At 68.8% G+C, this 47,008-nt stretch carries 31 protein-coding genes; 17 read left to right on the plus strand and 14 right to left on the minus strand.

Going from position 1 to position 47,008, the window contains the following annotated elements:
• On the plus strand, positions 1–612 hold a 612-nt coding region (locus VFK57_03970), incomplete at its 5' end, for a hypothetical protein (protein HET7694840.1).
• A gap of 43 nt (positions 613–655) precedes the next feature.
• On the opposite strand, the gene VFK57_03975 is transcribed toward VFK57_03970, so the two are convergent.
• The 6 genes from VFK57_03975 to VFK57_04000 are packed head-to-tail and all read right to left on the minus strand — an operon-like array spanning position 656 to position 8,837.
• Complete coding sequence (locus VFK57_03975; GenBank protein HET7694841.1) at positions 656–1,579, minus strand: hypothetical protein; 924 nt, start codon at positions 1,577–1,579, stop codon at positions 656–658.
• Position 1,580: 1 nt separating this feature from the next.
• On the minus strand, positions 1,581–3,494 hold the full coding sequence (locus VFK57_03980) for a tetratricopeptide repeat protein (GenBank protein ID HET7694842.1): 1,914 nt from the start codon (positions 3,492–3,494) through the stop codon (positions 1,581–1,583).
• Between the two features lie 9 nt (positions 3,495–3,503).
• On the minus strand, positions 3,504–4,814 hold the full coding sequence (locus VFK57_03985; GenBank protein HET7694843.1) for an MFS transporter: 1,311 nt from the start codon (positions 4,812–4,814) through the stop codon (positions 3,504–3,506).
• A gap of 39 nt (positions 4,815–4,853) precedes the next feature.
• Positions 4,854–6,623, minus strand: a complete 1,770-nt coding sequence (locus VFK57_03990; GenBank protein ID HET7694844.1) for a thiamine pyrophosphate-binding protein — start codon at positions 6,621–6,623, stop codon at positions 4,854–4,856.
• Positions 6,624–6,640: 17 nt separating this feature from the next.
• Positions 6,641–8,041, minus strand: a complete 1,401-nt coding sequence (locus VFK57_03995; GenBank protein HET7694845.1) for an aldehyde dehydrogenase family protein — start codon at positions 8,039–8,041, stop codon at positions 6,641–6,643.
• A 1-nt stretch (position 8,042) separates the two neighbouring features.
• Positions 8,043–8,837, minus strand: a complete 795-nt coding sequence (locus VFK57_04000) for a citryl-CoA lyase (GenBank protein HET7694846.1) — start codon at positions 8,835–8,837, stop codon at positions 8,043–8,045.
• A 160-nt stretch (positions 8,838–8,997) separates the two neighbouring features.
• Between VFK57_04000 and VFK57_04005 the strand changes: the two genes are divergently transcribed.
• The 3 genes from VFK57_04005 to VFK57_04015 all read left to right on the plus strand — a co-directional run bounded on the left by VFK57_04005 (position 8,998) and on the right by VFK57_04015 (position 13,971).
• On the plus strand, positions 8,998–12,222 hold the full coding sequence (locus VFK57_04005) for a carboxypeptidase regulatory-like domain-containing protein (GenBank protein ID HET7694847.1): 3,225 nt from the start codon (positions 8,998–9,000) through the stop codon (positions 12,220–12,222).
• A gap of 199 nt (positions 12,223–12,421) precedes the next feature.
• Positions 12,422–13,318, plus strand: a complete 897-nt coding sequence (locus VFK57_04010) for a ThuA domain-containing protein (protein ID HET7694848.1) — start codon at positions 12,422–12,424, stop codon at positions 13,316–13,318.
• 20 nt (positions 13,319–13,338) lie between these two features.
• A complete protein-coding gene (locus VFK57_04015; protein ID HET7694849.1) occupies positions 13,339–13,971 on the plus strand; it encodes a nucleoside monophosphate kinase in 633 nt (210 codons plus the stop codon).
• Between the two features lie 12 nt (positions 13,972–13,983).
• On the opposite strand, the gene VFK57_04020 is transcribed toward VFK57_04015, so the two are convergent.
• The 4 genes from VFK57_04020 to VFK57_04035 all read right to left on the minus strand — a co-directional run bounded on the left by VFK57_04020 (position 13,984) and on the right by VFK57_04035 (position 20,577).
• Positions 13,984–15,753, minus strand: a complete 1,770-nt coding sequence (locus VFK57_04020; protein HET7694850.1) for a hypothetical protein — start codon at positions 15,751–15,753, stop codon at positions 13,984–13,986.
• Positions 15,750–18,824: a prolyl oligopeptidase family serine peptidase gene (locus tag VFK57_04025; GenBank protein ID HET7694851.1), complete on the minus strand. Its 3,075-nt coding sequence runs from the start codon at positions 18,822–18,824 to the stop codon at positions 15,750–15,752. Before VFK57_04025 ends, VFK57_04020 begins: the two co-directional genes overlap by 4 nt.
• Before the next feature lie 66 nt (positions 18,825–18,890).
• The gene (locus VFK57_04030) at positions 18,891–20,048 is read right to left on the minus strand and encodes a P1 family peptidase (protein HET7694852.1); all 1,158 of its coding nucleotides are present in this window, start codon (positions 20,046–20,048) and stop codon (positions 18,891–18,893) included.
• A 127-nt stretch (positions 20,049–20,175) separates the two neighbouring features.
• The gene (locus tag VFK57_04035) at positions 20,176–20,577 is read right to left on the minus strand and encodes a GxxExxY protein (GenBank protein HET7694853.1); all 402 of its coding nucleotides are present in this window, start codon (positions 20,575–20,577) and stop codon (positions 20,176–20,178) included.
• A gap of 659 nt (positions 20,578–21,236) precedes the next feature.
• On the opposite strand from VFK57_04035, the gene VFK57_04040 reads away from it, so the two are divergent.
• Entirely contained in the window at positions 21,237–22,427 is a 1,191-nt protein-coding gene (locus VFK57_04040; protein HET7694854.1) for an efflux RND transporter periplasmic adaptor subunit, read from the plus strand.
• Entirely contained in the window at positions 22,424–25,528 is a 3,105-nt protein-coding gene (locus tag VFK57_04045; protein HET7694855.1) for an efflux RND transporter permease subunit, read from the plus strand. Before VFK57_04040 ends, VFK57_04045 begins: the two co-directional genes overlap by 4 nt.
• Positions 25,529–25,533: 5 nt before the next feature.
• Here the strand turns inward: VFK57_04045 and dut are convergent, their stop codons facing one another.
• Positions 25,534–25,971, minus strand: coding sequence for a dUTP diphosphatase (gene dut / locus VFK57_04050; protein HET7694856.1), 438 nt, complete (start codon positions 25,969–25,971; stop codon positions 25,534–25,536).
• Between the two features lie 11 nt (positions 25,972–25,982).
• Positions 25,983–27,608: a hypothetical protein gene (locus VFK57_04055; GenBank protein ID HET7694857.1), complete on the minus strand. Its 1,626-nt coding sequence runs from the start codon at positions 27,606–27,608 to the stop codon at positions 25,983–25,985.
• 77 nt (positions 27,609–27,685) lie between these two features.
• Between VFK57_04055 and VFK57_04060 the strand changes: the two genes are divergently transcribed.
• Positions 27,686–28,264: a hypothetical protein gene (locus VFK57_04060; protein ID HET7694858.1), complete on the plus strand. Its 579-nt coding sequence runs from the start codon at positions 27,686–27,688 to the stop codon at positions 28,262–28,264.
• 93 nt (positions 28,265–28,357) lie between these two features.
• Positions 28,358–28,981, plus strand: coding sequence for a uridine kinase (gene udk / locus VFK57_04065; GenBank protein HET7694859.1), 624 nt, complete (start codon positions 28,358–28,360; stop codon positions 28,979–28,981).
• Positions 28,982–29,027: 46 nt separating this feature from the next.
• Here the strand turns inward: udk and VFK57_04070 are convergent, their stop codons facing one another.
• Both VFK57_04070 and VFK57_04075 read right to left on the minus strand, forming a co-directional pair.
• The gene (locus VFK57_04070) at positions 29,028–31,460 is read right to left on the minus strand and encodes an ABC transporter permease (protein ID HET7694860.1); all 2,433 of its coding nucleotides are present in this window, start codon (positions 31,458–31,460) and stop codon (positions 29,028–29,030) included.
• 40 nt (positions 31,461–31,500) lie between these two features.
• A complete protein-coding gene (locus VFK57_04075) occupies positions 31,501–32,862 on the minus strand; it encodes a dipeptidase (GenBank protein ID HET7694861.1) in 1,362 nt (453 codons plus the stop codon).
• 42 nt (positions 32,863–32,904) lie between these two features.
• Here VFK57_04075 and VFK57_04080 point away from each other — a divergent pair, with 42 nt between their 5' ends.
• The 9 genes from VFK57_04080 to VFK57_04120 all read left to right on the plus strand — a co-directional run.
• Positions 32,905–33,381 carry a (2Fe-2S)-binding protein gene (locus tag VFK57_04080; protein HET7694862.1) on the plus strand — a complete coding sequence of 159 codons (477 nt, stop codon included), beginning with the start codon at positions 32,905–32,907 and terminating at the stop codon, positions 33,379–33,381.
• A complete protein-coding gene (locus VFK57_04085) occupies positions 33,378–35,519 on the plus strand; it encodes a molybdopterin cofactor-binding domain-containing protein (GenBank protein HET7694863.1) in 2,142 nt (713 codons plus the stop codon). Before VFK57_04080 ends, VFK57_04085 begins: the two co-directional genes overlap by 4 nt.
• A 117-nt stretch (positions 35,520–35,636) precedes the next feature.
• Complete coding sequence (locus VFK57_04090) at positions 35,637–37,919, plus strand: glutamine amidotransferase (protein HET7694864.1); 2,283 nt, start codon at positions 35,637–35,639, stop codon at positions 37,917–37,919.
• On the plus strand, positions 37,916–38,902 hold the full coding sequence (locus VFK57_04095) for a hypothetical protein (GenBank protein HET7694865.1): 987 nt from the start codon (positions 37,916–37,918) through the stop codon (positions 38,900–38,902). Before VFK57_04090 ends, VFK57_04095 begins: the two co-directional genes overlap by 4 nt.
• Positions 38,899–39,732: a DUF4159 domain-containing protein gene (locus VFK57_04100; protein HET7694866.1), complete on the plus strand. Its 834-nt coding sequence runs from the start codon at positions 38,899–38,901 to the stop codon at positions 39,730–39,732. The genes VFK57_04095 and VFK57_04100 overlap by 4 nt, the downstream gene beginning before the upstream one ends.
• 22 nt (positions 39,733–39,754) lie before the next feature.
• Positions 39,755–40,780, plus strand: a complete 1,026-nt coding sequence (locus VFK57_04105) for a MoxR family ATPase (GenBank protein ID HET7694867.1) — start codon at positions 39,755–39,757, stop codon at positions 40,778–40,780.
• 22 nt (positions 40,781–40,802) lie between these two features.
• The gene (locus tag VFK57_04110) at positions 40,803–41,726 is read left to right on the plus strand and encodes a DUF58 domain-containing protein (GenBank protein ID HET7694868.1); all 924 of its coding nucleotides are present in this window, start codon (positions 40,803–40,805) and stop codon (positions 41,724–41,726) included.
• 124 nt (positions 41,727–41,850) lie between these two features.
• On the plus strand, positions 41,851–43,917 hold the full coding sequence (locus tag VFK57_04115; protein ID HET7694869.1) for a BatA domain-containing protein: 2,067 nt from the start codon (positions 41,851–41,853) through the stop codon (positions 43,915–43,917).
• A partial coding sequence (locus VFK57_04120; protein ID HET7694870.1) for a DUF4175 family protein occupies positions 43,914–47,008 on the plus strand: 3,095 nt, incomplete at its 3' end. The genes VFK57_04115 and VFK57_04120, both read left to right, overlap by 4 nt.

Raw genomic sequence — 47,008 nt, forward strand, 5'->3', positions numbered from 1 at the left:
CTCGAGGCGCTGCAGGCCGAGGGCGGCTATCTCGCCACTGCCGACGAGAAGCGCAAGCTCGAGGCGGTGATGTGGGACGCCGAGGGGCATCGCCGGATCGAGACCGTCGCGCGCGCCGCCGGCGTGATCGCCGCGAAGGCCGGTGTTCAGCTCCCCGAGGGCAAGAGCTTCATCATCGTCAAGGAAGATCAGATCGGGAAGGCGCACCGCTTCTCGGGGGAGAAGCTGTCGCCGGTGCTGGCCATCTTCAAGTACAGCGGCTTCGACGAGGCGCTGTCGATGGTGTCGCGGATCTTCGAGGTCGGCGGCAAAGGGCACTCGGTCGGGATCGCCTCGTTCGACGACGAACACATTCACCGGCTGGCGTCGATGGCGCCGGTCAGCCGCATCATGGTGCGGCAGCCGAACGTGCGCGGCAACGCCGGGTCGTTCACCAACGGCATGCCGCAGACGGCGAGCCTCGGGTGCGGCACCTGGGGCGGCAACATCACCAGCGAGAATCTCAGCGTCAAGCACTACATGAACACGACGTGGGTGAGCCGCCCGATCCCGGAAGACAAGCCGGACGAGCGGGAGATCCTCGGCGAGTTCTACGGGTCGGAGATTTTCTGACGCGGTAGGTCTCGGCTTCCAGCTTCCGGCTTCCAGCTGTCGGCTACTTCGTTCGGGTCGGTCCTCGCACGGTGAGGCCGGCGCGGCCGGCTTCGACCTCGATGCCGCCGTCCGACAGCGGATCCGCGTCGTACGACACCACGAACTGCCGGGTCAATTCCTCGGCGATGCGCTCCAGCGCCGCGAACATGCCGCCGGTGCGCTGAAACGACACGTGGATGCCGCCCGACTGGCGCGTCCCCTCGGTGTACATCCGATCCCGATCGAGCCCGCTGATTTGTCCTTCGAGATCGAGCTTGCGGCCGCCGGAGGTCGAGCCCGCGGGGATCGTCGAGGTGTTCCATCCCGCCAGCGTCGCGGCATACAGCACGCTCGACCCGGCCCGCAGTTGTTCCAGCACGCCTTCGACCGTCACCGTGCTCGGCTGCGCTCCGTCGGTGCACAGCACGACGATCGCCCGGCGCCCCTCGCGCGACCGCTGGTCGCGGGCAATCTCGAGCACCGCCTGGACGATGTCGCCGGGCTCGACGCTGCGCGGCGGCAGGCCGTTGATGGCGCGGGCGAACGGCACGATCTCGGCGGTGTAGTCGATGCGCCGCTCCGATCGCTTGCCGACGGTGTACAACGCCACCGTCCCGGCCTGGTAGACGTGATCGAAGAAGTTCGCGACCGCGCGTCGGACGTCGTCGTCCGGCGCGAGCCGCTCCTCCACCGCCACCGCGACCTGCAGCGAGGCGCGCGACGGCTCGACGCGGATGATCGGCCGGACGCGGCCGCGTTCGCGGATGACGATGTCGCCGGCGGTCAGCCCCGCCAGCGGCGCGCCGTCGGCGCCGCGCGCCGTCACGTAGATCGTCTTGCGAGTGGACTGCGCGTGGACCGGGATCGTGGCGGCGGCAATCAGCAGAACGATCCCGCTCGCGGCCGCCAGCGTCACGGCGGTGAGCACGCCGGGCAGCGTGCGCACGTCAGGCCAGCCCGACGTGACGGAGGATGGCCTGCATGCGCGGGTGGTGCCGCTCCGCCTCGAACCGCGGGTCGACCTTCAGCGCGAGGACGTCGAAGGCGCGGTCTTCGCAGCTCCGGTCGAGCCACGTGAACCCCAGTTCCGGCTGGCCGAGCGCGAAGCGCACGGCGGCGAATTCGATCGGCGAGACGTAGCGCTGCGCCGCGATCGCCTCCAGCCTGCGCAGCGAGGTCAGCGCCAGCGGCTTGCGGCCGGCCAGCGCCATCGCGCGGGCGAGGCCGGCCAGCATGCGCGGGCTGTGCGGCGACAGATCGATGGCGCGCTGGAACGCCGCGATCGCCTCGTCGAGATCCTTGCGCTGCTCCTGGATCACGCCGAGCGCCCAGTAGGCGGGGGAGAAGTGCGGGTTCAGCTCGATGGTGTGGTCGCACTGTTCGAGCGCCGCTTCGTAGTCCCGCCGGTAGGCGTGGATCAGCGCCAGGTCGCGGGCGACGATCGACGACACGGGATCGAGCGACTGTGCGATGCGCATCTCCTCCAGCGCCTCGTCCAGCCGTCCGAGCGGCACGAGGCAGGACATCGCGTACCAGTGATGCGCGGTGGCGTAGCGCGGGTCGAAGGAGATCGCCCGCTGGAACTCGCGTTCGGCGCCGTGCCAGTCCCAGTCCTGCGTCGCCTTGACGTGGGCGAGCGACGTCCGCCCTTCGGCGCACGTGCCGTCGAGCATCACCGCGGACGCCGCGCTCGACGCCGCCTGCGCCCAGACCAGCGACGGCGGCCGGACGCCGTAGTGCGCCAGCAGCGAATGCGCGTCCGCCAGGCCGCTGTGGGCCAGCGCGAACTGCGCGTCCTCGACGATCGCCTTCTCGAAGAAGTCGAGCGCCTTGTGGAGCCCCTCGTCGGTGCGCTGGTTCAGGTGATACCGCCCCTGCAGGTACAGGTTGCGTGCCGCCAGGTTCTCCGCCGGACGCCGGGCGCCGCGGCGCTGCCCCGCGTCGAGCAGCCGCGGCTCGAGCTTCTTGACCACCGCGTCGGCGACGAGCTCCTGCGCCGCGAAGGGATCGCCGAGCGGCGCATCCACCGACTCCGACCACAGGTACGACGCGGTCGCCGTGTCGACCAGGTGCACCGTCGCCCGGACGCGGTCGCCGGAGCGTCGAACGCCGCCGGTGAGCACCATCGCCGCGTGCGTCGGCGGATCGCTCGGCTGGATGGCCAGCACGCGGAGCGCTTCGAGCTTGGCCAGGCTGTGGATGATCTCCAGACGCAGGCCGTCGCAGAAGTACGCCAGATCGTGCGCCGGGCTCTGGTCCGCCAGCGGCTGGACGGCGATGGTGTTCTGGCCGGCGAGGGTCGGCGACATCGATCGCCGCCCGCCGCCCGACGCATCGCGATGCTTGAAGACCGGCGCGTAACCGCCCTTCGGCAGCTCGATCAGGATCGCGTCGGCGCCCCCTTCCTCCCGGTAGTAGCGCACCAGCCGCGCCCGCAGCCGCCGCGCCTGCACGCGGACGATCGGGTCGGCGCGCGGATCGAACGACGAGTCCTTGTCGAACACCTGCACGCCGATGACGTATTCCTTCAGCTGATCGCCGCGGCCGGCGAGCGACTCGGAGACGATGAAGTTGAGGAACCGCTTGAGGCGATCGACCTGACGGAACGTGACGCTGGTCAGCACGCGCTCGAGGTGCCCCTCGACCTTGCTCGGGACAGTCGCGCCGCTGTCGAGGTGCGGCTGGCGGCCGCCGGAATCGGGCTCGGACGTCACCTGCGCCGGCAGCGCCGCGGTCCTGATCGGGATGATGTTCGGGCCAGCGCCGTCGTCCCGCCGCGCGCCTCTGGCCGGCCGCTCGCGGGGCGGCCGCGCTCCGCTGCGCCCTCGTTCGCCCGCCGGTTCCGTCCGGTACTTCGACATGAGAGACGGCTAGTCGGTCTCGACGTCGAGACGGTGAATGTCGCCGAGGATCACGCTGTAGGCCAGCGCGCCCATCAGCGCGACAACGGCGATGTAGGCCAGCGGGCCGAAGAACGAGCCGGTCGCCTGATACGCGGCGCCGACGACGATCGGCGTCACGATGCCGGCAAGGTTGGTCGTGAAGTTGAACAGCCCTCCGGTCAGGCCGATCAGCTTCTTCGGGGCGATGTCCGAGACCACCGTCCACCCGAGGTTCGTCATTCCCTGGCCGAAGAACGCGATCGACATGATCACGATCACCAGCGCGTTGTTGTCGGCCGGAACGTAGTTGGCGAGGATGATGGTCGACGCCAGCAGCATGCCCGAGACGATGGGCAGCTTGCGCGCCAGATTCGCCGACCCGGTGCGCTTGAGGATCGTGTCCGACACCATGCCGCCGAGCACGACGCCGATCGCCGCCGCGATGTACGGCACCGAGGTCATGAACCCGGCCTTGATGAACGTCATGCCGCGCGCGGTGACCAGATACGTAGGAAACCAGGTCAGGAAGAAGACCAGCGTCGAGTTGCCGCCGAACTGGCCGATCGACGCGCCGACCACCTGGCGGTGCTTGAGCAGCGCCGCGATGTGCCGCCACCTGAAGACGACAGGCTGCCCTTTGTACTCGCCGCCGCCGCCCGCCTCGATGTAGTCGAGCTCCGCCTGGTTCACGGTCTTGTGCTCGCTGGGATTGCGGTAGAGCGCCCACCACACGAACGCGAACACGATGCCGATGCTGCCGACGATGAGGAAGAGGCCGCGCCAGCCGAACTGCTGCGTGATCCAGAACAGCGGCACGCTGAGAAAGCCGAGCCCGAAGTTCATGCCCACCGAGTAGACGGAGTTGGCGCGCGCCCGCTCGTGCTGCGGAAACCAGGTCGCCAGCACGCGGCTGTTCGCCGGGAAGCACGGCGCTTCGAAGATGCCGATGCCGATGCGCGTCAGCACCAGGCCGGCCAGCGAGCTCACCACCCCCATCAGCCCGGTGAAGAACGACCACAGCCCGATCGAGATGAAATAGGTGAACCGCGTGCCGAACTTGTCGAGGAAGATGCCGCCGGGAATCTGCAGGAAGGCATAGCTCCAGGAAAACGCGGAGAACACCAGCCCCATCTGCGTCGGCGTGAGCCCCAGATCCCTCGACAGATGCGGGGCGGCAACGCTCAGCACCGTTCGATCGAGATAGTTGATCGCCGTGCCGATCGCGACGAGCGCGAGGATGGGCACCCAGCGGACGCTGGTCCGTTTCTCCACCTCGACCAACGGTGTGACATCAGTCATTCGGCATTCGCCGCTCGGCTCGCGCTCTTCAGCGACCTGTCAGCTGCCCTTCCGGTAAACGCAGTTGATATCCCAGTGCCCCGGCGTCGGCGTCGGGGCGTTTTCCATCGGCGCCTGGATCACCGTCGGACGCCCGGAGGCGAGCGCCGAGGCCAGCGCGGGTCCGAGCTCGTCGGCCGAGCGGATGAACACGCCGTCGGCACCGTAGCCCTTCGCGATCTGCGCGAAGTCGGTGCGATAGCGCGCGCCGTCGGCTTCGAACAGGCAGCCGAACTCCCATCCGTAATGCATGTTGGTGAGTCCGGCGATGGTGCCGAACGCGGCGTTGTCCATCACCAGCCAGACGACGCCGAGCCCCGCCTCCATCGCGGTGGCGACGACCGACGGATTGCTGCCGAACGCGCCGTCGCCGACGAGCGCCACCACGGCGCGGTCCGGCTGCGCGAGCTTCACCCCCAGCGCCGCCGCGGGACCGAATCCCATGGTCGCCAGACCGCTCGGCGTGATGAACGTGCCCGGCACGGTGATGGGGAACTGCTGCCCGACGCCGTTCTTGTTCCAGCCGACGTCGGTGACGATGTAGCCGTCCTCGGGCACCGCCTTGCGCAGCTCGCTGAGGATGCGCTCCGGCCGCATCGGAAACTGCGCCGAGCTGTACTGGTCGGCCCAGTTCGCGGCAAACGCCCGGCGCCCCTGGGCGATGTCCAGCCGCAGCGAGCCGCGGTTCCGGTGCTTGACTCCCCTGGCGGCCTCGCCCAGCGCGGCGAGCGCCAGCTTCGCGTCGGCCACGACGCCCAGCTCGGTGGGGAAGTTGCGTCCGATCTCGGCGACATCCGCGTCGATGTGTATGAGCCGCGCCGGCGGGATGCTGAACGTGAAGCGCGGGTCCCACGAACTGGAGTTCGCCTCGGCGAACCGCGTCCCGATCGCCAGGATCAGATCCGCGGTGCGGCACTTCTCGTTGGCGATCGGCGTGCCCCAGAACCCGGTCATGCCGAGCAGCAGCGGGTGGTCTTCGCGGACGACCCCCTTGCCCATCAACGAGTGGGCGATGGGCAGCTCCAGCGCCTCGGCGAGCGCGGCGAGCTCGGCGGAGGCGCGCGCCGACAGCACGCCGCCGCCGGCATACAACACCGGACGCTCGGCCTCCGCGAGCGCCGCGACGATGCGCTCCGCGGTCGCCGGATCGATCGACGGGCGCGCAATCTCGGCGGGGACCTTGGCGAACGCGTCCACCGGCAGGCTGCTCGAGAACACGTCCATTGGCACGTCCACCAGCACCGGGCCCGGGCGCCCCGTCTGCGCCAGGTGGAAGGCGCGCTCGACGATGCGCGGCAGATCGCGCGCCTGCTCGACGCGGTACACGCGCTTACAGAACGGGCGGTAGATCTGGTACTGATCGGCGTCCTGATGCAGGTTCACTTCCTGGTGCGGATGCCGGCCGTGGAAGTACGACTGCACGTCGCCGGCGATCACGACCATCGGGATCGAATCGAGCGCCGCGTTGGCGACGCCGGTGGCGGCGTTGGTCAGCCCGGGCCCGAGATGAGTCAGCAGGACGCCCGGTTTGCCGGCGGCGCGGGCGTAGCCGTCCGCGGCGTGCGCCGCCACCTGCTCGTGCCGCGTGCTGACGTAGCGGATCCGGCTCCGGCCCAGCGCGTCCAGCATGCCGATCACGGTGTGCCCCGTGAGCCCGAACACCACTTCGACGCCCAGCCGCTCCAGGTAGTCGGCGAGCAGATAGGCCGCGATGCGCGTTTCCGTCGTCGTCGGCAGCGGCTCCGGGATGACGTGGATGGCTGTGCTCATGGTGTGCCCCGCGGGGTTCAGAAGACTTCCGAGTTGTAGAACTCTCCGAACAGCTCCTGTTCGGACGGGCGGTCCTCCGCGATCGGACGGCTCACCCACGTGACGTTCATGTAGTGCTTCAGCGAGATGTTCTCGTTGGTGATGTTGCCGCCCCAGACGCCGCAGCCCATGCTCGACGTCATCGGCATGCCGTTGGTGAAGGTGCCGGCATTCGAGCTGGACTGGACCTGCCGCACCATGATCCGGCTGACCGGCGCCGTCATGGCGAGCTGATGGATGTGCTCGTCGTCGAACGAGTAGATGCCGCAGGAATGGCCGCGCCCGCCGGTCTCGAAGATCCGGCGGACCATGTCGAGCGCCATGTCCCAGCCGTGATACTCGAAGATCGACAGCACCACGCCGAGCTTCTCGGTCGAGAACGGATGCCCCTTCCCGATCAGCCGCTCGGGGACGATGAAGAAGGTCTTGCCGGCCGGCAGATCGATGCCGGCCTTCGCGGCGACGACGTCCGCGCCGCGCGCGATCGTGTCGGCGGTGCGGCGCCCCTCCGCGTCCCAGTACGCGGCCTGCAGCCTCCGCTTCTCGTCGTCGCCGACCAGATAGCCGCCCTCCTTCTGCAGCTGGTCGAGGAACGCGTCATGGATCCGCGAATCGACGAGGAGGTTGCCGTCCGCCGAGCAGCCCGAGCCGTTGTCGTTGGTCTTGCTGATCCGCGTGTTGCGCGCCGCTTCCTCGACGTCCGCGGTCTCGTCGATCACCATGGTGGCGTTGCCGGCGCCGACGCCGTAGGCCGGCTTGCCGGATCCGTACGCGGCGCGGACCATGGCGGGCCCGCCGGTGGCGATCGTCAGGTCGCATTGGGCCATCAGCTCGTTGGCCAGCGGAATGCTCGGCCGCTCGACGACCTGGAGCACGTCGTCGGGCACGCCGAGCCGGTGCAGCGCGGCGCGCATGATGCGCACGGTCTCGATGGTGGTCCTGCGGCTGGACGGATGGGGCGAGAAGATCACCGCGTCCTTGCATTTGATCGCGTAGATGGCGATGCCCACGGGAGTGACATAGGGGCTGGTCACCGGAATCAGCGCCGCGATCACGCCGGCAGGCTTCGCATACTTCACGATGCCGCGGACGGGATCCTCTTCGATGATCCCCATGCTCTTCTGGCGCAGCGCGTCGCGCAGGATGCCCTGGACCTTGGCCCGCCGGGTCGGCTCGCGGCGGCCCATGCCGCTCTCGTCGACGCTCATGTTCGCCAGCCGGGTGGCCGTCGCCTCGTTGCCGCCGGCCCAGGCGACCGCGCGGCAGATGCGATCCACCGTCGCCTGATCGTAGTGCTCGACGGCGCGCATCGCGGCCCGCGCCCGCCCGACCAGCTCGGTGACGACGTCGATCTCTTCTGCGGTAATCGTGCGAGCCATCTTATGTCCCGGGGGCGTCGTTCGTTCGCGGCGCAGGCGACGCGAGCGGCGGGCCGTCGTATTCGACCGGGACCTTGATCCGCATCGGCCGCTCGCGCTCGTATTCTTCCGCCACTTCCGCGGTCAGCCCGGCGACGCGGCCGACGATGAAGAGGAAGCGCCCCGCCGGCGGCGCGAAGCCCATGTCGTGGAGGATCGCGGCGAGGGCGCCGTCGATGTTCATCGGCAGCGGCTTGATCCGCGCCCGCGCCTCCGCTTCGAGCGCCTCCATGAACGCCACCCCGTCGCCGGCCACACCTTCGGCGCGCGCCATGTCGAACAGCACCTTGACGCGCGGATCGGTCGTGTGGACCCGGTGGCCGAGTCCCGGGAGCCGCTTCTTCCCGGCGATCGCTCGATCGACCGTGTCCTTCGCCGCCTGCTCCGGCGTGCGCCCCTCGGCTGTCGCGGCGCGCAGGCCGTCGGCGATGAGCTGCATCGTATTCGACCCGGCGCCGCCGTGGTCGTCGCCGATGGCGAGGATGCCGGCCGCGACCGCCGACGAGATCGACGACCGGTTCCCGGACGCGGCCAGCCGCGCCGTCGCGCAGGACGGGGCGCCGGCGCCGTGGTCGGCGACGCCAATCAGCAGCGCGTCGAGCAGCCGGCGCTCCCCCGGGGTAGGCAGCCGGCCCAGGTGGAGCAGCATGATGGCGTCGGTGAAGGTCGCCCCCGTCATCAGGGTGGTGACGGCGTGCCCCCGGATCCAAATGTTTGTCGCGTCAGAGGTTGCGATTGCCGTCCGCCACGGTTCCATGAAGGCCTCCGATTATACCGGTCATATCATCAGTACGAGTTTGTAACGGTATCGCCACCGTAACGGCATGGCACGCGGACGGCGAGGGTGCTACCGTCCCCCTGCGTCATGCCTGCCATCCGGCGCAGGCATACCTCGGGAACAACTGGAGGTTGTCGACATGTCGTTGTGGCGGACATTGATCATTGGGGCCGTCGGCGCGGCGCTCGTCTGTGTCGCCGGCGCCCGCGCGGGCTGGGCGCAGGCGGTCGCCGGATCGCAGGTCTCCGGCGTCGTGCGTGACTCGAGCGGCGGCGTGCTGCCGGGCGTCGAGGTCACCATCACCAAGACGGACACCGGCACGCCGCGCACGGTCTTCACCGGTCCCGACGGGTCGTACGTGTTTCCCAACCTTCCCGTCGGGCCGTACCGGCTCAGGGTGACCCTGCAGGGCTTCAACGCCTACGTACAGGAGAACATCGTCCTCCAGGTCAACACCAACCCGACGATCGACGTCACCCTGACGGTCGGCAACGTCGGCGAGCAGGTGACGGTGACGGCGGAGACCGCCACCGTGGAAACGCGATCCACCGGCGTCGGGCAGGTCATCGACAACCAGCAGGTCACCGAGATCCCGCTGAACGGCCGCCAGGCGACCGAATTGATCTTCCTCTCGGGGCTGGCGACGACGGCGCCGTCCGGCGATCTCAACACCAACAAGAACTATCCGACGGTGACCATCTCGGTCGCGGGCGGCCAGGCGAACGGCATCACCTATATCATGGACGGCGGCACGCACAACGACCCGTTCAACAACCTGAACCTGCCGACGCCGTTTCCGGACGCGTTGCAGGAATTCAAGGTCGAGACGAGCTCGCTGCCGGCGCGCTACGGCCACCACGCCGCGTCGGCGGTCAACCTGGTCACCAAGTCGGGGACGAATTCGTATCGCGGCAACGTGTTCGAGTTCATCCGCGACTACCACTTCAATGCCCGCAATTTCTTCGCGCCGACCCGGGACAGCCTGAAGCGCAACCAGTTCGGCGGCACCTTCGGCGGCCCGGTGCTGCGCGACCGGATGTTCTTCTTCGCCGGCTACCAGGGACGCGTCGAGAAGAGCAACCCGCCGACCACGGTGAGCTTCGTGCCCACGGCGAAGATGCTCGCCGGCGACTTCACGGAAGTGGCGGGGGCGGGCTGCACGCCGCGGACGCTGTCGGCGGCGGCGGGATTCGTCAACAACCGCATCGATCCGGCGCTGTTCAGCCCCATCGCGCTGCGCTTCCTCGAGCACGTGCCGGTGTCGACGGATCCCTGCGGGCGGCTGCAGTACGGCATTCCCAACAACAACACCGAGCACCAGACGCTGGCGCGGACCGACTACACCGTCAACGCCAACCAGGGAGTCTTCGCGCGCTATCTCTACGCGGTCTACGACAACCCGGCGACCTACGACGGCAAGAACGCGCTGACGCTGAGCCGCACCGGGCAGAACAACCAGGTGCACTCGGTCGTCGCCGGGCACAACTGGGTGCTGTCGCCGACGTTCATCAACGCGTTCCACGTCACCTACAACAAGACCATCAACGATCGGCCGATGCCCGAGTACTTCTCGCCGGCGGATCTCGGGAGCGCGGTCTACAGCCCGCAGCCCGGCTACATGGGCGTGAGCGTCACCAACGGCTTCAACATCGGCACCGGCGGCACCAATCCCGGCTACTTCAACTCCGACAGCGTCCAGCTCGCCAACGACATCGACCTCGTCCGCGGGCGGCATCAGCTGTCCTTCGGCGGCAACTGGATCCGGACGAAGATCGAGACGGTGAACAACCGTCCGACCAACGGACAGTTCACCTTCAACGGCCAGGTGGCCGGGCTGGGGCTCGCCGATTTCCTGCTGGGGCGGGTCAGCAACTTCGTGCAGGGGAATCCGGTCTACGACTTCGACGAGAACGGCTACATCGGCGCCTACGTGCAGGACGAGTGGCGGCCGCGGCCCAACCTGACGGTGAACGTCGGGCTGCGCTGGGAGCCCTACCTCGCGATCAAGAACTCGCTCGGCTACGTCAGCAACTTCGACGAAGCGCGGTTCGACGCCGGGATCCGCAGCCAGGTCTATCCGCAGGCCCCCCCGGGGCTGTACTTCCCGGGCGATCCGGGATTCCCGGGCACCGCGGCGATGAACAACAAGCTGAATCAGTTCGCCCCCCGCGCCGGCATCGTCTGGCAGGTGAACGAGAAGACCGCGATCCGCGGCGGCTGGGGACGCTTCTACGACACCCCGCACCTGTTCTTCAACACGCGCTTCGCGAACAATCCGCCGTGGGGCGCGCAGATCACGCTGACCAGTCCGGCCGGCGGCTTCGCCAATCCGTATCTGACCTATCCGGGCGGCAATCCCTTCCCGGCGCTCGCCACCGGCTGGAAGACGCAGGCGTTTCCGACCGCCGGCGTCTACGTCAACGCGCCGCTGGACACCGAGCCGACGTCGCTGCAGCAGTGGAACGTCGGCGCGCAGCGCCAGGTCGGCGACTGGCTCCTGACCGGCAGCTATCTCGGCAACCATTCCAGCCATCTCTGGAGAGCGACCGAGTTGAACTACGCGGTCTACTCGCCGGGCGCGACCACCGGCACCACCAACGCGCGCCGCCGGCTGGTGCTCAAGAACCCGGCGTTCGGCGCGTTCTACGGCACGATCGGCCAGCTCGATGACACCGGCGAAGCGACGTATCACGGGATGCTGCTGTCGGCGCAGCGCCGGCTGCGCAGCGGTCTCAGCGCGCTGACCAACTACACGCTCTCGAAGTGCATGAGCGATCCGGCGACGACGGAGATCACCGGTCCGACGATTACCGACCCGACCAATCCGGATCTCGACTACTCCTACTGCGATTCGGACCGGCGGCACGTGCTCAACGTCTCGCTGGTGGCGCGGATGCCGAAGTTCGCCAACGCGGTCACCAACGCCATCCTCGGCGACTGGCAGATCGCTCCGCTGCTGCGCTGGCAGAGCGGCAGCCGGTTCAGCGTGACGACCGGCGTCGACAACGCCCTGTCGGGACTGGGCGGCCAGCGCGCCGTGCAGCTGCTGGAGAACGTATTCGGCGACAAGTCGGTGAGCAACTATCTCAACAACAGCGCCTTCGCCCCGCCGGCGCAGGGCACCTACAGCACGCTCAAGCCGAATGCCTTCGTCGGACCGTCGCAGTTCCAGAACGACCTGGCGCTGACGCGGACGTTCCGCGTCGCGGATCGCGGCCTGCAGTTCCGCTGGGAAGTGTTCAACGTGCTGAACAAGGCGAACTTCAACAACCCGACCTCGGCGCTCAACAGCACGAACTTCGGCCGCATCCTCACCGCCGGACAGCCGCGGATCATGCAGTTCGCGCTGAAGTTCGATTTTTAGAAAGGGCTTCGCTGCAGAACGGAGGGGACGGAGGGAACGGTTTTTTACAGAACGGAGCAACGGAGGCAACGGAGGTGAACGGAGGCGAATTGGTTTTTTGGCAAAAACTACCAGCCTCCGTTCTCCTCCGTTGCCTCCGTTGCTCCGTTTTGTAAAAACCGTTCCCTCCGTAACCTCCGTTTGCCGCTACGCTAATCTCATGACCCGAATCCTGGTAGGACTCATGGCCGGCGCCCTGTCGTTCGCACAGGCGCAGGCGCCGCCGACGCCGCCTCCCGCGAATCAACAGCAAACCGCGGCGGGGCAGGGGCGCGGACAAGGGCGCGGACGCGGGCCGGTGGGGCCGCAGCGCAAGCGTCTGCTCGCATGGGCCGACACCCGCAACGGCCAGGCGCAGCACGAGTCGATCGGCCATGCCTTGTCGGTGATCGAGCGTTTGGGCTACGAGTCGGGCCAGTGGGACACCTTCATCCGGACCGACTCCGCCATCATCTCCAGGGCTCCGAAGAAGACCGATGGATCGCCGGCGAGCGGCGGGCCCAACCTCGGGAACGTCGACGCCATCTTCTTCATGGGGCACCGCGAAGTGCCGCTGGAGGAGCCGCAGAAGGCGGAGCTGCTGGAGTTCGTTCGCGGCGGGAAGGGATTCGTCGCCGCCCACGTCGGGCTGACGGCCCTCGAGTCCTGGCCCGAGTTCGGCGAGATGCTCGGCGGCCAGTTCGATCAGCACCCCATCGTCGGCCCCGGCACCATCGTCAACGAAGGTCCGGCCTTTCCGGCGACGAGGCACTTCCCGGCGACGTTTCCGTTCTCGGACGAGTTCTACCAGCCGAAGAATCTCTCGCGCGAGAAGGTCGACGTGCTGCTGCGGCTCGACCTCTCGAACGTGCCGCCGAATCCCAATCTGCGCCTGAACGGAGACTATCCGCTCGCGTGGGCGAAGATGTACGGCAAGGGGCGCGTGTTCTACGGGTCGTTCGCGCACGCGGCGGAGACCTGGGACATCCGCAACGTGCAGCAGATGTATTTCGAAGCGATCCGCTGGGCGCTGGGGCTCACCGAGGGGACGCCGTCGCCGCATCCGCTCCCGAAGTAAACTCTTGTTCGGTGATCGTGATGCTGATGGGGCCGCCGGGCTCCGGGAAGGGGACGCAGGCGGTCCGCGTCGCTGAACGATACGCTCTGCCGCACGTTTCGACCGGCGACGCGCTGCGCGCGGCGGTGAAGGCCGGGACGCCCATCGGCCGCGCAGTCGCCACCGTCATGGCCGCCGGGCAACTGGTCGGCGACGACCTGATCACCGGCATCGTCCGCGAGCGGCTCGCCGCGCCGGATGCGCGCGGCGGCTGCATTCTCGACGGCTATCCCCGCACGGTGGCCCAGGCCGCCGTCCTCGACACGATGGTCGATCCGGCCGCCCTGATCGTCGCGCACCTGGTCGCCGACGACGAGGAGATCGTACGGCGCCTGGCGTCGCGGCGCGTCTGCGACGCGTGCGCGTTGACGCAATCGGTGTCGCCCGACGCCGATCCGGACCGCGAAGCGTGTCCGTACTGCGGCGGGAATCTCAGCCGCCGTCCGGACGACCATCCGGAGACCGTACGCCGCCGGCTGGCCACGTACGCGTCACTGGCAGGACCATTGATCGAGTACTACCGCGGGCGCCCGACGTTCGCGACCATCGACGGCCTGCAGCTGCCCGATCGCGTCACCCGCGATCTGTGCGCCCATATCGATCGCTGCCGCTGACGGCCGCGGGCCTTACTTTCGCAGCGTCCGGACGACCTTGCCGACCGGCTTGCCGTCCAGGCTGACTACCGCGCGCATCAGGTAGTCTCCGGGCGGCAGTGTGGCGATGGCGAAGCCGCCGAACGCGATCCGCATGTCTTCGGCGCGCCCCGGGCTGACGGTGGTCTGGGCGACGGCGAGCGCGTTGCCCTCCGCGGTCTGCGCGACGTCGAGATCGACCGTGACGCTGCCGCCCTTCGGCACGCCGTAGATCTCGATCATGCCGATGGCGATGGCTTCGCTGGCGAAATCGAGGCGCGGTGCGAACCCGCCGCCCTGCTGCTGCGTCCCGAGCACGAGCGCACTCAGTTTCAGCGGATCGGCGCGGGGGACCTCCGCCTTCAGTTCGTAGTCGGCGGTGCCGCCCCGGCCGGCGCCGTCGACGGCGGCGACCCGCATCCGATAGGTGCCGGCCGGAGCCGTGAGCGCCGCGAGCACCGGGCGCTTGGCGAGGTCGTTCTTCTCCGCCGACCACTGTTTCTTCAGGGTCCCCTTCTCGTCGAAGAGTCCGACGCTCGCCGCGGCGAGGCCGGCGTCCGCCTCGATGGCTTCGAACAGCGCCACCACCATGACGTCGTCGCCCGCCGGATTGCGCGAGGCGTAGGCGGCGGCGCGCAGCGGCAGGTCGTAGTGCGACGCGCCGGAGCGCAGCATGTCTTTCGGCGCCGGGGCCTTCGACGCGCCCTTGGGGATCTGGATCGAGGGCCGCGCCCGCAGCCTCACCTTGTCGCGGGTGGCGCGCATCTCGACGCGCATCGGCTGACCGCTGCGGTCGGACGCGTCCGGCTCGAACCCGGCGACATAGTAGGCGCTCGTCTCCCGAAGCAGCCGCGCGATCGACGGCTGCACGCTGCCGGTGAGGCGCGTGAACTCGGCGCCGGTGACGCCGGCGAGGCTCTCGAATCCGGCGTCCTGCGTCGACGAACGATTCACCATCCCTTCGGTGATGTGGAACAAGTAGAGATCGGCGCGGGCGGATCCGGCGAGATTGCCGATGTTCTGGAAGTCGTCAGGCAGGATCGGGCAGACGTCGTTGGTCGCCGCCGCGCTGTTCAGCGATCCGATGGCGATCTGCTTCACCTTCGGCGGGCTCATGCCGCCCGAGAAGATCACGATGGTCGTCGGCGTGCCGCCGGTGATCGCGAGCATCGATCCGAGCGCCGCGAGCACGCGCGTCGTCCGGCACTGGGCGTCGCTCTCGGTCTCGCCGGTGGGCGCGCGGCCGGTCAAGGCGTCGACCGCGAGCCGCACCTTCATCGGATCCGCGCCGGGACGCATGTTCAGCTGTCCCTGCGGCGTGAGGACGCCGATGCGATCCGCCGGCCCCATCTCCGACGCGATCAGCCGCACCGCCTCGCGCACCTGCGCTTCGCGCCCGGGGGAGATCGAATCGTCGTCGATGAGGATGTGGATGGTGCGGCCGTTCACGCCGACGGCGTTGGTGGCATAGGCCGGCGGCAGCGCGCCGCCGCCCCTGGTCTCGCCGCTCGCCCGAAACAGGCTCAGCGACTGCACGGTCCGCGCCTTGCCGTTCACCTTCAGCGAGATCTCGTCGGGCTTGAGGTCAACGACCGGGACGCCGTCCTCGCCGAGCGCACGGAAGTCGAGCTTCGCGGTGCCCGCCGCCTGCGCCGCGGCGTTCGCGGGCAGCAGGGCGACGACCGCGCCGGCGATCAGCGAGCGGGCGATTCGCAGCGCCCGACCGCCTCCGCGCGGCCGGCGGACGTCATCCCGCCGGCTCACCGCATCCCGCCCTGCGGCTGCGAAGTCGACGTGGAGGCCGGCTTCTTCTTGAAGAGCGGCGCGACGTCGCGCCTGCCGCGCTCCTGATACGGCACGCCGCGATCCATCCAGTCGGGACGCGGCTTGCCGAGCAGGTAGTGATCGAAGAACTCGTCCATGTGCACGGTCCAGTACTTCATGTTGCTGCGGTCGCGGAGGCCGTGCCGCTCACCGTTGAAGGTGAACATGTAGGCCTCCTTTCCGAGCCGCCGCATCGCGCTGATCCACTCGATCCCCTGCTCCCACGGCACCGCGTCGTCTTCGTCGTTGTGAATCGTGAGGTACGGCGTCTGCACTTTCTTGACCCAGAAGATGGGAGAGTTCTCGATGAACTGCAGCGGCGCATCCCACGGCGGCGCGCCGATGCGCGACTGCGTCTTCTCGTACTGGAACGCGCGCGACATCCCGGTGCCCCAGCGGATGCCGCCGTAGGCGCTGATCATGTTGGAGACCGATGCGCCCGCTTCCACCGCGGCGAACAGGTTCGTCTTCGTCACCAGATAGGTGATCTGGTAGCCGCCCCACGAGTGCCCCTGAATGCCGACGCGCTTCGGATCGATGAACCCCATCGCCAGCACGGTGTTGACCGCCGGAATGACGCACTTCTCGGCGCTCTGCCCCGGATACCCGGTCTCGTAGACGATGTCGGGCCGCAGGACGACGTAGCCGTTGCTGACGTAGCGCGGAATGTTGATGCTGGTGCCGACGTTCGGCGCGGAGTAGCTGTGCAGCCCCTGGGTCAGCTCTTCGTAGATGTAGACCATCAGCGGGTACTTCTTCGCCGGATCGAAGTTCTCCGGCCTGGTCAGGATCGCGCGCAGCTGCTTGCCGTCGGCGTTGACGTACTCGATCAGCTCCGAGCGCCCCATGATGTAGTTCGCCTGCTGCGGGTTGACGTCCGACACCTTCTTCATGTCCTTGAACGTGGTGTCGCTGACCCACAGATCGGGGAACTCCTCGGTGCGCGACAGCGTGAAGGCGACGGTGTCGGCCTTGGCGGCCTTGGCCAGCGGGCCGAACGACTTGTCGAGCATCACGACTTTCTCCGGCGCCGCGGTCGTCGTCAGGCTGCTGATGCGGTAATAGCCGGAGGCGCGGGTACGCTCGTTGACCGTGGACAGCAGCAGCGGCTTGTTCGCCGGCACCGCCTGCTCCTCGGGGTCGAGCGGGCGATAGCGGAAGACCAGCTCCTGCCTGCGTCCTTCGCCGCCGGTGACCAGCCGCGCGCCGGACCCGTCCGGCTTCACTTCCCAGATGTCGTACTTGTCGTAGAGAAGGACCGACTTGTCGTCCGCCGTCCAGCCGCCGGTGCCATAGGCGCCGGGCAGGTCGGGGGTGTTGTTCTCCTGCTGGAACCTGGCCTGGATCTTCTCGGTGAGGTTGACGCGCGCGCCGTCGGCGGCGCGGTAGGTCAGCCAGTGGCCGGTCTTCTCGTCGAAGTGCAGCACGTACTTGCCCGCCGGCGACAGCGTCGCGGCGTTGCCCCAGTGCTCCAGCACCTTCTTCGGCCGGCCGGTCTTCACGTCGAGCAGGTAGATGTCGCTGTAGGACTGATCCCACGACATCTCCTGCCGGTACGGCAGGTCCGACGTGCCGAGGAGCTGCGCCGGATCGTCGCCGACGCTGACGTTCGGCAGCTCGTTGGTGGCAAGCTGGACGAATCGCTTGTCGGCGAGATGGACGACCGCGCGATAGGCGCGCTCGCGCTCCTGCTGTTCCCGGATGCGCTGCATCGGCTGGGTCCACGGATCCTTGTGGCTCCAGATGTCGACCTTCACCGGCTCCGGCGTCTTCTCGTTCGGATCGCGCGGTGCCGGCGGCGGATCGCCGGTGCCGAGATACAGCCGCGCCCCGTCCTTCGAGAACCGCGGCGCGGCGAACTCGCTGACGACCATCCCTTTCAACATGCCCGCGGTGGACGCGGACACGAGTTCCGCGGCGGAGGCGCCGGCTCCCTGCCCGGCGCCCGCCGACGCCGGAACCTTCCAGTAGTAGAGGCGATACGGCGAGACCTTCTGCGCGTAGTCGGCCTGATCGCTGAGGAACGCGAGCTGCGTCCCGGCTTCGTCGAAGACGAGGCTCTTGTAGTGACCGCGCCCGGTGAGCAGCGTGCGCAGCGTGCCATCGGCGGTGCGGCGCGCGAACGCGCCGTCCTTCGCCGCGTCGCTGGACGACACCGCATACGCGATCCAGTCGCCGTTGCGGTTCCACTCGTACTCGCTCACCTCGGCGATCGTCACTTCGTCGCCGGTGGTCAGACTACGGATGATCAGATCGGCGCCCGGATCTTTCCGCTTCGCGCCTGGCGCGCCCGCCGCGCCCTGCGCAGCTCCCGCGCCCCGCGCACCCGGCGCGCCTCCCGCACCTCCGCGTCCCGCCGCGCCGCCGCGTCCGGCGCCGCGTCCGCCGCCGCCGTTACCACCGAGCCCTTTGTGATACGCCACCCACGTCGACGATTTCTCGGGCAGGCTGAAGCTGCCGACCTTCTCGAACGTCTTGACCTGTCCGTCCGCCAGCGTGAGGATGCCCATCCCGGTGCGCGGCTCGCGGGCGCGCCCGTTGCCCCGCCCCGCCTGCCCTGCGCCTGGAGAAGAGGCGCGTCCGCTCTGGCCTTCACCGCCAGGCGTCTCCGCGGCGGCCGCCGCGGCCTCGCGCTCCTCGTCGGCGCGCGGCTGCGCGATCGTGAAGACCACGAATTTCGCATCCGGCGTGAACGCCGGCGACGTGCCGCGCGCGTGCCGGAACTCCTGGCCGCTGCGGAGGTTCCGCACGATCAGCTCGCCGTCGTCGCCAGGCGCGGTGGTCGCATACGCGAGCCACTGCCCGTCGTCCGACAGCCGCGTGCCCTGGATCGATTTCCAGGAATCCACCACGTCGTAGGTGAGGGGACGCTTGGCCGAGGCCGGCGGCTGCCCCTCGACGCTCGGCGCAGCGCCGAGCCGGTCGAGGGGTTGTGCGGTGAGCGACCATTGCAGCGCGAGCAGCGCGCCCGCAAGCGTGAGAGCCGTCCGGCCATGCAGCCGCAGACGCATGAGAACCTCCTGAAGACAAGCCCGGAAGCGACGAAGCGCGGTCATTTTACGCCAGGGCGCGCCGGGTCAGGGTGCGCCGCGGCCGTATTTCTTCAGCAGCGCGCGCAGTGCGTCGATGGGAATGGCGCGAACGGTGCGGCCTCCGCCGGTGACGTCGGTGGCCTTCAGCAGCGAGTTGTCGAGCGCCTCTTCCGTCGCGTCGAGAACTGCCTCGAACAGCCCCGACACCGCATCGGTTGGCAGGACGGTCCGGCTCTGCGGCGCCGTCCCGCCGGCGACGCGCTGCGACGGGTGGGTCGAGAACGCGATGGCGAAGTCGCCGCTGCCATTCGAGTAGGTGGAACCGGTCCGCGCCATCGCGAAAATCGCGCGCGCCGCCAGCCGCTGCAGGTTCCGCGCGTCGAGCGGCGCATCCGTGGCGACGACGATCATGCACGAGCCGTCGGCATCGGGCGATCGGGCGATCGGGTGATCGGGCGATCGGCCCGGCCGTTCCGCGCGCGGCGTGAGTTCCTTCCACACCGGCACCCCATCGATGACCAGCTTGCCGCCGTAGTTGCTCTGCACCAGCACGCCGACGGTCCAGCTTCCGCCGGCGCCGCTCCCCTGCGGCACCACGCGCGACGACGTGCCGATGCCGCCCTTCCAGCCGAACGCAATCGTGCCGGCGCCGGCGCCCACGGCCCCCTCGTCGACGGCGCCCCCCTTCGCATTCGCGACCGCCGCCGTGACGTGCTCGCGGGTCACGTGCTGGCCGCGAATGTCGTTCAGGCCGCCGTCGTTGGTTTCGCCGACCAGCGCGTTGACCGATCGCACGTTCTCGTTGCCGGACTGGCTCGTCGTCCAGCGCACGACGGCATCGACGGCGGTTCCGACCGACAGCGTGTTGGTGAGCACGATCGGCGATTCGATGGTGCCCAGCTCCTGCACCTGCGTCGACCCGGCGAGCTTGCCGAACGCGTTGCCGACGAACACCGCGCCGGCGACCTTGTCCTGAAAGAGGTTGCCGCCGTGCGGCAGGATCGCGGTGACGCCGGTGCGGACCGATTCACCCTGAACGATCGTGACGTGGCCGACGCGGACGCCCTCGACGTCGGTGATCGCGTTGAGCGGCCCCGGCGAGAGGGAGCCGGGGGCGATGCCGAGGTCACGGGCGCGCGGCCTGTCTGGTTGCTGAAACACGGCGAACATGCCGACTGCCACCATGATGGAAAGCCAGCGCATTGGGGCTGCATTCTACTGCTGTCCCGCTTAATCGAAGGAGTCGAAGGACGGCGAAGGAGCCGAAGGAGCCTCCCGCCGGCGTTCGAAGGAATCGAAGGTCGAAGGGCGAAGGAGTCGAAGGTTCGGGTTACTTCCTCGGGAAATCGGGATGGAAGATGCGCTTGATTCCGTGTCGGAGGACGGCGGCGTTGAAGTTCATCAGTAGCCCAACCATGATTCCGGAGAGACTCAGGTAGGTTCTTACCTGAGCGAAATGAATCGGCTCCAGGCTCGCGACCGACTTGATCTCGATCAGCAGTTTGTCCTCCACGACCAGGTCGATGATGTAGGCGCGGGGAACGACCTTGCCTTCGTACTCGACGTTCAGCGGCCGTTCGAAATCAACCTTGAGCCCTTCCTTCTCGAGCGCCCACAACATCGGCAGGTGATAGGCGTTCTCGAGGAGACCGCAACCGAATTTCCGGTGCACCCCGATTCCCACGCCGATGACCTTTTCCGATAACCCGCCGGTTCCATCATCGATCAGCATGCCGATCGACGATGCAAGATCAGATGCCTGCGGAATTGCGCCTGTTTTCGCAAGACGGCTACAGGGAATTCAAATTACTGCGATACCGCGACAGCGTCCAGATCGCAGAAAGCTCCTTCGCCCCCTTCGCCCGTCGACCGTTCCCCTTCGACGCTTCGCCCTTCGATTCTTCGCCCTTCGACCTTCGAACCTTCGACGACGAAGCCGCCGTTCCTTCGAGCTCCTTCGCCTCCTTCGCCTCCTTCGAAGCTTCGATTAAGAGGACAGGTCGTACTGCACCAGAGTGAGATCGACGCCGACGAGCAGTTGACCGGCGTAGATGAAGCCGGGGGTGTTGGCGAGTGTCCGGCCCCCGAACCGCAAGTCTTGCCGCACCTGACGCATATGGCGCGTTCTGACGGGCTGGCGCGGCCGGAAGTTCCTTCCGGTAAACGTTTTTCGCGGTACAGTCGTTCAGGTACACAACCATTTCTCTGTCAGATCGAATGCCACGCCAATTGCCGAAAACTCTCGTCTTTTCGCTACTTTGTCTCTCCTTCCTGGCCTGTTCGGGCGAGAAGGCCGACACCGGAGGCAGCCCCGCGGCGGCCCAGGCGCCGGGGGGTGGAGCGCCGCCGGCGGGCGGCCGCGCCGGGGGCCGGAGGGGCGGGGGCGGGCCGGTGCCCGTCGTCACCGTAAAGGCGCAGGCGAAATCGGTTCCCGTCAACATTCCGGCGGTGGGCACCGTGGAGCCGGTGACAACCGTCCAGGTGCGGGCGCAGGTCACCGGGCAGCTCAGCGCGGTGCACTTCTCCGAGGGGCAGGACGTCAGGAAAGGGCAGCTCCTCTTCACCATCGATCCCCGGCCGTTCGAGACCGCGCTGCAGCAGGCCGAAGCGGTGCTCGCGCGGGACAGCGCGACGGCGAGGAATGCGGCGCAGCAGAAGGAGCGCTACGAGGATCTGTTCAAGCGCGGATTGATTCCGCGCGACCAGTACGAAACACAGACGGCGAGCGCCGCCGCCCTGCAGGCGACGCTCGAAGCGGATCGCGCCGCCGTCGACAACGCCAAACTGAACCTGAACTACACGCGGATCGCCGCGCCGATGTCCGGTCGCACCGGCGCGCTCGGCATTCACGTCGGTGATCTCGTCCGCGCCAACGACACGACCCCGCTCGTCGTGATCAACCAGGTATCGCCGATCTACGTGTCGTTCTCGGTGCCCGGCCGCTATCTCGGCGAGATCCGCCGTTTCCAGGCGCAGAAGCCGCTCGCGGTCGAAGCGCGGGGCCAGGCGCCGCTCGCGCCCGGCGCCCAGGCGCCGCCGCCGCCGACGCCGGCGCCGTTCGGCCAGGAGGTCGCGCCGGGCCAGGGCGCCACCATGCCGGTCAAGCCCGGTCTGGTGGAGCAGGGCCGCGTCACCTTCATCGACAACACGGTCGACGCCGCGACGGGGACGATCAAGATGAAGGCGACGTTCGACAACCGCGACCAGGGGTTGTGGCCGGGCCTGTTCGTGCAGGTCACGCTCAGCCTCACCGCCGAAGACAACGTCATCGTCGTTCCCGCCGCGGCGGTCCAGCCGTCCGCATCGGGGCAGTTCGTCTACGTCATCAAGCCGGATCGGACCGCGGAAGTGCGGCCGGTCGCGGTCGCCCGCCAGTTCGGCGAGGAGATGATCATCGCCCGCGGCCTTGCCGCCGGCGAGGAAGTCGTCACGGACGGCCAGTTGCGGCTGACGCCCGGAGCGCAGGTCTCGATCGCGCAGCGCGGCGGCGGCCCGAATCCCGAGGAGGGGGTTCCGGATCGCGCGCGCGGCGGCCGCCGCGGGCAGGGCCCGGGACAGAGACGGGGCGGGGACTCACAATGAACATCGCCGAAGCCTTCATCAAGCGGCCCGTCGCGACTACGCTGCTCGTCCTGACGATTCTCATTTTCGGCGTGATGGGCTACGTGCGGCTGCCGGTCGCGGACCTTCCGACCGTCGACTTTCCCGTCATCAACGTGAACGCGAACCTGCCGGGCGCCAACCCGAGCACGATGGCCTCGTCGATCGCGACCCCGCTCGAGAAACAGTTCGCGACCATTTCCGGCATTACCGCCATCAGCTCGCGGAGCAGCCAGGGCAACACCAACATCTCGCTGACGTTCGATCTGGACCGCGACATCGACGCCGCCGCGCAGGACGTGCAGACGGCGATCTCGAGATCGTCGCGCAACCTGCCGGAAGGCATGCCGTCGCCGCCGTCGTACAACAAGAGCAACCCGACCGACTTTCCGGTGCTGTTCCTGACGCTGGCGTCGGAGACGCTGCCACTGGCGCAGGTCAACCGCTACGCCGAAACGGTCCTGGCGCAGCGGCTGTCGATGGTGAGCGGCGTGGCGCAGGTCAACGTCTTCGGCGCCCAGAAGTACGCGGTGCGGATCGATCTCGATCCGACGCAGCTGGCGGCGCGGCAGATCGGCATCGACGAGGTGTCGCGCGCGGTGAACGGCTCGAACGTCAACCGGCCGACCGGCACCCTCTACGGCCCCAACCGCAACTACGTCGTGCAGTCGACCGGGCAGCTGCTGTCGGCGGACCAGTACCGGCCGATCGTCGTCGCCTACCGCAACGGCAACCCGGTGCGGCTCGAGGAAGTGGCGCGCGTCTACGACGGGGTCGAGAACCCGCGGAACGCGAGCTGGTACAACGGCAAGCCGGCGCTCTACCTCGGAATCCAGCGTCAGCCCGGCACCAACACGGTCGAAGTCGTCGACCGTGTCAAGGCACTGCTGCCCGAGCTGCAGGCGCAGCTGCCCGGATCGGTTCAGCTCTTCATCCGCAGCGACCGCTCGCTCTCGATCCGCGAGTCGGTCCACGACGTGAAGCTCACGCTCGGGCTCACCGTGTTTCTCGTCGTCCTGGTCATCTTCCTGTTCCTGCGGAATGTGTCGGCGACGATCATCCCCAGCCTCGCGCTGCCGTTCTCGATCATCGGCACCTTCGCGGTCATGTGGTCGCTCGACTACAGCCTCAACAACCTGACGCTGATGGCGCTGACGCTGTCGGTCGGGTTCGTCGTCGACGACGCCATCGTCATGCTGGAGAACATCGTCCGGCACATGGAGATGGGGAAGACCCGGATGCAGGCGGCGCTCGACGGGTCGAAGGAGATCGCCTTCACGATCGTGTCGATGACGGTGTCGCTCGCCGCCGTGTTCATTCCGATCCTCTTCATGGGCGGCATCGTCGGCCGGCTGATGGAGGAATTCGCGGTCACCATCGGCGTCGCGATTCTGATCTCCGGCCTGGTCTCGCTGACGCTGACGCCGATGCTGTGCAGCCGCTTCCTGAAGCCGCTCCACGCCGGGCATCACGGGCGGATGTACAACGCGATCGAGCGGATCTTCGACGCGTCGCTGAGGAGCTACGCCTGGTCGTTGCGGCAGACCATCCGCTTCAGGAGCGCGACGATGTTCGTCTCGGGCCTGCTGGTGCTCGGCACCGTCTACCTGTTCGACGTCGTGCCGAAGGGCTTCATCCCCAGCGTCGACACCGGCCAGATCAACGGCAGCGTCGAGTTCGCCCAGGGCGTCGGCTACGAGTCCACGGTGGTCCGCATGGGCCAGCTGATGGACATCCTGAAGAGCGACCCGAATGTGGCGGCGTTCACCGCCGACTCGGGCGGCGGCCGCATGAACGTCGACCTCAAGCCGCGGCAGGAGCGCGACAGGACGGCGGACCAGATCATCGAGGAGCTGCGTCCGAAGCTGAACCGCGTCCCCGGCGTCCGCGTCACGCTCACCAATCCGCCGGCGATCCGTATCGGCGGCGGTCCGGGGGGAGGACGCGGCGGCGGCGGCGCGTATCAAATCGCGCTGCAGAATCCCGACACCGAGGAGCTGTATCGCGTGGCGCCGGAGTTCGAGGCGAACCTGCGCGAGATCGCCGGCCTGCAGGACGTCACCTCGGACCTGCAGCTGCGCACGCCCCAGTTGAGCGTCGATCTCGATCGCGAGCAGATCGCGGCGCTCGGGCTGACGGTCGATCAGGTGCAATCGGCGCTGTCGTCGGCGTACAGCTCGCGGCAGATTTCACAGATCTACGCGCCCGACGACGAGTATCAGGTATTGATGCAGGTGTCCCCCGAGTTCCAGCAGGATCCGGCGGCGCTCTCGATGCTCTACGTCCAGGGCGCCGGCGGGCGGTTGATTCCGCTGTCGGCGGTCGTCACCACGCGCCAGACCGTCGGTCCGCAATCGATCAACCACATCGGCCAGTTGCCGTCGGTCACGCTGTCGTTCAACCTGCAGCCGGGCGTCGCGCTCGGCGACGCGCTGGGGCGCGTGCAGCAGATGGCGCGCGAGACGCTGCCGGCCAGCGTCACCGCGACGCCGCAGGGCACCGCGCAGGCGTTCGAGGAATCGATGCGCGGCCTCGGCTGGATTCTCGCGCTGGCGATCTTCGTCATCTACGTCGTGCTGGGGATCCTGTACGAGAGCTTCATCCATCCGCTCACGATTCTCTCGGGTCTGCCGGCGGCCGGCTTCGGCGCGCTGCTGACGCTGCTGCTGTTCAAGGCGGACCTCGACATCTACGCCTTCGTCGGCGTCATCATGCTGGTCGGTCTGGTCAAGAAGAACGGCATCATGATGATCGACTTCGCGATCGAGTCGCGCAAGGAGAAGGAGATCTCCGCGGCGGACGCGATCTACGAAGCCTGCCTGGTGCGCTTCCGCCCGATCATGATGACGACGATGGCGGCGCTGCTCGGCACGCTGCCGATCGCGCTCGGCTGGGGGGCCGGCGGCGAATCGCGCCGTCCGCTGGGCCTCGCCGTGGTCGGCGGCCTGCTCGTCTCGCAGACCCTGACGCTCTACATCACGCCGGTCTTCTACATCTACATGGAGAAGATCCAGGAGTGGCTGACGCGCCGCAGGACCGCGAAGCAGCCGGTGCTGGAAGGCGCCGGCGCCGCGGCGAAGTAGAGCCGCTATCCGCCGGTCGCGCCGAATCCGCCGCGCGATCCCTCGCGCAGGTCCGACTCGCTCTCGTTCCACTGCGCGCGCATCACCGGGATGAACAGCCCCTGGGCGATGCGATCCCCTTTGCTCACCCGCACCGTTTCGCGCGTGAAGTTCAGCACCTGGATCTTCACTTCGTCGGCCGGCCCGCAATAATCCTCGTCGACGACGCCGACGCCGTTGGCGACGAGGAGGCCGCGCTTCAGCGGCGTGCTGCTGCGCGCGAAGATGCCGAGGAAGTGCCCGGCCGGGGCGCGGATCACGAGGCCGGTGGGAATCAGCGCGATGGCATTCGGCGGGACGTCGACGTCGCGGCTTGCCGCGAGGTCGAAGCCGGCGGCGCCGGGCGACTGGTATCCGGGAAGCGGAACGGACGGATCGAGACGGCGGATGCTGACGGGAATCATCAGCCGCCACTCTATCGCAGTCGATAGAGCCGGATGCCGCCGGGGTGGATCGCCATCAGCTCGAAATCCGGGCGCTTCTCGAGCACCGGCAGCACTGCCATGTGATCGCGGTGGAACGCCTCGAGGTGGACGACCACGTGCGTCACCCCCGCCTTCTTCATCGCGTCGATCGCCCAGTCCTGCGGAAAGTACCAGAACGCGTCCGCGTACTGCTGGTAGGTGTCCGGCGTGTAGCCGCTGTACCCGTTCATCAGCGGCCGCCAGTGCGCCGTCGATGCGAGCACGTAGTGGGAGTTCTGGAAGATCGCCCAGCGCGGGAAGAACGGCTGTTCGGCGAGGACCACGCGTCCGGGTTCGTCGGCGAGCAGCTTGTAGATGCCGGGGATGCCCTTGAACGGCGTGTAGGTGAACGGCGCCCGCATCGCCTCGGCGTTGACCAGGAGGACCGCGACCACCGCGATCCACGTCCGTGGTTTCCACAACGCGAGCCCGATCCCGCCAAGCATCGCCATCGCGAGCAGGAAGAGGTTGCCGAATCGTGCCGCGGCCCGCAGGCCCTGCATCGGCGGGAAGACGTGGAACAGCCAGCCGTAGAGCGGCGTGGCGGTGCCGAGCGAGAGCACCACGCCGGCCGCGCCGATCGCCATCAGCATCAGGATGCGGGCGCGAAGCGCCGCGCCGAGGCCCCGACGCGGCGAAGGCGGGCGCGTGAACGCCGCAATCACCCCGATGATCGCCAGCACGACGAGCGTCACGCCGGGGAAGAAGCTGTCGACGTCGTTCTGGAAGAAGCGCTGGCTCCAGGTGGAGAAGTGGATGCGCCCCGCGCTGGCGAGGTAGCCGAGCGGCGTGGCGGAATATTCGTGAATGAGATCGAGCGAGCGCACCATGTGCTGCTCGCGGGCGGCGCGGCGATAGGGCAGGTAGATCGGGAGGACGGCAATCGCGGTGACGACCGCTCCGGCGGCGAGGGCGGGCAGGACCGCCCGCGCCCGCGGCAGCCATTCGGCGGCGCGAACCGAGAGCGCAACGCCGAGCGCCACGCAGGCGAAGACCACCAGGTAGCCCGAGGTGTAGGCCATCAGCGTCATCGCCGCGGCCAGCCCCAGCGCAGCGCGGTATGAACCGCCCGCGATCGCGCGATCCATCGCCAGCAGCGCCAGCGGCAGACCGTAGATGTGAATGCCCTGGATGTGCGCCAGCCGCGTGAGCGTGTGCGTGTTGAACGCGAACGCCGATCCGGCGAGCAGGCCCGCCGCCATGCTGCCGGTCCATGCCTCGACGGTCACGCAGGCGGCGAAGGCGGTGAGGGCGAAGCCGAGGATCAGGATGAGGTTGTGGACCAGGACCGGCGACGCGCCCGTCCACGCCAGCGGCGCTCCCATCAGCGCCGGCGCGATCAACGGCTCGGAAAAGGCGAGCGCGTCGTGCGCCGGATAGAAGATGTTCGCTTCGAAGAGGTTCGCGGGATCGCGCGGCAGCTGGTGCGCGACCCACGCCATGATCCAGGCGTTCAGCTCCGCGTCGGCATTGTGGTTCAGGGAATGCCGGCCGGGCGCCAGCGCCATCGGCCAGGTGTGCGCCACGGCGAGTAGCAGACAGAGGACGAATGCCGCGGAGCGGCGCGAGCGGAGCATCCCGGAGGCCGATTATACGCAGGCCTTCCGCTGGTCCGGGAAATGCAAGAGCCCCCGATGTCTCTGGAGGTTCCGTTATGCGTTCAGCTCTCATCGCCGCGGTCTCAGCCGCAGCGCTCCTCGTCGCCGCCGCGTCGCCGTCGGCCCAGTCGAATATGGCGAAACCAGAAAAGTTCACCGCGTTCGCCGTCGACATCAGCAACACCGCGCCTCGCGCGAATGCCTCGGTGGTCGACATCCAGATCAACCGCTGGTCGACCGACGCCGAGCGCGACCAGCTGCTGCAGGTCTTTCGCGAGAAGGGACAGGACGGGCTGCTCGCCGCGCTGCAGAAGCTGCCGGTGGTCGGCGGAATCCGCACGCCCGGGTCGCTCAACTACGACATTCACTTCGCGCGGCAGCGTCCCGGCGCGGACGGCGGACGCGAGATCTTCCTGATGACCGATCGCTACATCGGCGCCTGGGAGGCCATGAACCGTCCGCGGACGATCGACTATCCGTTCACGCTGATCCAGCTGCAGCTGGACAAGGCGGGCCGCGGCGTCGGCAAGGCGTCGATCGCCACTCAGATCACCCAGGATCCGGACGGGACGATCGTGCTCGAGAATTTCTCGTCGCAGCCGGTGATGCTCAATGATGTGAGGCCGGTGAAGTAGGCGGGGGGCGAGGTTCGAGGATCGAGGTTCGAGGATCGAGGGTCGAGGGTCGAGGGTCGAGGGTCGAGGGTCGAGGTTCGGTAGAATCGGAGCGTGGCTCCGCTGATTATCGGCGTCGCTGGAGGATCCGGTTCGGGGAAGACGACCGTCGTTCGTCGCATCCTCGAGGCGCTGGGGGACTCTCGGGTGCCGGTCCTCGAGCACGATCGCTATTACCGCGACCGTAACGATCTCCGGCTCGAGGAGCGGGCGTCGCTGAACTACGACCACCCGGATTCGCTGGAGACGGACCTGATGGTCCGCCACGTTCACGACCTGCGCGCCGGACGGCCGGTCGAGGTGCCGGTCTACGACTTCGCCCGGCACGCGCGCGTCGAGCAGACGGAGACCATCGCCCCCGGCCGCGCGCTGATCGTGGAAGGCATCCTGATCTACACGGACCCGGCGCTCAGAAAGGTGATGGACGTGAAGGTCTTCGTCGATACCGACGACGACATCCGCTTCATCCGCCGCCTGCAGCGCGACCTGGCCGAACGCGGGCGAACCGTGCAATCGGTGATCGACCAGTATCTCGGGACAGTCAAGCCGATGCACCTGGAGTTCGTCGAGCCGAGCAAGCGCTACGCCGACATCATCATCCCGCAGGGCGGCCACAACGCCGTCGCGATCGAGATGCTGTTGCGGCTGATCCGCGGCCTCGCCTCCGAGCCCCGCTGACCCGCCCCTCGCCCCTCGCCGCTCGAACCTCGAACCTCGCCCCTCGCTACTCGGCCTTCAACGCAACCATCGGATCGATCGTAGCGGCCCGTCGCGCCGGCAGGTAACCGGCGAGCAGCGCCGATCCGATCAGCACCGCCGCGAAGCCGGCGAGCACCCGCACATCCCCGGACGCAATGCCGAGCAGCGCCGACTCCAGCACGCGGCTCAGCGCCAGCGACAGCCCGATCCCGATCGCCGCGCCGATGACCGTCAGCCGCAGCGCCTGCCCGACGGTGAGCCGGATGATGTTGCGCGGCGTCGCCCCCAGCGCGATGCGCAGGCCGATCTCGTGCCGGCGCTGCGCCACCAGGTAGGCGATCACCGCGTAGAGGCCCACCGCCGCGAGGAACAGCGCCAGCGTGCCGAACACGGTCATGATCGCGGACAGGTACTGGAGTCCGATCGTTCGTTCGTGCAGCACCTGGCGCATCGCGGCCATCTCGAACACCGGCTGCGCCGGGTCGACGCGGAGCAGCGCCTGCCGGACCGCGCCCGCCACGCTCATCGGATCCCCGGCGGTGCGCGCGGCAATGCCGAAATAGTCGATCGGGACCTGCGCGATCGGCCGGTAGATCGTCGGCACGTTCCGCCGGTTGAACCAGTCCTGGATGACGTCGCCGGAGACGCCGACGACGGTCAGCCATGCGCCGGTCCGCGCGCGCTGCGGACCGTAACGGACGCGCAGCCGCCGTCCGATCGGATCCTCCCCCGGCCAGAACTTCGCCGCCATCGACTCGCTGACGATGGCCACCGGCGCGGCGCCATCGCGATCGGCGTCGGTGAAGGGGCGGCCGCGCGTCACCGGGATGGCCATCGTCTCGAAGTGGCGCCCGCTGACGAGCCGGTTGTCGACGGTCGGCAGGTTGCGGGGATCCTCCGCGGGACGGCCGTCGATCTCGATGGCGGCCGAGGAATTCGATCCGCTCGCCGGCAGCGCGTTCGCGACCGTCACCGCCTCCACGCCGGGCACCGCCGCGACGGCGTCGATCGCGCGCTCGACGAACCGCCGCTTCGCCCCGTCGTCGGGGTAGGTCCGCTCGGGCAGGAGCAGTTTCATCGTCAGCAGGCCGTCCGGGTCGTAGCCCTGCGGACCGTAGAGCAGCCGCTTGGTGCCGAGCACGCCCAGGCCTGCGGCCACGAGCAGCGGCAGCGCGATCGACAGCTCGGCGATCACGATCGCCCGGCGGAGCAGTTGCCGGCCGGTCGCGGTGCGTCCGCCTTCCTTCAGCGCGTCCGAGACTCGCGCGTGCGCGGCCTGCAGCGCCGGCAGGATGCCGAAGATGCACGCCGTCAGCAGGGCGAGCCCCAGGGTGAAGGCGAGCAGCCGCAGGTCCGGGCCGAGCGTTTCGAATCCCGGCACGAAGCGCAGGATCCGCGCCGGCATCGCGATCCGCATCAGGTACAGGCAGATCCAGGCGAACCCGAGCGCCGGCGGCACGGCGAGCAGCGAGAGCAGCATGCTCTCGGTCAGCAGTTCGCGGACGATTCGCGTCCGGCTCGCGCCGAGCGCCAGCCGCACCGCGATCTCCCGGCGCCGCTCCGCGGCGCGCGCGAGCATCAGGTTGGCGATGTTGGCGCACGCGATCAGCAGCACGACGAACGCGGATGCCTGCCACAGCGACAGCATCGGCCCCGAGCCTTCGTCCAGCATCCCCTGCGTCAGCGTGTAGAGGCGCACCCCGTGGTCGCGGTTCGCCTCGGGATAGTCGCGTGCGAGCCGCGCCGCGATCACCTTCATCTGCGTATCGACCGCCTCGAACGTCATGCCCGGTCGAACCCGGCCGATCACGGTGAGGTAGCGGCTGTCGCGCCTTGGCGCCTCCTTCGGATCGAAGGCCAACGGCGCCCACACTTCCGCGCCGTCGGGAAAGCCGAAGCGCGGCGGCGCGACGCCGACGATCTGGTGCGGATCGCCGTCGATCAGCATGCTCCTGCCGAGGACCGCGGGATCGCCGTCGAAGCGGCGCTTCCACAGCGCGTCGCTGAGGACGACGACGTGATGGCGGCCGAAGGTTTCGTCGTCACGAACGAAACCGCGGCCGAGCGCGGGGCGGACGCCCAGCGCGTCGAAGAACTCCGCGGAGACCTGCGCCCCCTGCAGCCGCTCCGGGTCGTCCCGCTCGACGACGTTGGCGTCCCACCAGACCATCGCGGTCATGTGCGTGACGGTGTCGGCGGAGCGGCGCCAGTCGAGGAAGTTGGCCGGCGAGGTCGTCTCGCGCCGGTACTGCAGCCGCGGCCCGGTCTCGGCGATCATCACGACGTTGTCGGGGTCGATCGCCGGGAACGGCCGCAGCACGAGACGATCGATCAGGTTGAAGATCGCCGCATTGGCGCCGAGTCCGAGGGCCAGGGTCGCCGCGACCGTCAGCGTCAGCAGCGGCCGCTTGAACAGCGCGCGCCAGGCGTGGGTGACGTCCTTGATGAAGATGCGCATGAAGCCTCTCGGGCGTTCCCCCGCCCCGGGCAAACCGGCGCTACCGCCGGGGCTGCTTTGCGACCCGCTGCACCTCGTCGAGGACGCGGAGCAGGTTGCCGCTCCACAGCTTCTCGATCTGCGCTTCGGTGTAGCCGCGGCGGACGAGCTCCACGGTGACGTTGAACGTTTCGTCCGCGCCGTTCCAGCCGTCCACGCCGCCGCCGCCGTCGAAGTCCGACGAGATGCCGACGTGGTCGATGCCGATCAGTTTCACGGCGTAATCGATGTGGTCGACGAAGTCCTTCACCGTGGCGCGCGCGGGGGGCGGGAACTTCGCGTTGATATCGGCGAGCCTGGCCTGCAGCGCCGCGCGTTGTTCGTCGGTCAACGCCGCCAGGGCGCCGCCGCGGCCCGGGGCGGCTGCCGCACCGCGCCCGCCCTGAGGCGTGGCGCACGGATTTGCCGCGCTTCCGGCGCCGCGCCCGGCTCCGCGGCCGCCGCCGCCGAGCGGCGTGTTCTCCGGGAGCGCGAACTCCTTCCGCAGTCCGGCCAGCGCGGCGGCGCGCTCCGGTGAATCGGCCGCCACCTTCACGTAGCTGTTGAACGCCACGGTCTGCATGACGCCGCCGTTCTTCTTCAGCGCCAGCAGCTGCTCGTCGTCGAGGTTGCGGCTGTGATTCGCGAGCTTGCGCACCGAGGAGTGCGAGGCGATGATCGGCGCTTTGGTCAGCGCCAGCGTCTGCATCATCGACTCCTTCGAGGGATGCGACACGTCGATCATGATGCCGACGCGGTTCAGCTCCGCGATCGCCTGCCGGCCCAGCGGAGAGAGGCCGTTCCACTTCCAGCCCTGCGTCTCGCCGGTGTTCGAGTCCGACAACTGACTGTGGCCGTTGTGGGCGAGCGACAGATAGCGCGCGCCGCGATCGTGGAACTCCTTGATGCGCCCCAGGTCCTCACCCAGCGAATAGCCGTTCTCGACGCCGATGAAGGCGACCTTCCGTCCCGACTGGTAGATCCGCCGCGCATCCGCGGAGGTCAAGGCCAGGCCGATCTTGTCGGGCGCGATCTGTTCGGTCAGCCGGTGGATCGCGTCGAACTTCTCGATCGCCTGGCGGTAGGCGCTGGCGTAGCCCTCGGGGGTCAGCTCTCCCTGTCCGACGTAGACGATGAAGAACGCGGCGTCGAGGCCGCCCTTGATCATCTTCGGCAGGTTGACCTGGTTGCCGAGGTCCTGCGTGTAGTTGCACTCCCTGGTGAAGTTCGACGCGTTGATGTCGGCGTGGGTGTCGAGCGTCATCACCCGCTCGTGGATCGCCCGTGCCTTCGCCGTCAGGGCATCGTCCTGCGCCGCCAGCCCGGCCGACGCGAGAGACGCGGCCAGCGCCGCCGCCCAGAGCCCTTTGGACCAGTGCCTCATCCGTTCCTCCGTTCGCCGAATGATAGCGCTAGAATTCGACGCATGCGTTACCGGCTCCGGATCAATGGAACGGACCGCGAGGTGGAGGCCGAGCCCGGCGACAACCTGCTCGCCCTCCTGCGCGGCGACTTCGGCCTCACCGGGAGCAAATTCGGCTGCGGCGAAGGGCAGTGCGGCGCGTGCACCGTGCTGCTCGACGGCGCTGCCGCACGCTCCTGCGTCACGCGCGTGGCGTCGATCGGCGCCAAGGCGATCACCACCATCGAAGGGCTGGCGCCGGCGGGAGGATCGGGCGGCACGCTTCACCCCGTCCAGCAGGCGTTCCTCGAGACGGAGGCCTTTCAATGCGGCTACTGCACGTCCGGGATGATCATGGCGGCGGCCGGTCTGCTGAAGACGAATCCGCGCCCGAGCGAACAGGACATCGCGCGTCTGATGGATCGCAACGTCTGCCGGTGCGGGGAGTATCCGCGGATCGTCAAGGCGGTGAGGCTCGCCGCCGAGCGGGTGCGCGCATGATCGACGACGAACTCGAGGTCGAGCGCTACGAGCTGAGCGAATCGCGGCGCTACGTGTTCGCGCTGGAGCGCCGCACTTTCATCAAGCTGTTCGGCGGCGGACTGGCGGTGATGGTCGCCTCCGACGCGCTGGCGCAGCAGGAATCGGGGCGCGCCCGCCCGCAGGGCCGCGCCGACGTGCCGCAGGTGGCCGCATGGATTCACATCGACGAGGCCGGCCGCGTCCGTGTCTGCACCGGCAAGACGGAGATCGGCCAGAACATCCGCACCTCGCTGGCGCAGACGGTGGCCGATGAACTGCGCGTCCCGCTGGCCGCGATCGAGATGGTCATGGCCGACACGTCGCGCGTGCCGTTCGATCAGGGGACGTTCGGTTCGCTGAGCACGCCGCGCATGGCGCCGCAGCTCGCGCGAGCCGCGGCGACGGCGCGCGAACTGCTGATCGATCAGGCGGCGGCCCGGCTGCAGCTCGATCGCTCATTGCTGAACGCGCGCGACGGCCGGGTCGTCGCGCCCGACGGCCGCACGCTCGCGTACGCGGACGTGACGAAGGGGCAGGCGCTCGCCGGGACCATCCCCGCCGCCCCTCCGATCGAGCCGCGCGCGAAGTGGAACGTGCGCGGCACGCCGGTGAAGAAGGTGAACGGCGCCGACTTCGTCACCGGCCGGCATCAGTTCACGCCGGACATGACGCGGCCCGGCATGTTGTACGGCCGCGTCGTGCGGCCCGACGGTTACGGCGGCACCGTGGCGGCGATCGACGATGCCCGCGCCCGCGCCATGCCGGGCGTCACGGTGATCCGCGATGGCGAATTCATCGGCGTGGTGGCGCCGAACGAGCGCGCCGCGGCGCGGGCGGCGGGCGCCGTGGCCGTGACCTGGAAGGTGCCGGACGGCCAGCCGTCGTCCGAGACCATCTATGACTATCTGAAGACGCAGGTCGAGCGCAGCGTGCCGGCGGCGGTCGAGACGCTCGCAATGCCGCAGGGGGCCCGCGTCTTCGCGGCGACGTATCGCGTTCCCTACATCGCGCACGTGCCGCTCGAGCCGCGCGCGGCGGTCGCCGAATGGCAAGGGGAATCGCTGACGGTGTGGACGGGGACGCAGCGGCCGTTCGGCGTGCGCACCGAGCTCGCCGAAGCGTTCAGGATTCCCGAAGCGCGCGTGCGCGTGATCGTGCCCGACACGGGATCGGCGTACGGCGGCAAACACACCGGCGAGGCGGCGATCGAGGCGGCGCGTCTCGCGAAGGCGGCCGGCGCGCCGGTGAAGCTGGTGTGGACGCGCGGCGAGGAGTTCAGCTGGGCCTACTTCCGGCCCGCCGGCGTGATCGACATCAAGAGCGCAGTCGGCGCCGACGGCCGCATCCTCGCCTGGGCGTTCGACAACTGGAACTCGGGGAACGCCGGCATCCAGACGCCGTACGACATCGCGTCGAAATCGATCGTGTTCCATCCGTCGCGGACGCCGCTGCGGCAGGGATCGTACCGGGCGCTGGCGGCGACCGCCAATCATTACGCGCGCGAGATGCACATGGACGAGATGGCGCGCGCGCTCGGCATCGATCCGCTCGACTTCCGCCTGCGCCATCTGAACGACGAGCGGATGCGCGCGGTCCTCACGGCCGTGGCCGTCAGGATCGGCTGGCGCAGACGCGCCGCCTCGGGCAGCGTGCTGATCCCGCGCGAGGAGCGGGACGCGGCCGCGCGCGGTCGAGCGCTCGGCATCGCATGCGGCACCGAGAAAGGGGGCTACGTCGCGACCGCGGCGGACGTGTCGCGGCTGGGCGACGGGTTCAAGGTCGATCGCCTGGTCGTCGCCTTCGAGTGCGGCGCCATCGTCAATCCCGACGGGCTCCTGCATCAGGTGGAAGGGGCGGTCGTCCAGGCGCTCGGCGGCGCGCTGTTCGAGGCGGTGGACTTCGCCGACGGACGGCTGCGCAACGGCAGCATGGAGCAGTATCGCGTTCCCCGGTTCAAGGACGTGCCGCGTATCGAAACGCTGCTCATCGACCGTCCCGACCTGCCGTCGGCGGGCGCCGGCGAAGCGCCGCTCATCGCCGTCGCGCCGGCGATCGGCTCGGCCGTCCGCGCATTCGGGCGAGTGGACACGGCGCTTCCCGTGCGGCTGCTGACGTAGCGGGATCGCGGATCGGGGATCGGGGGACCGGAATTGTGACGAAAGTGTGGCCGCGAACGCGGAAGAAGCTGATCTTCCCCCGTCGTCGTCTTAGAGCGATAGAATCGCCCCAACACCGTGTTCGAAAAGCTGTTCCAGTTTCTGTTCGAGTATCGGCCCCACGTCTTCCAGCAGGGTGACTTCCGGTTCGCCCCGCCGGCGGGCGCGCCGGTGGCGGCGCTGGTCATCGCCGCCGCGCTCGCGATTGCCTTCGTCAGCTACCGCCTGATTCAGTCGCGCGTCCAGTGGCGCGAGCGCGCGGTGCTCGGAGCGCTGAGGATCGCCGCGCTCGGTCTCATTCTCTTCTGCATCTTCCGGCCGGTGCTGATCGTGAAGGCGGCGGTCACGCAGCAGAACGTGGTCGGCATCCTGATCGACGACTCGCGGAGCATGCAGCTGCCGGCGACGAACCAGGCCGCCGGCTCGCGTGCCGATCTCGTGCGCTCCACCTTCGCGAATCCGGACAGCGCGGTGATCAAGGCGCTCTCCGATCGCTTTCTCATCCGTACGTTTCGCTTCTCCTCGTCGACGGCGCGCGTCGCCACCCCCGGCGACCTGACGTTCACCGGCACGCAGACGCGCCTGGCGAACGCGATCGAGAGCGCGCGGCAGGAGCTGGCCGGGCTGCCGGTGTCCGGGCTGGTGCTCGTGACCGACGGCGCCGACACGACCGACGCCACCGTGGCGGACGCGCTGCTGGCGTCGAAGGCGGAGGCGCTGCCCGTGTTCACCGTGGGCGTGGGGCAGGAGACGCTGTCGCACGACATTCAGGTCGGCCGCGTGTCGACGCCGCGGACGGCGCTCAAGGGCACGTCATTGCTGGTCGACGCGGTGCTGACGCAGACGGGCTACGCGGGGCAGACCGTCACGCTCGACGTCGAGGACGAAGGGCGCATCGTCGGGTCGCAGCCGGTCCGGCTGCCGGCGGACGGCGATCCGGTGTCGGTCCGCGTGCGCTTCACCGCCACCGAGGCGGGACCGCGCATCTTCCGGCTGCGCGTCGCGCCGCAGCCCGGCGAGGTCGTCACCCAGAACAATCAACGCGACGTGCAGATCGACATCCGCGATCGCAAGGAGCGCATCCTCTATTTCGAGGGAGAGCCGCGCTTCGAGATGAAGTTCGCGCGGCAGGCGATCAAGGACGATCCCAACCTCGAGCTGGTCACCCTGCAGCGGACGGCCGAGAACAAGTACCTGCGCCTCGACATCGACGCCGCCGGCGTCGAACTCGCGGCCGGGTTTCCGAAGACGCGCGAAGAGCTGTTCGCCTATCGCGGGCTGGTGCTCGGCAGCATCGAGGCGAGCGCGTTCTCGGCCGATCAGCTCCGCATGATCGCCGAATACGTCGACGTCCGCGGCGGCGGACTGCTGTTCCTGGGCGGTCCGCGCGCGTTCGCGGAAGGCGGCTACGCCGGCACGCCGGTCGAAGACGTGATGCCGGTGCTGCTCGGGCGATCGGCCGGCGCGTTCGCGGCGCTGAAAATCCAGCCGACCCGCGCCGGCCAGGCGCACGCGGTGACCCAGCTCGGCGACACCGAACAGGCGTCGGCGGATCGCTGGAAGTCGATGCCGTCGCTGAGCACCGTGAACCAGATCGAGGCGCTCAAGCCGGGCGCCACGGCGCTGCTCGCCGGACTCGACGAGCGCCGCCGCGAGCGGGTCGTCCTGGCGTTCGAGCGCTACGGTCGCGGCAAGTCGATCGCCTTCCCCGTGCAGGACTCGTGGCACTGGCAGATGGACGCGGCGATTCGCGTCGAGGATCAGACGCACGAGAACTTCTGGCGGCAGCTGCTGCGCTGGCTGGTGGACGGCGTCCCCGACGCGGTCGAGGTGCGGACGCTGACCGATCGCGTCGAGCCCGGACAGCCCGTCGCCCTCACCGCCGACGTCGTCGATCCGCGCTTCGTCGAGTTGAATGACGCGAACGTGGTCGCGCACGTCACGTCGCCGTCGGGGAAGAAGACCGCGGTCTCGCTGCAGTGGACCGGCGAGCGCAGCGGGCAGTATCGCGCCGCCTTCGACACCGCCGAGCCGGGCTGGTACCAGGCCACGCTGGACGCGACGCGCGAAGGCAAGAGCGTGGGAGGCGCCGTCGCGCACGTGCGCGCCGTGCCCGACGATGCGGAGTACTTCGATGCGGCGATGCACGCGCCGCTGCTGAAGCGCATCGCCCAGGATACCGGCGGGCGCTTCTATCCCGCGGACGCGACCTCGACGCTCGCCGACGATCTGAAGTATTCGGGGCGCGGCGTGACGGCGGTGGAAGAACGCGAGCTGTGGCACATGCCGGCGCTGCTCATCGCGCTGGTCTGTGTGATTTGCGCCGAGTGGGGGCTGCGGCGCTATTGGAGGCTCGCGTGACGGGGATCGGGCGCCGGGGACCGGGGATCGGGACGCTGCTGCCGTTCCTGTGCGTGCTGTTCGGCCTGTCCGCGATGGCGTCGGCGCAGAGCACGCATGCGGTGATCGTCGTCGGGCTTGCCGGCGATCCGGAGCACGGCGAGCTGTTCAAGAAGTGGGGGACGTCGCTTGCCGAGGCGGCGACCGGCAAGCTGAACGTTCCGAAGGAGAACGTGGTGCTGCTGACCGACGCCGCGGCGACGCGCGAGGCGGTCACGAAGGCCCTGACCGACGTCGCGTCCAGGGCCGGAGAACAGGACACCGTCGTGATCGTCCTGTTCGGGCACGGCACCTATGCCGGCAAGGTGGCAAAGTTCAACCTGACCGGCCCCGACATGTCGGCGCAGGATTTCGCGCCGCTGCTGGCGAAGATGAAATCGAAGCGGGTGGTCTTCGCCAACACCACCAGCGCGAGCGGCCCGTTCGTCGAAGCGCTGTCGGGACCGGGGCGGGTCATCGTGTCGGCGACGCGGACCGGCGCCGAGATGTTCGCCACGCTGTTCGGCGGCCCGTTCGTCGAGGCGTTCTCGAACGAAGCGGCCGACGCGGATCGCGACGGCAAGGTGTCGATCCTGGAGGCGTTCGAGCACGCCAGGCGCGCGGTGGCGGCGTCGTATCAGCGTGAAGGGCTGCTGCCGACCGAGCACGCGCTGCTCGACGACAACGGCGACAAGGAAGGCAGCCTCGAGCCGGGCCGGCAGGCGAAGGACGGCCAGTCGGCGGCGGTGCTGGCGATCGGCTCGATGCGGCGGCAGGCGGCTCCCGCGAACGAGAAACTGCGCGCGCTGTACGCCGAGCGCGACGCGATCGAGCGGCGCATCGAGTCGCTGAAGCTGCTGAAGAGCGGGATGGATCCGGCCAAGTACGCGGCGGAGCTGGAGAAGCTCGCGACCGACCTCGCGTTGAAGAGCCGCGAGATTCGCGCCGCGGAGGGGGGCAAGTGAGAGCAGCCCTGTTGACCATCGCGCTGGCCGCGGCGACGACCGCGGCGGTCGCCGGCGTCGCGGCCTCGGCGCCGCCGCGGTTCGCCGACCAGCCGCCGCGCTCGCTGGAAGGACAGACGCGCTCGTTCGGGCAGCTCGACGTGCAGGGCAACACGCCCTACGACGGGCGGTTCGTCTTCGTGCGCCTGCGCTACAGCTATGGCTTCGGCGGGTTCGGCCGCCGCGGCGGCGGGCCGCCGTGGTCGCACGACTATCCGCGCGGCGAGGTCCACTTCACGAAGATCCTGAACGAGATCAGCTACGTGCGGGCGCGCCCCGACGGTTCGAACATCCTCGGCCTCGACGATCCGGAGCTGTTCAACTATCCGATCGCCTATATGGCGGAACCGGGGTTCTGGACGCTGACCGACAAGGAAGCGGAGAACTTCCGCGCCTACCTGAAGAAGGGCGGCTTCATCATCTTCGACGACTTCCGCGAGCCCGAAGGGCACTGGGACAACCTGCAGCAGCAGATGCGGCGGGTGCTGCCCGACGCGCGGTGGATCGAGATCGACGACGGCTCGCATCCGGTGTGGCATTCGTTCTTCGAGATTGCCGACCCCAAGGCGCTCGCCGCGCACCCGACCTACGCCGGGATGGGGCTGCAGCTGACCTACTGGGGCATCTTCGAGGACAACGATCCGAAGAAGCGGCTGCTCGCGATCGCCAACGTCAACGGCGATCTCAGCGAGTACTGGGAGTTCTCCGACACCGGGTTCGCCCCGGTCGACCTGAACAACGAAGCGTACAAGTACGGCATCAACTACGTCATCTACGGGCTTACGCATTAATTGGAGGCAGCCTTTGGCTCTCGTGACCAACACCGTCGACCTGGATTCGCCCGATGACGTCGCGCTCGCGGACCGGATGAAGTCCGGCCGCGACCGCATCATTGCCGAGCTGCGCAAGGCGATCGTCGGCCAGGAGGAGGTCGTCAACCAGGTGCTGCTGACGCTGTTCACCGGCGGCAACAGCCTGATCGTCGGCGTGCCCGGGCTGGCGAAGACGCTGCTGATCTTCACGATGGCGCGCGTCCTGGAGCTGAAGTTCTCGCGCATCCAGTTCACGCCCGACCTGATGCCGTCCGACATCACCGGCACGGACCTGATTCAGGAAGACCCGACGACCGGACGGCGCGAGATGGTGTTCGCGCCCGGGCCGATCTTCGCCAACATCGTCCTGGCCGACGAGATCAACCGCACGCCGCCGAAGACCCAGTCGGCGCTGCTCGAAGCGATGCAGGAGCATCGCGTCACGATCCAGGGGCGGACCTATTCGCTCGAGGAGCCGTTCTATGTCTTCGCGACGCAGAACCCGATCGAGCTCGAAGGCACGTATCCGCTGCCCGAAGCGCAGCTCGACCGCTTCATGTTCCACATCGTCATCGACCATCCGCCGATCGACGAAGAGTTCGAGGTCGTCCGCTCCACCACCTCGCTGCGCGACATCACCTTCGAGCGTCCGGTCAGCGGGCAGGACCTGATTGCGTTCCAGCGCCTGGTGCGCCGCGTGCCGGCCGCGGAGCCGGTGATCCGCTACGCGCTCGACATCGTGCGCGCCAGCCGGCCCAAATCGCCGACCGCGCCCGACACCATCAGGAAGTGGGCGGCATTCGGCGCCAGCGTCCGCGCCGCGCAGCACCTGGTGCTCGGCGGCAAGGCCCGCGCGCTGACCAGCGGCCGGTATCACGTGAACTTCGAAGACATCCGCGCCCTGGCGCATCCCGTCCTCCGCCACCGCGTCCTGACCAATTTCCACGCGCAGTCGGAAGGGGTGACCAGCGACGTGCTGGTGGATCGGCTGCTGGAAGCGGTGCCGATGCCGAAGTCCGGTATGTAAGGGCGCCGCAGGTATTCAGCGCATGCGTAACGAACTTCAGGCGGGCGGGCTGACCGGGGCGCGGTTCGTGGACCCCGTGGTCCTCGCACGCGTCGGCAACCTCGAGCTGGTGTCGCGCGCGGTGGTGGACGGGTTCATCAACGGCATGCACCGCTCGCCGTATTTCGGCGCCTCCGTCGATTTCGCCGAGCACCGCGGCTACACCCCGGGCGACGACATCCGCCGCGTCGACTGGAAGCTGTTCGGGCGGACCGACCGCTTCTATATAAAGGAGTACGAGGCGGACACCAACGCCAACTTCGCGGTGCTGCTCGACGTGTCGAAATCGATGGGGTTCGGCAGCCGCGGCATCACCAAGCTGGAATACGGGCAGATCCTCGCCGGCTGCCTCACCTACCTGGTTCACCGGCAGCGCGATCGCGTCGGCTTCGCGGCCTTCGACGAGGACATCGTCGAATTCGTCCCCCCCTCGGCGAAGCACATGGACGTCACGCTGCACGTGCTCGATCGGCTGAAGCCCTCGAAGCCGGGACAACTCGCGCCGCCGATGAAGAAGCTGGCCGAGCACTACGCCCGCCGCGGCGTGCTGGTGATCGTGTCCGACTTCTACGAGGAGCCGCAGGCGGTGCTCGAGGCGATTGCCCCGCTGCGGTTCCGCGGGCACGACATCATCGCCTTCCACGTGCTCGATCCGGCGGAGGTCGAATTCAACTACGACCAGGCGTCCGCCTTCGAGGACCTGGAGAGCGGCGAACAGATTCCGATCGTCCCAGAAGCGCTCGCCGAGCAGTACCGCACGCTCATCCGCGAGCACTCCGAGGCGCTGCGCTCGAAGTTCTCCGAGCTGCGCATCGACTACGCGCTGCTGAACACCGCGACTCCTCTCGACCAGGCGCTCTTCACCTATCTCTCCATGCGGGAGCAACTCAGCCGGGTGAAAAGGTGACAACGACATTGGCGATTGGGCATCGCCGTCAATCGGCACTCCCCAATCCGTCGATCGCCACTCGGCACCCGGCAAGTCGTCGATCGCCAATCGCCAATCGGCGATCGACAGTTGGCGAGCGCGTATGGGCTTCGTAGCGCCTTTCGTCCTGGCGGGTCTGGCGGCGCTCGCCATTCCCGTGCTGATCCATCTGATCCAGCGCGAGCGGAAGCGCGTGGTCGAATTCCCGTCGCTGATGTTCCTGCGCCGGATCCCCTACCAGTCGGTGCGGCGCCGCCGCATCCGCGACTGGACGCTGCTCGCGATGCGGCTTGCCGCGCTGGCGCTGATCGTCATGGCGTTCGCGCGGCCGTTCTTCAAGCGTGATTCGCTGGCGGCGGCGACGCAGCAGGGTGCGCGCGAGGCCGTGATCCTCGTCGACCGTTCGTACAGCATGGAGTACGGCGATCGCTGGCAGCGCGCCCGCACCGCCGCGCGCGACGCCATCAACGGGCTCGGCGCCGGCGATCGCGCGTCCCTGGTGTTCTTCTCGTCCGGCGCGGAGGTCGCGGTGCGGTCCTCCGCCGATCGCGGCCGTCTCGACGCCGGCCTCGCCGCCGCCGCGACCGGACCGGGCGCCACCCGGTTCGCCCCGGCGCTCAAGCTCGCCGCGAGCCTGCTCGCCGAGTCGGCCCTCCCGCGCCGCGAGATCATTCTCATCAGCGACTTTCAGCGCCGCGGCTGGGAACAGACCCCTGGACGCGACGACGTCAAGCTGCCGGAGCGGACGACGCTGACGCCGATCGACGTCGCGTCCGGCGAGACCTCGAACCTGTCGGTCACGCCCGTGTCGCTCCAGCGCTCGCGGTTCGAGAACCACGATCGCATTGCCGTCACCGCCGGGCTGGTGAACCACAGCGGCAGCGCGGTGAGCAGCGTGCCGGTGTCGCTCGACGTCGACGGCAAGTCGATTCAGTCGCTTCCGGCGAACGTCGCGCCCGGCGGATCGAGCAGCGTGACGTTCGCGCCGTTCACCGTCGCGTCGCGCAACATGCGCGGCACGATCCGCCTGCCGGACGACGGCCTGAAGCGCGACAACGTCTTCCACTTCGTCGTCTCTCCGTCCGAACCCGTGCGGGTGTTCGCCGTCGGACGCGCGGGCGCCGAACGGCAGTCGCTGTACCTCGCGCGCGCGCTGTCGATCGGCGAGGCGCCGCGCGTCGAGCTGGTCGCGCGCACGCCGGCCTCCTTCTCCGACGCGGACGCGCGGCAGGCGGCGGTGGTCATCCTGAACGACGTGCAGACGCCCGACGATCTCGCCGATCGTCTCGCGCGGTTCGTTCGCGACGGCGGCGGGCTCCTGATTGCCGCCGGGCCGCAGGCCACCTGGCCCGCGCGTCTCTCGGACGTCGTCCCCGCGCTGCCGGGGGAGCTGATCGATCGCACCACCGCCGCCCCGTCGCGGCTCGGCGCGCTCGAGTACAGCCACCCGGTGTTCGAGCTGTTCCGCGCGCCGCGGAGCGGGGATTTCGCGGCCGCCCGGTTCTACGGCTATCGCGCGACGGGGCCGTCGACGGGCCAGGTGCTGGCCCGCTTCGACGACGGCACGCCGGCGCTTCTCGAGCGGAAAACCGGGGCGGGACGGGTGTTGATGTGGACGTCGTCGCTGGACCTCGACTGGAGCGACATGCCGGTCAAACCGGTATTCCTGCCGTTCGTCCACACCCTGACGAAATACCTGGCGGATTATGCCGAGGCGCCTGCATCATTGACGGTAGGGCAGGTGATTCCGGCGCCACGGCCGGCGCCGGGGCGGGCGGCTGCGGCGAACCGCGGCGGCACGGTGGCGATTGCTCCCTCCGGGGCGCGCGTCTCGGTCGAGACCGAGGACGGCGCGCTCGAACTGGCGGAGCAGGGGTTCTACGACGTGCGGACGCAGGGCGCGGGAGCCGATACGGCCACCGCGCTGGCGGCCAACGTCGATCTCAGCGAATCGGATCTGGCGCCGCTCGATCCGCGCGAGCTGGCGGCCGCCGTGGCAGGGCGGCCCCCGGGTGACGTCGCCGGGCTGAGCGGACCGCGGCCCAGTGACGAGGCGCAGGCGCAGGCCCAGCGGCTGTGGTGGTATCTGCTCGTGGCGGGCGGCCTGCTGCTCGCCGGCGAGACGCTTCTCTCCAATCGTCTTTCGCAGAACGGTGCGAGGGTGTCATGACGCAGCATATCGACGGTCGCTCGGACCTGGTCGCAGTCATCCATGAAGTGCGCCGGCGCTGGCGCATGAAGCTCGCGCTGCGCGGCGCCGCCATCGGGGCGGGCTGCCTGGCGCTCGCGCTGGTGCTGTCGGCGGTGACGCTGCAGTGGATGCGGTTCACGGCCGAATCGATCCTGGCGTTCCGGATCGCGCTGGCGGCGGTCGTGGCGCTGCTCGCCTACGTCTTCCTGGCCCGGCCGTTGATGCGCCGCGTGACCGACGAGCAGGTGGCGATGTACCTGGAAGAGCACGAGCCCTCGATGGAGGCGGCGATCATCAGCGCCGTCGAAGCGGAGCGCTCCGGGCTGTCGAAGGAATCGCCGGTGCTGGTCCGCAAGCTCGTGCAGACGGCGGTCGAGAAGGTGCAGGCGATCGAGTACGGGCGGCGGGTCGAGCGGGATCCGTTCAAGCGGTATTCGGGCGCGCTGGGCGCCGTGCTCGCCATCGCGGCGGCCATCTTCCTGCTCGGTCCCGCCTACATGCGGCACGCGCTGTCGGCGCTGCTGGTGATCTCGCGCAGCGTCGAAGCGGCGGCGCCGTACCGGATCGAGGTCACGCCGGGCCACTCGACGATCCCGCGCGGCGCCGACCAGGCGATCGCGGCGACGCTGATCGGCTTCCAGTCGGACCAGGCCGTGCTGATGGTCCGCAAGTCGTCGACCGCGGCGTTCGAACGCGTGCCGCTGATCCGCGCCGCCGAAGAGAAGGACGTCAAGTACGAGGCGACCCTCTTCGACGTCGCCGCGCCGCTCGAGTATTTCGTCGAGGCGGTCGGCGTCCGCTCGCCGGTCTACACCCTGAAGGTCGCCGACATGCCGTACGTCCAGAAGCTCGAACTGGAGTACCGCTTCCCGTCCTACACCGGACTGCCGCCGCGCAAGATCGAGGACGGCGGCGACATCGCGGTGCTCCGCGGCACCGAGATCCGCGTCCGCGCCACGCCGACGATGGCGGCGGGCGGCGGCGCGATCGTGATCGACGACAAGACGCAGATCCCGATGACCGTCGGCGCCGACGGCGCGCTGACGGCGTCGTTCACCGTCGATCACGACGGGTTCTATCGCATCGACCTCGAGCCGGCCGGCGGGCCGCGCGTTCCCGGCTCGCCGAAATACTCGATCGACGTGCTCACCGATCAGCCGCCGACGGTGTCGTTCACCAAGCCGGGCCGCGATACCTCCGCGTCGCCGATCGAGGAAGTGTTCCTCGAGGCGAAGGCCGACGACGACTACGGCGTGAAGACGCTGGATCTCGTCTACAGCGTGAACGGCGGCCCGGAGAAGACGGTCAAGCTGTTCGACGGCACCACGCGGATGCCCACCGTGTCCGCCGGCCACACGCTCTACTTCGAAGAGCTGAACGTGAAGCCGGGAGACTCGGTGTCGTACTACGCGCGCGTCGGCGACAACGGCACGGTCGGCGGTTCGCAGCGGGCGCTGAGCGACATCTACTTCGTCCGCGTGCGTCCGTTGACCAAGGACTTCCGCAAGGCGGAATCGCAGGGCGGCGGCGGTGGCGGCGGGCAGCAGGGCAACCAGGTCGGCAAGCTGTCGGAGCAGCAGCGGCAGATCATCTCGGCGACGTTCAACATTCAGCGCGAGCGCAAGACCGCCGGGGGGGACAAGACCCGCGAGAGCGCGGTGGTCGTCGGGCTGATGCAGCAGCGGCTGCGCGATCAGGTGGCGGAGCTGCTGACCAACCTGTCGGCGCGCGTCGGCAACGTCGAGAGCTTCAAGAAGATCACCGAGTTCCTCAAGCAGAGCGTGCCGGAGATGCAGACCGCGGAAGCGAAGCTGAAGGCGGCCGCGCCGGACCAGGCGCTGCCGCCCGAGCACCGCGCGCTCGAGTTCCTGCAGAAGGCCGAAGAGGAGTACGAGCTCCAGGTGAGCGCCGGCCAGCAGCAGGGGGGCGGCGGTGGCGGCGGCGGGCAGCAGATGGCCGAGGAGCTCGCCGATCTGTTCGAGCTCGAAGTCGACAAGATGGCCAATCAGTACGAGACGGCGCAGCGCGCCTCGCAGCAGCAGGCCGATCAGAAGATCGACGAGCTCGCCGAAAAGCTGAAGGAGCTCGCCCGCCGGCAGGAGCAGGAGGCGGAGCGTCAGCGCCGGCGCGCCGCGCAGGGACAGGGGCAGGGCGGCGGCGACGCGCAGCGCGCACTGGCGGAGCAGGCCGAAGAGGCGGCGCGCCAGCTCGAACGCCTCGCACGCGAGGAGAATCGTCCGCAGCTGCAGCAGACCGCACGCCAGCTGCAGCAGGCGGCGGATGCCATGCGCCAGGCGGCCGCGAACGGCGATCCCAACGCCGCCGCGGCGGCGGCGCAGGCGATGGAGCAGTTGAAGCAGGCCGAGCGGCAGCTGCAGCAGTCGCAGTCGGCGCGCACCGGCCGCGACGTCGAGGACGCGCTGCGCCGGGCCGAGGCGATGGCGCGCGAGCAGCAGCAGATCCAGGAGGACGTCGCCCGCCTCGATCAGCAGGGGGGCGCCGGCCGCCAGGAGAAGTCCCAGCAGATCAGCCAGCGCAAGAACGAGCTGGCCGGGAAGGTCGATCAGCTCGAGAAGCAGCTCGATCGCACCGCCGGGGACATGTTCCGCAACGAGCGCGATGCCTCACGCAAGCTGACCGAGGCCGCCAACGGCATCCGTGACAAGCGGATCGAGGACAAGATCCGCTATTCGGATTCGATGCTGCGCGGCGGCAGCCAGACGTCCGACGTCGCGGCGTTCGATCGCGACATTCAGAACAACCTCAACGATCTGCGGAACAAGATCGCCGAGGCGGCGTCTGCGGTGGGCAACACCAAGCCGGACCCGAACGCGCAGGCGCTCGACCGGGCTCGCCAGCTCGCGCAGGGTATGCAGTCGCTCGGCGAACGGATGCGCGGCCAGGACGGGCAGCAGCAACAGCAGCCGGGCGCCCGGGGCTCGCAGAACCGCCAGAACCAGCAAGGGCAGCAGGGCGAACAGAACCAGCAAGGCCAGCAAGGCCAGCAGGGCCAGCAGGGTCAGCGAGGCCAGCAGGGTCAGCAAGGCCAGCAGGGTCAGCAAGGCCAGCA

The sequence above is a fragment of the Vicinamibacterales bacterium genome, assembly GCA_035699745.1.
Classification (GTDB): domain Bacteria; phylum Acidobacteriota; class Vicinamibacteria; order Vicinamibacterales; family 2-12-FULL-66-21; genus JAICSD01.

What these genes read in the sequence shown, in the direction of transcription:
- VFK57_03980 (HET7694842.1), bottom strand. Translation starts at nt 3,494, where the DNA reads ATGTCGAAGTACCGGACGGAACCGGCGGGCGAACGAGGGCGCAGCGGA.
- VFK57_03985 (HET7694843.1), bottom strand. Translation starts at nt 4,814, where the DNA reads ATGACTGATGTCACACCGTTGGTCGAGGTGGAGAAACGGACCAGCGTC.
- VFK57_03990 (HET7694844.1), bottom strand. Translation starts at nt 6,623, where the DNA reads ATGAGCACAGCCATCCACGTCATCCCGGAGCCGCTGCCGACGACGACG.
- VFK57_03995 (HET7694845.1), bottom strand. Translation starts at nt 8,041, where the DNA reads ATGGCTCGCACGATTACCGCAGAAGAGATCGACGTCGTCACCGAGCTG.
- VFK57_04000 (HET7694846.1), bottom strand. Translation starts at nt 8,837, where the DNA reads ATGGAACCGTGGCGGACGGCAATCGCAACCTCTGACGCGACAAACATT.
- VFK57_04005 (HET7694847.1), top strand. Translation starts at nt 8,998, where the DNA reads ATGTCGTTGTGGCGGACATTGATCATTGGGGCCGTCGGCGCGGCGCTC.
- VFK57_04010 (HET7694848.1), top strand. Translation starts at nt 12,422, where the DNA reads ATGACCCGAATCCTGGTAGGACTCATGGCCGGCGCCCTGTCGTTCGCA.
- VFK57_04015 (HET7694849.1), top strand. Translation starts at nt 13,339, where the DNA reads ATGCTGATGGGGCCGCCGGGCTCCGGGAAGGGGACGCAGGCGGTCCGC.
- VFK57_04025 (HET7694851.1), bottom strand. Translation starts at nt 18,824, where the DNA reads ATGCGTCTGCGGCTGCATGGCCGGACGGCTCTCACGCTTGCGGGCGCG.
- VFK57_04030 (HET7694852.1), bottom strand. Translation starts at nt 20,048, where the DNA reads ATGCGCTGGCTTTCCATCATGGTGGCAGTCGGCATGTTCGCCGTGTTT.
- VFK57_04035 (HET7694853.1), bottom strand. Translation starts at nt 20,577, where the DNA reads ATGCTGATCGATGATGGAACCGGCGGGTTATCGGAAAAGGTCATCGGC.
- VFK57_04045 (HET7694855.1), top strand. Translation starts at nt 22,424, where the DNA reads ATGAACATCGCCGAAGCCTTCATCAAGCGGCCCGTCGCGACTACGCTG.
- dut (HET7694856.1), bottom strand. Translation starts at nt 25,971, where the DNA reads ATGATTCCCGTCAGCATCCGCCGTCTCGATCCGTCCGTTCCGCTTCCC.
- VFK57_04055 (HET7694857.1), bottom strand. Translation starts at nt 27,608, where the DNA reads ATGCTCCGCTCGCGCCGCTCCGCGGCATTCGTCCTCTGTCTGCTACTC.
- VFK57_04060 (HET7694858.1), top strand. Translation starts at nt 27,686, where the DNA reads ATGCGTTCAGCTCTCATCGCCGCGGTCTCAGCCGCAGCGCTCCTCGTC.
- VFK57_04070 (HET7694860.1), bottom strand. Translation starts at nt 31,460, where the DNA reads ATGCGCATCTTCATCAAGGACGTCACCCACGCCTGGCGCGCGCTGTTC.
- VFK57_04075 (HET7694861.1), bottom strand. Translation starts at nt 32,862, where the DNA reads ATGAGGCACTGGTCCAAAGGGCTCTGGGCGGCGGCGCTGGCCGCGTCT.
- VFK57_04080 (HET7694862.1), top strand. Translation starts at nt 32,905, where the DNA reads ATGCGTTACCGGCTCCGGATCAATGGAACGGACCGCGAGGTGGAGGCC.
- VFK57_04085 (HET7694863.1), top strand. Translation starts at nt 33,378, where the DNA reads ATGATCGACGACGAACTCGAGGTCGAGCGCTACGAGCTGAGCGAATCG.
- VFK57_04110 (HET7694868.1), top strand. Translation starts at nt 40,803, where the DNA reads ATGCGTAACGAACTTCAGGCGGGCGGGCTGACCGGGGCGCGGTTCGTG.
- VFK57_04115 (HET7694869.1), top strand. Translation starts at nt 41,851, where the DNA reads ATGGGCTTCGTAGCGCCTTTCGTCCTGGCGGGTCTGGCGGCGCTCGCC.